The sequence below is a fragment of the Streptomyces sp. NPDC005962 genome, from assembly GCF_040629205.1.
In the GTDB taxonomy this organism is placed as follows: domain Bacteria; phylum Actinomycetota; class Actinomycetes; order Streptomycetales; family Streptomycetaceae; genus Streptomyces.
On sequence record NZ_JBEXVE010000004.1, the window covers coordinates 288357 to 344786 of the forward strand.

A 56430-nucleotide genomic window follows, 5' to 3' on the forward strand; every position below is an offset into this window, starting at 1 on the left:
GCCGGATCGGCCCCGTTCATGGACGCGTTCACCTCGCTCCCGTACACCACCGAGGTCATCGCGCACGGCGAGAAGAAGACCTCCATCCGCACCACCAAGGGGCTCCAGGTGGATCTGCGGGTGCTGCCGCTCGACTCCTGGGGCGCGGGGCTGCTGTACTTCACAGGTTCCAAGGCCCACAACATCCGCGTCCGCGCGATCGCGGTGCGCCACGGCCTCAAGCTCTCCGAATACGGCCTCTTCGAGACCAAGAGCGGAAAGAAGATCGCCTCACGCAGCGAGGAGGACGTCTACGCGCGGCTCGGCATGGACTGGATACCGCCGACCCTGCGCGAGGACCGCGGCGAGGTGAAGGCCGCACTGGAGGGCCAACTGCCCACCCTGGTAGGGGAATCCGAGCTGCGCGGCGATCTGCACACCCACACCGATCTCACCGATGGCCTCGAACCGCTGGAGAACATGGTCGCCACGGCCGAGCGGCGCGGCTACGCGTACTACGCCGTCACCGACCACGCGCCGAAGCTGTACATGCAGCAGATGACAAAGGAGAAGATCCTCGCCCAGCGGGAGCGGCTGCGCGCCATGGACCACGGGCGCGGGCGCCGGGACACGCGGCTGCTGCACGGTGTGGAGCTGAACATCGACGCCGACGGCGAGGTGGACTGGCCCGGCGACTTCCTCGACGGCTTCGATCTGTGCGTGGCGTCGGTGCACACGCAGTTCGGCCAGGACCGGGACACCATGACCCGGCGGTTCCTGCGGGCCTGCGAGAACCCGCACGTCAACATCATCGGCCATCCGACGACCCGCATCCTCGGCAAACGGCCCGGCGTCGACGCCGACTGGGACGCGGTGTTCGCCGCGTGTGCCCGCACCGGCACCGCCCTGGAGATCAACGCGCATCCGAACCGGCTGGACCTGTCGGACGAGCACATCCTGCGGGCGAAGGAGTACGGCGTGGTGTTCGCCATCGACAGCGACGCCCACTCGACGCCGGACCTCGCCAATCCGCGGTACGGGGTGGGCATGGCCCAGCGCGCCTGGCTGACCACCGACGATGTCATCAACACCTGGCCGCTGGCCCGGCTGCGGCGTTTCCTGCGCAAGGGTCCGGGGCACCCGCGCGACGCATGACGCCACGTGACGCTCTTGCCGAGCCCGCCCGCCGGGCGCCCGGAGCCCGTACTCTCGCCGAGCTGGACGACCGGGTGAGCGGGTGCCGGGCCTGTCCGCGGCTGGTCGCGTGGCGGGAGGAGGTGGGCCGTACCAAACGGGCGGCCTTCGCCGACTGGGACTACTGGGCGCGGCCGGTGCCCGGGTTCGGCCCGCCGGACGCGGCGCTCGCCGTGGTGGGTCTCGCCCCGGCCGCCCACGGCGGCAACCGCACCGGCCGGATGTTCACCGGCGACCGCTCGGGCGACTTCCTGTACGCGGCGCTGCACGCGGTCGGCCTGGCCAACCAGCCCACCGCCACTCACCGTGGCGACGGTCTGGCACTGCGCGGGGTCCGGATCACCTCGCCGGTGCACTGTGCCCCGCCCGCCAACCGCCCCACTCCGGAGGAGCGGGACACCTGCCGTCCGTGGCTGGAGCGGGAGCTGCGTCTGCTGCGGCCGACCTTGCGCTCGGTGGTGGTCCTCGGGGCGTTCGGCTGGCAGGCCGCCCTGCCCGCGCTGAACGCCGCCGGATGGACCGTGCCCCGCCCGCGGCCCGCCTTCCGGCATGGCGCGCGGATCACGCTGGAGGCCGCCGACGGCGGCGCTCCGCTGCATGTGTTCGGCTGCTATCACGTGAGCCAGCGGAACACCTTCACCGGTCGGCTCACTCCGGCCGTGCTGCGCGATGTGCTCGGCGCGGCGGCGGAGGCGGCCGGGCTGCTGCCTCCGCCCGCCGCTCCCCCGGCCACCGCCCCGGAGGGCGGCTGACCGAGGGGGAGGAGAGGCCCCGGGCACTGGGGCAGGAGGGCGCCCGGGGCCTCGATCAGGGGGTGGACCGGGTCAGTTGACCCCGGCCCCATTGGCGGCGTCACCGGCGGCGTCACCGGCTCCGGCGCCACTCTGGTCGCCCGCACCGGCGCCCGCGCCCGCGTTGGCGGCACCGGCGTTCGCGGCGGCATTGCCACCGGCGTTCGCGGCGCCCTCGGCACCCGCACCGGCGTTGGCGGCGGCATCGCCACCGGCACCGGCGTTCGCGGCGCCTTCATCGCCCGCACCGGCGTTCGCGGCGCCTTCGGCACCGGCAGCGGCGCCACCGGCATCGCCCGCGCCACCGGCGTCACCCGCGCCGATCACGGCGCCCGTGGCCTCCAGAGCACCGGTCACCGGCTGGAAGAACGTCTCGCCGCCCTGGGTGCAGTCACCGCTGCCGCCGGACGTGAGGCCGACCGCCGCGTCCTCGGCGAACATCGCGCCGCCACTGTCGCCCGGCTCCGCGCACACGTTCGTCTGGATGAGGCCGTTGACGATGTCGCCGCCGCCGTAGTTCACCGTGGCGTTCAGGCCCGTGACCTCGCCGTCGCTGACGCCCGTCGTGCTGCCGGAGCGCTGCACCTTCAGGCCGACGCTGGCCTCGACGGCCCGGCCGATCGCCTGGTTGGTGCCATCGGCGAGCTTGACCGCGCTCTCGGGCTGGGTGGTCGCGTCGTCGTACATGACCAGCGCGAAGTCGGTCTCGGGGAACTTGGTGTCCTGGACCGTGCCCAGCGCCTGGGCACCCGCCTGGTCGGCGGTCCAGGCCTCGGACTCGTTGCCGCAGTGGCCCGCGGTCAGGAAGCCGGGAGCTCCGTCGACGTCGACGTTGAAGCCGAGGGAGCAGCGGGCGCCGCCGCCGAAGATGGCGTCGCCGCCGACGACACCGGCAGCCGCTTCGCCGCCACCGGCCGCGCCACCGGCGGCATCACCGGCACCGCCCGCAGCGGCATCACCGGCACCACCCGCACCCGCGTCCCCGGCACCACCAGCAGCTGCGTCACCCGCACCACCCGCGCCCGCGTCCCCGGCGCCACCGGCGGCCGCGTCACCCGCACCGCCCGCGCCCGCGTCGTCGGCGGCGGCGTCGCCCGCCGCGTCACCGGCACCCGCGCCATCGCCGTTGCCACCCGGCTGGGCCGGGTCGCCGCCGTCGAACCTCTTGAACTCGCCCTTCGTCCGCTGGACGGTCACCGTGCCGTCCATCGCGTCCGTGGCCTTGGTCAGCGTGTCCCACTTGGCGCCGGTCACGGTCTTGTCCGCGGTCACCCGGACCTTGTTCGTCACCGGGTCGATGGACCAGGCGGTACCGGCCACCGAGGCGTCGGTGCTCAGCGTCTTGGTGGCGGCCTTCAGCTCGGTCATGCTGTTCTGCACGATCTTGGCGACGGCGCCCTGGGCTTCCACGCTCTTCGCCGCGTCCTCGGTCATGACGTTCATGACGAGTTGGCTCGTGTTGTTGTTGTAGTACCAGCCAGCACCGTTGTCACCGAGGTCAGAGGCGAGGCTCCTCGCGAGTTTCACTGCCGACGGGGACGAGAAGGTCTTCACGTCCGTCGTCTTGTCCTGGCTCGCATTGGCGTTGGGCAGCAGTAGGGCGGCTGCCCCGAGCGCGACGACAGCGGCTCCGGAAACGGCGAGGGTCCGCTTGTTCACACGTCGGTGGTGGCTCAACACTGACCTCCAGTAGGGGGGCGCGGGGCGTGTGCGGAGCGCCTCTTGCATTCCGCCACGCCCCCGCGCAGGGCCACCACCGAGTACGGGAGGCGTTTACTCCGTTCTCACCATGACTCACAGTGTGATGAATGGCTGCGCCGAGCGATCCGGAGCGGTAGGGTCCGCCGGTTGCGCACCCTCAGCCCTCGTCGGCCTCGTCGCCGCTCGCCACATCGCCCCCGGCGGTCTGGGCCGCTTGAGCCGCTTGGGCGCGCAGTTCCCACACCTCCCCCAATGCCATCTGCGCCGATCCCTCGACCGGGGAGCCCGCCGTGGTCTCGAAGTGATCGACGTAGGCGCCGATGAACTCCTGCCAGCGGTGGTTGACCGGGTCCTCGTCCAGCGCCGCCATCGCCGCGGCGAAGTCCTCGCAGTCCACGAGGTGGAAGAGATGGCGTCCGCTGCGCCAGATCCGCCAGTTGGTGATCCCGGCCCGCCCCAGCGACTCCAGCAGATCCGCCGGAACCGTGGCGTGCTCCCGTTCGTAGCCTGATTCCTGGCCCTCCTTGAGGACCGAGTGCAGCGTCACGCGCATCGGCGTCTCCCTTCGTCCGCTCACCGCTCATCCACGGTGGTCATGGTCCATGGGCACATGCCCGGAGTCACTCTGCCCCCTCCGGCCCCGGCCGCCAACGGTCCGGCAGTCGCCTCGTGGCCCGCCGGGCGCGGGCGGCGGGCGCCGCGATCTACGATGCCTCGCGGGGCGGCGTGACCGTCGGACTCCCCGTATCCGCTGATGACGACCACGGAAGGACCCCAACGCCATGGCCAACACCCCCGTGCGCGACCGTTCCACGATCATGGTTCTCAATGGGCCGAACCTGAACCTGCTCGGCCGCCGCCAGCCGGAGATCTACGGCACCGACAGCCTGGCGGACATCGAGAAGCTGGTCGCGGAGACGGCCGCCCCGCACGGGCTCACCACCGACTGTCGGCAGAGCAACCACGAGGGCCGGCTGATCGACTGGATTCATGAGGCCCGGGAGCGGCACGTGGCCGTCGTCATCAACCCGGCCGGTTACTCCCACACCTCCGTGGCCCTGCGCGACGCGCTGGCGACCTGCGACGACATGCCGATCCTGGAGGTGCACATCTCCAACATCCACCAGCGCGAGGCGTTCCGGCACCACTCGTATGTCTCCGCGCTCGCCAGTGGCGTGATCGCCGGATGTGGCGTGCAGGGCTACGCCTTCGCGGTGGAGCGGGTCGCCACGCTGCTCGCGGCCAAGAAGAAGTGAGACCCGGGCAAGAAAACCCCGGGCCCGTCAGGCCCGTCAGGCCCGGATGACGCGGACACCGGCCTCGGTGTACGGGGCGATCGCCTCGTCGGTGGCGCCGGTGTCCGTGACCAGTACCCCGATCTCGTCGAGCGCGCAGATCCGCGCGAACGCCCGGCGGCCCAGCTTGGAGCTGTCGGCCGCGACGACCACCCGGGCGGCGCGACCGGCCATGAGGTGGTTGATGCTGGCCTCGCCCTCGTGGTGGGCGGCCGCGCCCCGCTCGGGGTCCATCGCGTCCACGCCGAGGATGGCGAGGTCGAGGGAGACCTCGGCCAGCACCCCGGTGGCCAGCGGTCCCATCAGCTCGAACGACTGGGGGCGGGCCACCCCGCCGGTGAGCACGATCTTGATGTGCGGGCGGACCGCCAGTTCATGGGCGATGTTCAGGGCGTTCGTCACGACGGTGACGGCCGGGCCGCCGCCGTCGGAACCGGACAGTTCGCCACGGGTGGCGATGGCGCGGGCGATTTCGGTGGTGGTGGTACCGCCGTTGAGGCCGACGACCGAACCGGGCTCGACCATGCGGGCGACGGCGGTGCCGATCCGCTGCTTCTCCGAGGCGCGCCGGGCGGTCTTGTAGCGCAGCGGAAGGTCGTACGAGAGATTGTGCGCGACCGCACCGCCGCGGGTGCGGGTGAGCATCTGCTGCTGTGCGAGTTCGTCCAGGTCCCGCCGGATGGTGGCGGCGGACACCGCCAGCTCGGCGGCGGCCTCCTCGACCTCGACCTTGCCGTCCCTGCCGAGCAGTTCCAGCAGGGCATTCCAGCGCTCGGGCCGTTTCACGCCGTCTCCTCGACCCCCGTCGTTCCGTCGCGGCTCACCCTACCCCGGCTGTCCGCACTCTGGACTTTTCTGCAAGATCATGCGCATTATCAGGCTGTAAGGAGCATCTTCGAGCATCCACATTCACCAGACACATTCGTCGAAGCGGAGCTGGGGAGTCCCATGAGCCATACCGAGACCGAGATCGCGAGCCAGCCCGACTGCTGGCGCCGCGCCATCGCACTGGCCCGGGACCCGGACGGGCCGGTGCGCGAGGCGCTGCCACGGGCCGGTGAGCGGGTCGCCGTCGTCGGCTGCGGCACCTCGTGGTTCATCGCCCAGGCGTACGCGGCGCTGCGCGAGGCCGGGGGCCAGGGCGAGACGGACGCGTTTCCCGCGTCGGAGATGCCCACCGGGCGCGCCTACGACCGGGTGCTCGCGCTGTCGCGGTCGGGCACCACGACCGAGGTGCTGGATCTGCTCGGCCGGACGCGGGGCCGGGTGCCCACCACCGTCATCACCGCGGTCCCCGGCTCCCCGGTCACCGCCCTGGCGGACGCGGCGGTCGTGCTCGACTTCGCGGATGAGCGGTCGGTGGTGCAGACCCGCTGGGCGACCAGCGAACTGGCCCTGCTGCGGGCTCACTTGGGGCATGACCTGGAGGGCCTCGTCGAGGACGGCGCGGCGGCGCTCGCCGCGCCGCTGCCCGAGGGGCTCGTGGAGGCGGGCCAGTTCACGTTCCTCGGGCGCGGCTGGACGTACGGCGTGGCACAGGAGGCCGCGCTCAAGATGCGCGAGGCCGCGGGGGCGTGGACCGAGGCGTATCCGGTGATGGAGTACCGGCACGGCCCGATCAGCGTCACCGGCCCGCGCAGCGTGGTGTGGTGGCTCGGCGAGGGCCCGTCCGGGCTGGCGGAGAAGGAGGTCACCGGGCCCGGTGGCCGTCTCGTCGGCTACGGCCGCGATCCGCTGGCCGAACTGGTGCTGGTGCAGCGGCTCGCGGTGGCGATCGCGGAGGCGCGCGGCCTTGACCCCGACCGGCCCCGGAACCTCACCCGCTCGGTGATCCTCGGTTGAGCGGGCGGAAGTTGAGCGGCCGGAAGTTGAGCGGGCGGAACGAGGGAAGGGAGACAGGCCATGCCGCTGGTGGCCACCGCTGAGATCGTCGGACCGGCCGCACGGGGCGGGCTCGGCGCGGGGGCGTTCAATGTGATCCAGATCGAGCACGCCCAGGCGATCGTGGCCGGGGCGGAGGCGGCCGGGGCCCCGGTCATCCTGCAGATCAGCGAGAACGCGGTGCGCTATCACGGCGCTCTGGCCGCGATCGGCCGGGCCACCGTCGAGGTCGCCCGCGCCGCGCGGGTCCCGGTCGCGGTGCATCTGGACCATGCCACCGAACCCGGGCTGGTGCGGGAGGCGCTCGGCCTCGGCTTCGGCTCGGTGATGTTCGACGCCTCGGCACGCGACTACGACGGCAATGTGGCGGCCACCGCGGCGGTGGCCGCCGACTGCCATGCCGCCGGGGTGTGGGTCGAGGCGGAGCTGGGCGAGGTGGGCGGCAAGGACGGGGTGCACGCGCCCGGGGCCAGGACCGATCCGGCCGAGGCCGCCGCGTATGTCGCGGCGACGGGCGTGGACGCGCTCGCGGTCGCGGTGGGCACCTCGCACGCGATGGTGGTCAAGGAGGCGGTGGTGGACCTGGACCTGGTGGCGGCGCTGCGCGCGGCCGTGCCCGTACCGCTGGTACTGCACGGTTCGTCCGGGGTGCCCGAGCCGGATCTGACGCGCGCGGTCGCGGCGGGTCTGACGAAGGTGAACATCGCCACCCACCTCAACGTGGCCTACACCCGGGCGATCCGCGACCACCTCGCCGACCATCCCGAGGTGGTCGACCCGCGCCGCTACGTCGCGGTGGCGCGTGAGGCGGTGGCCCGCGAGGTGACCCGGCTGCTGGCCCTGGTGCGCGCCGTGCCGCGCTGACGCCGCGGAGCGCGTGGCGCATGGGGGCTGTTGACATGACCTTATCAAGTCGCCAGGATGCGGGGGAGGTTAGGAAAGGTTCCTAACAGAGGAGTGTCCCATGCGCACACGACTCGCGTTCGTCCTGGCCGGTGCCGGGCTGCTGGCCGGTTCCCTCGCCGCCGGAGCCCAGGCCACCCCCCGGCCCCCCGCACCGGCCCCCGGCTCCGGCTCGGTCACAGCGGACTCCGTCAAAGAAGGCTCCGTCACGGCCGCCCAGTTACTCGCCAAGGTCAAGAGCTGTTCGCAGATATCCAACGGCAAGTACCGCACCGACGACGAGACATCGGCCACCGTGCCGGTCTGCGACGCCGGTGGCGCGGTGTTCTGGAAGGCGGACATGGACGTCGACTGCGACGGCCAGGTGACCTCCAAGTGCAACGAGGACACCGACCCGTGGTTCCAGGACGACACGGCCTTCCACCAGTCGAACGGAAAGCCGCTGATCGCCGACAAGCTGCCCTATGTGGTGGTGCCCAGCAAGAGTTCCACATGGGACTACGGCAGTTCCGGCATCAAGGGCGGCGGCGTGGTCGCCGTCGTCTACAACAACAAGGTCGAGTACGCGGTGGTCGGCGACACCGGCCCGACCAAGATCATCGGCGAGGCGTCCTACGCCACGGCCAACGCGCTCGGCATCGACCCCGACCCGGAGACGGGCGGCGCGGAGTCGGGCGTGACCTACATCCTCTTCAAGAACTCCTCCGTCTCCCCCATCGAGAACCACGACAAGGCGGTCTCGGTCGGCGACGGCCTCGCCAAGCAGTTCGTGCAGAACAACTGACCTCCCACCCCAGCCCGCCACCAACCTGGCCGCCGGACCGCCCCCTTGGCCCGGCGGCCCCGTGCGTCACGGCAGGGCTTCCAGCAGCGGCAGCATCCGGCCCGGGATGGAGCCCGAGGGCGCGGCGCCGATACGCCGCGCCCCCATGGCCAGGTAGAACGGCTCGGCGTACGGATCGGCATCGATGGTCAGCCGGGTGAAGCCGAGGCGGCCCGCCGCCTCCAGCACATTCCGGTACAGCAGCCGCCCTACGCCGTGGCCGATCGCGGGCGGGTCGACGAACAGCATGCCCACCCATCCCTGCGGGGCCGTGCCCTCAGGCGTGGAGAACCCCAGCACCCGCCCGGCCTCCTCGGCGACCGTGGTCCGACGGGCCGCCAGCTCGCCCTCGCGCATCGTCAATTCCTCCCGGCAGGCAGCCAGGAACTCCTCGTCGTACCCCCAGTGGCCCTTCGACCGCAGCGCCAGCTCGGTCAGCGCCCCCGCCTCCTCCTCGCGCCCGGCTCTCAGCCGTCGTGTCGTCATGTGCCGATCGTGGCATCCGGCCCCCTGTTCGGCCAGCGCCTCTGGGGCGATGACTTTTGCCGGTGCGGACGGTCCCTTCTGATGAGCGCGCGGGGTACCGCGTGCCCCTACAACTGGAGGTGGACGTTGGCCGGTCCCGAGCCCGAGAGCCCTCCCGCGCTTCCCCCGATCGTCCTGGTCCTCGGACGGCCGCCACGGACCCGCGCCGAGGTGGAGCTGCTGTGCGAACGGCTGCGCGAGCTGGTGCGGCGCGGCGCTCCCGGTCCCGTCACCGTGGACGTGGGCGCGGCGTATCCGCCGGACCTGGCTCTGGTCGAGGCCCTGGCCCGGCTGCGGCTGACCGCCCGCCGTCTGGGGCGGGGGATGCGGCTGCGGAACGCGGGCGGCGAGCTGGCCGGGGTGCTCGCCCGGGCCGGGCTGGACGAGGTGCTGACCGCGCCCGCGGCGTTACGGATCGAGCCGGGCGGGGAGGCCGAACAGGGGGAACAGCCGCTCGGTGTCCAGGAAGGAGTTGAGCCCGGTGATCCGCCCGGCTGATATCTCCAGGACCTGGAGCGCCCAGGGCTCATGGGCGCCGCCCGGTCCGCCCGGCCGGTACTGCCCGAAGGCGGGCGCCCCGTTCGCCACGGTAGGGACCAGCCGGGAGCCCCGGCAGCCGATGCCGTGCCCCAGCAGCCAGGTGCGGATGTCGTCGTGGCCGCGCAGCCACAGCTCGTACGGCGGCATGGACAAGGTGGCGTCCTCGTGCAGGAGCGAGGTGAGGGAGTCCAGGTCGTAGCGCTCGAAGGCGTCCACATAGCGGGCGAGCAGCACGCGCTGCTCCTCGTCCAGCGGCTTGACCGGATCGGTGTCGCTGATCTCGGTCGCGGCGAGGGTGGCCCGGGCGCGCTGCAGGGCGCTGTTGACCGACGCGACCGTGGTGCCCAGCAGCTCGGCGACCTCGGCGGCCTTCCAGGCCAGCACCTCGCGCAGGATGAGCACCGCGCGCTGGCGCGGCGCCAGGTGCTGGAGGGCGGCCACGAACGCCAGCCGCACCGCGTCCCGCTGGGCGGCGACCTCGGCGGGGTCCCCGGCGTCGGCCAGCACCTGCCCGTCGGGCACCGGCCCGATCCAGGTGACCTCCGGCTGCGCGGTGAGGGTGGCGGGGGTCGCCGAGGACACGGCGGTGAGGTCCATCGGGCGGGCCCGGCGCTTGCTCCCGTTCAGCATGTCCAGACAGACGTTGGTGGCGATCCGGTACAGCCAGGAGCGCAGCGCCGACCGCCCCTCGAACCGCTCCAGGCCCCGCCAGGCGCGGACCATCGTCTCCTGGACGGCGTCCTCCGCCTCGAACGCCGAGCCCAGCATCCGGTAGCAGTAACCGGTGAGCTGCACCCGGTACGGCTCCAGCTGGAGCTCGGCACCGGCCGTGCCGTCCACTGCCGCGACATCACTCATCGACGCACCTCGATCGATCTGCGGAGACCGTTCCGCGGACTCCCGTGGGAGGAAACTAGCGCGCCGCACCGACAAAGCCCCGGACCTGCGAACTCATGCCACCGGCCGGGCCCGGACCGTCGAGGCGTGCACCTGGTGCCCGCCACTGGCGATCATCCGCACCTCGGCGCGGTCGCTGATCTCGGCCCGCACGATACCGGTGTCGTCCGCGTAGACGGGGTGTCCGCCGGGGCCACTGAACTCGGTGCGGTGCACCATCACGATGTCCTCGGCCTCCGGCGCCGGGGCGACCGGGTCGGCGAAGATCAGCTCATATCTCTCTCGTCGCGGCATCAGGCACTCCTCCCACACAGGCCCGCCCCTCATTCCCAAACCGGGACAATCAACACTATCGAACGGGCCCGCCACCGCAAGGGGGTCACGTACGCGACTCCGGGGCGACCGCGCCGCGGGCCAGCGGGGTCATGACCGAGCCGATGACGGTGGCCGCGGCGATGGAGCCCAGGGTGATCCCCCAGGCGAGCGGGCCGAGCGGGGTGCAGTCGAAGAACTGGCTCACGCCGGGCGTCTGGATGATGCCCGCGAGCACCGCGGCCGAGCCGATTCCGGCGATCAGCACATGCCGGTCCAGGCCTCCGGTGGCCAGGGTCTGCGCCAGCTGCGTACCGACCAGGGCGACGAGCGCCACCGTGCTGGCCCGGCGTTTGCGGCCGGTCAGCCGCGCGCCCGTCCACGCCACGCCCGCACCGGCGGCCGTGATGACGCCGCGCAGCATCATCTCCCGGTTCAGCGCGGTACCCAGGGAGCGGCTGGGGCCCTCCTTGAGCAGCCGCTCGCCGGTGTGCCCGGTCGGTTCGCGCACCGCGATGGCGAGCGCGGGCGCGAGGTCGGTCAGCAGGTTGACGAGCATGATCTGCCGGGCGGTGAGCGGGGTGCTGCCCGCGATCGCGGAGGCGAGCACACTGAAGGTGACCTCGCCGAGGTTGCCGCCGATGAGGATGGCGAGCGCGGCCCGCACCGAGGCCCACATCGCCCGCCCCTCCATCAGGGCCGACACGATCGTCTCCAGGCGGTCGTCGCCGACGACGAGGTCCGCGGCGGCGGTCGCGGCGGGGGTGCCGCGCCGCCCCAGGGCGATCCCGATGTCCGCGAGCCGGATCGCGGGGGCGTCGTTGGCGCCGTCGCCGGTCATCGCCACCACCCGGCCGAGGCGCTGGTAGGCCTGCACGATCCGCACCTTGTGGTGCGGACTGCACCGGGCGATGACGTCCACCGTGGGGAGCAGTTCGTCCAGCTCCGCGTCCTTCATCTCGTCCAGATCCGGCCCGGTGCGCACCTTCAGCTCGGTGGCGTCGATGACGGTGGCCGCGATGGACTCGGCGGTGGCCGGGTGATCGCCGGTGAGCATCACGGTGTGCACGCCCGCCTCGCGCAGCCGCGCGGTCGCGGGGGCGGCGCTGGTGCGCACCGGGTCGGCCAGCGCGATGAACCCGCGGAAGACCAGGTCACGCACCGATTCGTCGGTGAGCTGTTCCCCGGCCCGCATGGGGCGTTCGGCCACGGCCAGGACCCGGCGCCCGGCACCGGCCAGTTCCTCGGCGGCCGCGGTCAGTTCCGCGACGCCGTCGGCGTCCAGGGCGGTGCTCGCCGCCGTACCGGACGGCTGTCGCCGGACGCAGCGCTCCAGCACGCTCTCCGGGGCGCCCTTCACGCTCAGCAGGGTGTCGCGCGCGGTGGTCCCGGTGGTGGCGTGATAGGCGCGGGAGGGTTCGAAGGGCAGCGCGTCGGTGCGCCGCCAGCGCGGTGCGCCCCGGCGTACCGCCACCCCGGCGCGGCGCGCCCCGGCCATGACCGCGCGGTCGGTCTGGTGGGCCATGGGCTCGGCCTGGCGGGCGGGCGGGGTCGCCCGCAGGGCGGCGGCGAGCACCTCCTTGCACGAGGTGTCGAGCCGGTCGGCGGGCAGCGGGCCGCCGCCGTCGCTGACCGCCGCGAGTTCGAGGGTGCCCTCGGTGAGGGTGCCGGTCTTGTCGAAGCACAGCACGTCGGCGCGGCCGAGCGCCTCGATGGTGCGCGGGTTGCGGACCAGGGCGCCGAGGTCGGCCAGCCGCCGGGCGGCGGCGAGCTGTGCCGCGTTGACGAGGAAGGGAAGGCCCTCGGGTACGGACGCGACGGCGAGGTTGACCGCCGAGGCCAGGTTCTCGGTCAGCGGGAGGCCGTGCAGCAGCCCGGCTCCGGACACGGCGGCGGCCGAGCCGATAGCGATGGGAACGCTGGAGCGGGTGAGCGCGGTGAGCCGCGCCTCGACACCGGTCACGGGTGCGGCGCGGCGGGCGGTGGCCAGGCTGCGGCCGACCTCGGTGGACGGTCCGGTGGCCACGACGACGGCCTGTGCCCGTCCGGCGGAGATGGTGGTGCCCTCGTAGAGCATCGAGCGGCGCTGGGTGATGTGCGCGGCGACCACCGGTGCCGGGTTCTTGGCCACCGGCAGGGATTCGCCGGTCAGCGAGGACTCGTCGACCTCCAGGCCGTCGGCCTCCAGCACCCGGCAGTCGGCCGGAACCACGTCCTCCGGGCCCAGGGTGATGATGTCCCCGAGGACCAGGTCCCCGGCGGTGACGAGACGTTCCGTACCGCCGCGGCGCACCCGGGCGCCGACCGCGGACCGGGCGAACAGCTCCGCGAGCGCCCGCTCGGTCCTGACCCGCTGGAAGCCGCCGACGAGCGCCGAGGTGGCGGTGATGGCCGCGACGAGGGCGGCGTCGGTACGCGACCCCACGGCGGCCGCGAGCGCGGCCCCGGCGGCCAGGACCGGGGTGAGCGGATTGGCCAGCTCCTCGATGAACGCCGCCGGGAGGCTGGTGCCGGTCGGCTCTCCGGTGCGGGTGGGTGCCTTTCCGGCCCGGGTGGCGGCCGCCTCCGGGGTCAGCCCCTGGTCGGGGTCGGCCGACAGCCGCTCCAGCACCCGGGGGATGGGCATCAGATGCCAGGGCGTGGTGGACACCGGGGGCACCAGCGGACGGGAGAGCAGCTGCCGGGCGCGCCAGTTGCCGAGGCCGAACGCGATGGCCCCGGCGGTGGTGGTGACCGCCGCGCCGCGCGCGGTGGCCTGGGACCGGGGGGCCTTGAGGGCGGCGACCGCGCCGATGCCGCTGCCACCGGCCGACAGCAGGGCGCTCTCCCGGTCCACCTGGGCGGCCACGCCGACGGCGTCCACGATGATTCCGGCCGACTCCAGGTCGGCGCCGACGAGCAGATGGGCGCCCCAGGCGGGGTGCTCGCCCTCGTGGTGAATCCCGACGCCGCAGTCGGACGCGCCCAGGGCCCGGCGGTTCCCGGACAGCAGCATGACGACCGCGCCGTCGGCCTGGAGAGCGCGTACGGAGGCCACCAGGCGGTTGCCGGACGGTGCCACCGCGTCGGCGAAGGTGAAGCCCGTCGGGGGCGTCCGGTCACTGGCCAGGACGATGCGCGCGCCCGCCCGGCGGGCGGCCGCCGCGACCGCCTCGGCGCCGGGGACCGCCTGGGCGGCGAGCCCGGCGACCGCCTGGAGCCGGTGTCCGCAGGCCAGACCGAGGGTCCGCTCGCTGCCCTTGCGGCGCAGTCTGGCGGCCGTCTGCTGTCCGGTGCGGCCGGTCAGTTCGAGCCGGTCCAGCGGGCCCAGCACCCATCCGCCGGCGCTCTGGACCCGCAGGGGCTCGTCCGCGTCGAAGAGGTCGAAGAGCCGCATCGTGACCTGCTCGGGATCGGCGCCGCCGAGGAGTTCCAGGTCGATGGGTTCGTACCGGTCGCCGCGCAGCGCCGCCTCGTCGAGCACCACGGTGTCGATCTGGCCGAGCCGCCGCAGGGCGCTGCGGTCCATGGCCAGGACGCCGCGCAGCGCCAGGAAGCGGCCGAGGCTGGTGGCGAAGCCCTCCCGCCCGGCGCCGGGCGCCTTCGGTATGGACGAGAACGCGACGGCCAGCCCGCGGCGCGGTCCGGCGAAGGGGACGGTGAGGGCGCCGACCGCCGCTCCCACGGCCATGGACCGCTCCGCGAACCGCTCCATGCTGTCCTTCGGAGGGGGACCGGGCCGCTCCACCACGATGGGTTCGGCGGCCACGTCCTGGGGCCCGTGCACCAGCTGCGGCTCCATCGCCGCCCATGCCTCGCCCTCGGCCGTGGCCTCCCGCCACAGGCCCATGCGCTGGGCGAGGTCGAGTGCGAGTCCGCCGCCGCGGGTGGCCACGCCCTGGGTCAGCGCGCTCAGCACCGGCAGGGTCGCCTCGGTGGGCTCACCGCGGGTGACGGCCAGGGCCAGCCGCCGCAGCCGCGGGTGGTTCTGGATGGCGGACAGGGACGCGCTCGCCTCGGCCGGGAGCCTGAGCCACGGGACCAGCCGCAGGGCGGTGGCGACGCTCAGGCCCAGGACGTCCGCGACGATCACGGCGAGGGACTGGGCCTCCAGTGGCCCGCCCGAGGGGTGGCGTGGTTCCGGGGCCCATTCGTCGAACTCCTCGGTGGGTACGGCGGGGCCGCGGGTCTCCGCGCGCTCGATCCGGGCGACCAGTTCCGCCTCGCGAGGGGGCGGTTTGGTGACGGCGACGACGACCCGCTCGGAGGGGGCGTTCACCCGTGCCCACAGCACGCCGGGATGTTTTTCGAGGGCCGCTTCCACTCGGCTCGCCACCTGTTCCCCGCCGATGCCGTGCACACCGTGCACCTCGATGTAGTAGCGGCCCGGGTACGACCACACCCCGCGGCGGGGCGGGTGCACCAGCCGGTTGACCGCCCCGGCGGCGTCCCGCACCCGCGCGGCCACTCCGTGGGTGAGGCCGAGAGGGTCCGGCATCGAGGGTTTCATCAAGTGCAGCCCAGGCAGCGTCGTCATCGGTGAGACCTCCGGTGTGTCGGCGTCCGCGGCGCGGTTTCCGTGTGTTTCCACGTGTTTCCGCGCGGAGCGGCCTGTCCGGTTGATTCCGATTACCCTGAAAAAGGCAGAAGATTCCGGACGTCAATCATGTGTGGACGTGAGACCAGTGACCACTCCCACCAGCTCCCGCAAGCGCAGCACTTCAGCGACGGCACGGTCGTCGGCGCGCGGCGCCGGCAAGTCGGGCCGGAGCCAGGCCACATCGAAGAGCAAGACCCCATCGAAGGCCCCGTCGAAGGCCCCGTCGAAGACCGCGGCCGCTTCCAAATCCGCGCAGCCGGGGAAGACGAAGGCGGCGAAGAGCACACAGAGGTCGAAGACGGCCAGGGCGGCGAAGTCCGCGAAGCCCACCCCCCAGAAGGGGGACCACCGGATCACCATGACGATCCCCAGCCTCGGCCACGTGGCACACGCGACGCGGCTCGACCGCGCCGCGAGCGCGACCCATCTCGACCGGGTCGACGGTGACCGCGTCGGCCGCGCCGCGAAGAGCGCGGCGAACGTGGCGCTGATGCCGATCGCGGCGGCCCGCCGCGTACTGCCCGCCAAGGGCGGCCTCCCGCTGTACGCGGGGCTCGGCGTGCTCGGCGTCGCCGAGGTCATCGAATGGCCGGTGGCCCTGGGCGTCGGCGTCGGCTACGCGGTGCTGCGGCGCGGCGGAGTCATGGCGCCGCCGTCCAAGACCCGCAAGGCCTGACCACAGCGGACCGCAACCGGCCACAACGGACCACAGTCGACCCGGCCGCCCGGGACCCGGGCCCGGTGGGCGCGTCCCCTCAAGGACGCGCCCACCGGGCCCGCCCGCGCGAGCGATGCCCGCTTTCCCCGATCAGCGACACCTTTGACCGTTTTCCTCAGACCACACGGGCGGGAAACGGGCAGAAGTTGACCATAAACAGGCAGCGGCAAGCAGTCGAAACGTTGGTATATACCATGAAGCGCATCTAACACCCGTCACTAGAACCGTCGCCCGACCCGGTTCCAGGGCCGGTCCGGTGGCTGGTGGCAGGGCCTTGACCTCAGCTTTTCCGGTTCCCCCACGACCACGCCGTTGTTGAGACAACAGAAAGCGGTACTCTCCATGGCTCACCCTCACCCCCCTCAAGCCGCCCGCCGCGTGCCCGCACAGGCATCATCCGGCTTAACCCATGACCGAAACCGGACCCGCGCCGTGACCGGACGCAACGCCACCGGCATGGCCACCCTCGCCCTGGACCTCCAAGTCCTCGCCGGGGACGAGGACTTCTTCCGGCACTTCGGCGGAACCTCGGCGGAGCTGTGCGGACGCAATCTCTTCGACCTGCTCCACCCCAGCGCCCCCGCCGTCCTGCGGGAGCACTTCCTGCGGCTGCACGACGGGCGCCGGACCCGCTTCACCGAGCGCGTGGTCGGCCACCGCGCGGGAGGCCGGGTGTTCTCGGGCGAGTTGACGGGTACGGCCGTCCAGGGCCCGTCCGACGCGCCCGCCGCGATCGTTGTCCTGGTCAAGCCGGATGACGAGAAGGCCGAGGACGACGCCCCCGCCCAGCGCCGCAATCTGCTCTCGCCACTGGAGGCACAGATACTGGAGGGCGTGGCCACCGGCGCCTCGACCGTGCAGATGGCCGCCAAGCTTTATCTCAGCCGCCAGGGCGTCGAATACCACGTGGGGTCGATGCTGCGGAAGATGAAGGCGCCCAACCGCGCGGCCCTGGTCTCACGCGCGTACGCGGCGGGCATGCTGACCGTCGGCACCTGGCCCGCCCGGGTCCGCCCGGATTTCGTCAAGTGACCCCGCCATGACGTGAGTACGGCGGGTCCCGTACGGCGATGCGCCGCACACGCCGACGTTTGCGGTGCGGCCGGGTCAGGAGTGTTCCGGCTGGCAGTGCGGGCACCAGGTGCTGGTCCGGCCGACGATCTTTCCGCGGCGCAGCGGGCGGCCGCAGCGCGGGCAGTGCGGATCGGGGTCGTCGCGGTGGCCGGTGAGCCAGGACGGCCGGGGCGGCACCTGGCCCGCCCGCACGGAGGTGCGCAGCACCCCGCGCAGCGCGGTGTGCAGCCGCCGCCGCTCGTCGGGGCCCAGGTCGCCCGTCCGGCTCTTCGGATGGACCCGGGCCCGCCACAGGATCTCGTCGCCGAGCAGATTGCCGAGCCCCGCGACGACGGACTGGTCGGTCAGGGTGGCCTTGACCTGTCCGCGCCGCCCTTCGAGCAGGGTGTCCAGCTCCGCCCTGCCCAGCGAGAGCGCGTCCGGGCCCTGCTCGCCGAGGATGCGGTCGACGTCGGCGTCGGTGGCGGCGAGCCACAGGCCCCGCAGCTTGCGCTGGTCGTGGTAGCGGAGCTGATGGCCGTCGTCGAGGGTGAGGACGACGCGGCCGAACCGCTCGGGCGGATCGTCCGCGGAGCGGCACACCAGCCCGCCGGTCATGCCGAAGTGCAGGATGAGCGTGGGGCCCCCGGCCGGGGCGATCAGCCACTTGCCGTGGCGCCGCGGAGCCTCGAACCGGCGGCCCTCCAGCTCGCGCTTCAGCCGCCCGGCGGTGACCCCGCGCAGCACCCCCGGATCGGCCACCTCGACGCGCTCGATCCGGCGTCCCCGCGCACAGGAGGCCAGTGTGCGACGGAAGCCCTCGACGTCCGGCAGCTCGGGCATAGCGCCAGATTACGCCCGGCCCCGGAGGGCGGCTCGGGGAACGACGGCCCGGAAATGAAGGTGAGGAAAACCAAAACTTTGCATGAGTCGGATAAAGTACCTGGTTATGCGATTCATCCGCTCCGGACCGGGAGCGAGCGGTCGCAATCAGACGCTTTTCGCGATCGCGCGCTGCCTGCCGTTCGTGGTCATGGCGGCGGTGGTCACCATCGAGCTGACGCCCGCGCATGTGCTCTACACCGGTCCCCTGCTCACCCCGGCCCCGGCGCTGGCCGCGGTGACCATGGGCCCGGTCGGCACCGGGGGCGTGGTCCTGCTGGCCGCGGGGATCAGCGCGCTCACCGCCACCCACAACCACGCCTGGGGCTCCCAGCAGGTGTACGCGAATCTGCTGGCGCTGCTCGTGGTGTCCGTGGCGAGCGTGGCGAGCAGCGCCATCCGCGAGCACAGGGACCGGGAGCTGAGCCAGGTCCGCCGGATCGCCGAGGTCTCCCAGAACGTGGTGCTGCGGCCGCTGCCCGCCCGGATGGGCGGGGTGCGCACCGCCAGCGTGTACATGGCGGCCGAGCGCGGGGCGCAGATCGGCGGCGATCTGTACGAGGCGGTGGGCACCCGCTACGGAGTGCGGCTGATCGTCGGGGACGTACGCGGCAAGGGGCTGGCCGCGGTGCGGTCAGCGGCGGCGGTCCTGGGCGCGTTCCGGGAGGCCGTGCACTACGAACACGATCTGATCGAGGTGATGCGGCGCTGCTCGGCGGCGCTGGGCCGCGAATACGATCTCCTGGACCGCTCCCGGCTCCAGGACTGGGACGAGCGGGCCGAGCAGTTCGTCACCGTCCTGCTCGCCCAGGTGGTGCCCGACACCTCCCTGATCGAGCTGATCAACCGTGGCCATCCCCCGCCACTGGTGCTGCACGACCGTAAGGTGCGGACGCTGGGCCCGGTGCGCCCGCTGCCGCCGCTCGGCCTGGACGAGTTCCTGACCCCGCCCCCGATCGGCGTCGAGACCTTCCCGTTCGCCGGCGGTGACCGGCTGCTGCTGCACACCGACGGGGTGCTGGAGGCGCGCAACCACTGCAACGAGTTCTTCCCGCTGCCGCAGGCCATGGAGACCGTGGAGGGCGCCACCCCGACCGAGTACCTGGACCGGCTGCGGCACGCGCTGGTCCACCACGCCGAGGGGCGGCTCGCCGATGACGCGGCGATGATCCTCGTCGAGCGGGCGGCGGGGGCCGAGCCGGGGTGGCGCTCCGGCTCCTGAGGCCGCCCGAGGCCCCCTGAGACCGGGCTACGGCACCGGGGCGCCGAACTCCTCCACCGCGGCCGCCACGATCGCCTCCAGCCGGGCGTGGTGGGCGCCGCGCCAGTAGACGCGCGCACAGGCCGGGCAGCGGGCGAACACGTCGTAGGTGCTCCGCGTGCCGTGCTCCAGCTGCTCGTGGACCGTGTCCTTGTCGGCGTCCTCCAGCGGGCCGTTGCACGCCGTGCAGCGCGTCCACGGGGCGAGGGACGGGGCGAACCGGCCCAGGACGTCGCGCAGTTGTTCATCGGGCCGGTCGCTGTAGACATACGCCCCGGCCCACAGCTCGCGCCGCCGCAGCAGCCCCCGGTCGCGGGAGAGGAGCACCCGGCACTGGGCCGCGGAGCGGGCGGCGAGCGCGGGGTCGCCGATGTCCTCGCTCTCGTACGCCGCGTCGACGCCGAGCAGCCGGAGGCGGCGCGCGAGGGTGCCCAGATGGACGTCGAGCAGGAAGCGCAGCGGCGCGCCCGGGACGCGCTGCGGCCGGAGCACCGGGTGCACCTCCACGGACTCCCCCGCCCCGGGGACATGGGAGACCGCGGTCTCCCGGCCGTCGACGAGCAGCGCGCCGACCTCGGTGAGCGGGACCCCGAACGACTCGACGACATGGCCGAGGGTGGACGCGCCGTCGGTGGTGACGGCCACGCGGGCCCGGCGCCGTTCGGAGGTGGCGAAAAGCCGCAGTTCAGGGGCGAGGCTGAGGTGGATCTCCGGTCCGTTCACACCGCCAGCATGCCAGGCGTGACCGGCCCCGGGCGACGGTGTATCCGCCCCGGTCGGACGCCATGGTCTCGGTGTCGGGCGCGGCGTCGGGCGCGGCGTCGGGCGCGGCGTCGGGCGCGGCGTCGGGCGCGGCGTCGGGCGCGGCGTCGGGCGCCGCCTCGGACGCCGCCTCGGACGCCACGTCGAGCGGCGCCTGAGGCACCCCGTCGGGCGCCGCCTCAGGCGCCGCCGGAGCGCTCCAGACGCCGTCGTTTGCGGCGCCAGGTCACCAGCCGCAGATACTCCTCGTGCAGCAGTCGGCCGACGAGCGCGCCGCCGAACACCACGAAGCCGACACCGACCAGCCAGGACTGCACGACGAGCACGGTGCCGACCGGGCCGTAGGACACCGCGCTGGAGGCGATCAGCGGCGAGAACACCAGCCGGGAGAAGATCCGCAGCCCCCACAGCCCGACGCCCGTGGCCAGGGCGCCCGGCAGCAGGGCACCCCAGCTGATCCGCCCGCCGAGCAGCAGCCGCTGCGACCACCAGAAGAAGAGCACCGTGCCGACGACGGCGACGGCCAGCCGGGTGGGCCCGGGGCCGAGGTGGGACGACACCAGGAGGTAGACGATGAGCACGACGAGCCAGACCAGATGGCGCCACGCGGTGTGCCAGCGGCCGGGAGGCAGCTCCCACACCTTCTCGTAGCCGGTCTGCACCGCCCCGCAGAAGGTCAGCCCGAAGAGGGCCAGCGTGGCCAGACCGAACGCGGTGGTGGTCTCCAGCGACCGCTTCGGCGGGGCGAACAGGTCAAGAACCTCGTCCCGTGAGGTGGCGGACACCCCGAGCCCCTCGGCGAGCCACTGGGCGAAGCCGTGGCGGTTCACCGGATCGGCCGCGGCGACCACGATCAGCAGCGGCACCAGAGTGAGGAAGCCGAGCGCGGCGAAGCCCAACGCCCGGTGCATCAGCTCGAATTCGCTGCCCCTGCGCCATCCCCGCCCGGCCGGGGAGCGGTGGAACAGGCGGTGCAGCCGCCGGAACCGCGAACGGTGGCGGGAGGAGTCGGGGGACTGCTCGGACATGCCACTCCCACTCCCCCACCACCGGTTCATGCGATATGCCCCAGTAAGTCGCGCATCGTCCAGCGTACTCAGTGCGGATGCCCGTGCAACCCACGGTGTCCGGCGGCCCCTCCCCCGGCGGCGGCACTGTGCCAGAATGTGAGAGGAAAGCTGACTCGATGAACGGGCCCGGGAAGCAGCGGACGCCTGCCGGAGAGCTGTTCGCCGAGGGCGGTGCGCTCGGCAGGGTGATGAGCGGAATCGACTGGTCGGCGACGTCCCTCGGCAGCACTGACGCCTGGCCTCCACGGCTGGTCGAGGCGTTGCGCATCGTGCTGTTCACCGAGCAGGCGATGGCCGTGTTCTGGGGCCCCGAGTACACGATGCTGTACAACGAGGGGTACGCGGAGATCATCGGCTCCAAGCATCCGGCGGCGCTGGGCCGGTCCGGCCGGGACGTCTTCCCGGAGAACTGGGAGCTGTCCGCCGGTCCGCTCTTCGATACCGTCCGGGAGAGCCGCAAGCCCTCCCTGGTGACCGACCGGTCCTTCGTCCTCCAGCGCCGCGGTTTCCTGGAGCAGTCCTACTTCGATGTGTCCTTCCAGCCGCTGCTGCTGGAGGACGGCGCGGTCGGCGGGGTGCTGTGCGTGGTCACCGAGACCACGGCGCGGGTGCTCAGCGAGCGGCGGCTGCGGCTGCTGGCGGGGCTCGGCGCCCGGACGGCCGGGCTGCGCACCCCGCAGAACGTCGCCCGGACGGTCGCGGAGATGCTGGACATCCACCGGGAAGACGTCCCGTTCACCGCCTTCTACCTGGTGCCCGCGCCCGGCAGGCTCCAGCTCGCCGCGTCCGCCGGCGTCCCGGCGGAGGCCGCCCAAGCGGTCCGGGAGCTTGCGCTGGACCGGATCGAGGAGGCGGCGAGCCTGGAGACGCGGCTGGCGGCCGTCGTGGGCGACGCGGCACCGGCCCGGCTGCCGGGCGCGCTGTTCTCGATGCCCGGGGAAGAGGCACTGGCCCATCCGCTGGTCCGGTCGGGCGCAGTGGAGGGCGTGCTGGTGATGGGCGTCAATCCGCGGCTGCCCGCCACCGCTCCCTACCAGGACTTCTTCGAGGTGCTGGCGGCCACCGTCGGGGCGGCCCTGTCGGCAGCCCACACCCAGCAGGAGCAGCGGCTGCGCGCGGAGACACTGACCGAGCTGGACCGCGCCAAGACGGTGTTCTTCTCCAACATCAGCCATGAGTTCCGCACCCCCCTCACCCTGATCCTCGGCCCGGTCCAGCAGGCGCTGGCCGACGAGGACCGCCCCGAGCGGCGGTCCCAGCTGGAGCTGGCCGAGCGCAGCGCGCTGCGGCTGCTGAAGCTGGTCAACACGCTGCTGGACGCCTCCCGGGTGGAGGCCGGAGGGCTCAAGGGCACCTTCGAACCGGTGGATCTGTCCCGTACCACCGCCGAGCTGGCGGCCATCTTCCGCTCCTCCTTCGAGGTGGTCGGGCTGACCCTGGAGGTGGACTGTCCGCCGCTGCCCGAGCCGGTCCACGTCGACCGGGAGATGTGGGAGAAGATCGTCCTCAATCTGGTCAGCAACGCGCTGAAGTTCACCTTCATCGGCGGGGTCACGGTACGGATGGCCGCCGCGGGCCACCACGCCCGGCTCACCGTGAGCGACACCGGCACCGGTATCCCGCCCGAGGAGCTGCCCCACCTCTTCGAGCGCTTCCACCGGGTGCGCGGGGCGCGGTCCCGGTCGTACGAGGGCAGCGGCATCGGGCTGGCGCTGGTCAAGGACCTGGTCGAGCTGCACTCGGGCACCATCGCGGTGACCAGCGTCCCGGCCCGGGGCACCGAGTTCACGGTGGAGATCCCCTTCGGCACCGCGCATCTGGAGGGCGCGGGGAGCGGGGCACCGTCCGTACGGGGCGGCACGGGCGAGGCCGAGCGCGCCGCCGCCTACGCCCAGGAGGCGCGCCACTGGCTCGACACCGCCCCGCCCGAGCCCCTGACGGCACAGTCCCCGGCGACGGCGGCCCCGCCGCGTCAGGCCCCGGCCGAGGCCCCGGTCGAGGCGCGGCTTGAGGCCCCGTCCGAGATCCCGCCCGAGACCCCGCTTGAGGCGCCCGAAGCCCCCGGCGACGCCTACGCCCCGGGTCCGCCGGAGGAGCCCGCCCCGGTCCGGCGGCCGCGGCTGCTGGTCGCCGACGACAACGCCGACGTACGGTCCTATCTCGGCGATCTCCTCGGCCGGGAACACGACGTCCTCCTCGCGGCCGACGGCCGGGCCGCGCTGGACATCGCCCTCTCCCGCCCCGTCGACCTGGTGCTGACCGATGTGATGATGCCGCAGCTGGACGGCTTCGGGCTGGTGCGGGCGCTGCGCGCCGACCCCCGGACCACCCGGCTGCCGATCATCATGCTGACCGCGCGCGCCGGGGAGGAGGCCACGGTGCGGGGGCTGGGCGCGGGTGCCGACGACTACCTCGCCAAACCCTTCTCGGCGCGTCAGCTCCTCGCCCGGGTCGGCGCCAACCTGGAGCTGTCACGGCTGCGCGAGCGGGTGCTCAGCGACAGCCGACGGCAGGCGGACATGCTCACCTCGCTGTCCCAGGCGAGCCTGCTGCTGTCCGACACCCTCGATCCGCCGCAGGTCCTGGACACCGCCCGGGAGCTGCTCATCCCGGCCCTGGCCGACGAGATACGGGTCCGGCTCGCCGACCCCCGCGCCGAGCGCCCCCTGTACGCCGCCGGGGAGCCCGTGGCGCCGGACGACCGCATGGACCGGGCCCTCGCCGACACCCTCCTCGCGGGCGCCACCCACGAGGCGCCCGCCACCGGCGACACCATGCTCTCCGTGCCCCTGCTCGCGCACGGCCGGATGCTGGGCGCGCTGGCCGTCGCCCGGCGCGAGGGTGCGTACACCATGGCCGACCGGCAGTATCTGCGGGGCGTGGCCGGGCGGCTGGCCCTCGCCTACGACAACGCGGCCCGCTTCCGCAACGAGCGCCACCTCGCGATGACCCTCCAGCGCGCCCTGCTGCCCCAGCATCTCCCCCAGATGCCGGGGCTGCGCACCGCCTCCTACTACGAGGCGAGCACCAGCGGCGCCGAGATCGGCGGCGACTGGTACGACGTCATCGCGCTGCCCGACGGCGAGATGGGGCTGACCATCGGCGATGTGATGGGCCATGACGTGGACGCCGCCACCGTGATGGGCCGGTTGCGCTCCACCCTGCGCGGCTTCGCCCTGGACCGCGCCTCCCCCGGTGTGCTGCTCGGCAAGCTGGACGCCTATCTGCGCTCCCTGGACGTCGAGCACTTCGCGACCTGCCTGTACGCGGTGTACGAACCGCGCACCCGCCGCCTCCGGTACGCGGCCAGTGGCCATCTGCCGCCGCTGCTGGTGGCGGGCGGGACGACGAGCTTCCTGGAGCTCTGCCCCAACGCCCCGCTGGGCCTCGCGCACGAACCCCCGGTCGGCCACGAGACGCGGCTGCCGCCCGGCGCGGGGCTGCTGCTGTTCACCGACGGGCTGGTGGAGAACAGCCAGCTGCCCCTCGACGACGGCCTGGCGGCGCTGCGGCGCGCCTGCGACGGGCTCGCCCCGCCCGCTCTCGCCGACCCGCAGACGATCATCGACCGGGCGCTGGGGCTGCTGGACATACCGGGCCGGGTGGACGACGACACGGCGCTGCTGGCCGCGTCAACTCCGTAACGGACGCTGTGCCTGACCGCCCTTCGCGACCGGTTCGCCGGTGTCGGCGTCGAGGACGCTGACCCGCACCGCGGGCTCCCGTACCGCGTCCCGGCTCGCCGCCGCGTCCAGCGCGAAGAGCACCACCACCGGTCGGGCGGCGTCGCCGTGCGCGTGGACCCCGGCGTACTGGAGGATGCGCCAGCCGCCGTCGTCCCAGTGGTCCAGCAGCGCCGACCGCACCAGGGGCGAGGTGCTCTGCCAGGCGAGCGAGTGTTCCAGCAGCTCGACCGTCGCGGCCACCGGCACCCGCGCCCCGGCCCCCGTCCCGGTCAGGGGGTTTCCGGTGAGGCGGAGGCGCAGCCTGCGCCACGGCGTCCGCCACCGGCGATCGGCGGAGAGGGCTACGAATCCGGCCACCGCCACCAGGGCGCAGCAGCCGGTGGCGGCCGGGTGGCGCGAAGCCGTGACCCACCAGGGGTGCCGGGCCAGCGCCACGGCGACACCGCCCGCCGCCACCACGGCGGCGCGGGCGAAGGCCCTGGCCCCCACCGGCCCGTCGTCCCGCGCCGTACAGCCGCACGAGGCCCCGGGCGCGGCGGCCCGGGCGTAGCCGAGGTAGCCGAGGAATCCGGCGCCGAGCGCGGCGACCGCCGCCCCCGCGGCCACCGAGGGCGCCAGCACCAACAGCGCGGCGCACAGCAGGAGTTCGAGGGCGCCGAGGCCGCGCAGGGCGAGCGCCGCGCGGCCGCCACCGCGCAGCAGCCGGGCCAGCGCGGTCCGGTGCGCCGAGCGGGCCGTGCCGTGGCCGGAGAGCTTGCCCGCACCCGCCGCCCCCAGCACCCCGGCGAGCAGTGGCGCGGCGAGGTCGAGGGCGACGGGGCCGAGGGTGGCGGTGCTCATCGGCGGTGCCCCGCGCCCGGCCCGACCGCCACCCGGACGATGTCCACGGAGTCGTCGGACGGCCGCCAGGCGCCGAGCACTTGGGCGCCCTGCCCGATGCGCAGCCCGGACAGGTCGGCGGTGGGCGCGGCGCCGGAGTACGAGGCGCTGGAGGTGTCCGGGATCAGGTTGCCGACGATCTCGTGGGTTCCGTGCGCCAGGTGCAGCCGGGTCTTCTCGATGCCGCGGATGGTGGTGTGGAGGTTCACGATGTTCACCCACACCGCGTCGGCGGCGACCGTGCCGTCGGGCATCGGGACGCCGCGCGCGTAGAGCCCGTCGCCGGTCTCGACCGACGCGGCGGTGGTGGCGCGTACCTTCCAGACGCTGGTGGCGCCGGTGAGCCGGACCCGGGCGTAGTCGCCGTAGGAGCCCGCCACTTCCAGCACACCGCCGTCGATGGAGGTGATCCGCCCCTCCACGAAGGCGCTGGTGGGGACCGCCGGGTCCAGGGGACGGCGCAGGGGCGCGGCGAACACGGCGTCGGCGTCCACACCACCCAGCGCGGTCGCCCCGATGACGCCCGTGCCGACGACAGTGGCGCCGCGCAGCGCGGCGGCGGTGAGGAAGCGGCGGCGGTCGAGGGGGTCGGCGATCCGGTGTGCGCTCATCGCCCGCGCCTCACTCGTAGAGGGAGACCGGCAGGGTGCCGGTGCTGAGGCTGCCGATGGCGGAGAAGGCGGCGGGGGTCAGGTCGATGACGCGGTTACTGCGGCAGACGCCGTCGCAGCAGCTGGACTCGCCGCAGAAGCTCCGGGTGCGCGGTCCGCAGTCGCTGACGGTGACGCAGACGGACGCGCCGGAGCACAGGTGGCGCACCTTGATGGCCGAGCCGCAGCCGCGCCGCGGCAGGTTCTCGCCGCACAGATCCGGCCGGGTGAGGTCCCAGCACGCCTTGGACGCGTGGGGCCAGGCGGCTTGCAGGGCGCTGGACTTGCAGGTGCCGCAGGCGCCGCCGCCCGCGGCGGCACACGGGCCCCAGGCGTTGCCACAGCAGAACCAGGTGGCTTCACCGTTCGCGAGACTGGTCGATCCGCACGCCATGCGGTCATCATGCGCGGGCCCGCGGGGGCCCGCCACGCGAAGGCGTCCGATCCGGCGGTGCGCTGGGGCGCACGGGTCCGATCCGGCGGCGGGTCGCGGCGCACCGGGGCGCCGTCAGAGCCCTTCGACGATGGTGACGTTCGCCTGGCCGCCGCCCTCGCACATCGCCCCCCATCCCCAACGGCCCCCTCGCACCGCTCGGCCCCAGGGGGCCTCACGGGCTTCGGCTGTCTGCGCCGGACTCCGTCCGTCAAGCGGTGGCCCCCCGCTCGCCCTCACAGCCGCTCAATGATCGTGACGTTGGCCTGGCCGCCGCCCTCGCACATCGTCTGCAGGCCGTAACGGCCGCCGGTGCGCTCCAGCTCGTGCAGCAGCGTCGTCATCAGCTTGGCGCCGGTCGCGCCCAGCGGGTGGCCCAGCGCGATCGCGCCGCCGTTGACGTTGACCCGCTCCGGGTCGGCGCCGCTCTCCCGCAGCCAGGCCAGCACCACGGGCGCGAACGCCTCGTTGATCTCCACCAGGTCGATGTCGGCGATGGTCATGCCGGTCTTCTTCAGCGCGTGCGCGGTGGCCGGGATCGGCGCGGACAGCATCCGGATCGGGTCCTCGCCGCGCACCGAGAGGTGGTGGACGCGGGCGCGCGGGGTCAGTCCGTGTTCCCGCACCGCCCGTTCGGAGGCGACCAGCAGCGCGGCGGCGCCGTCGGAGACCTGGGAGGAGAGCGCGGCGGTGAGGCGGCCGCCCTCCATGAGCGGGGCGAGCGCGGCCATCTTCTCCAGGCTGGTGTCCCGGCGCGGCCCCTCGTCCGCGCGGACGTCCCCGTACGGGACCACCTCGCGGTCGAAGCGGCCCTCGTCGATGGCGCGGAGCGCGCGCCGGTGGGAGCGGAGCGCGAACTCCTCCATCTCCGGGCGGCCGATCCCCCACTTGTCGGCGATCAGCTCGGCTCCGTAGAACTGGCTGACCGGCCGGTCGCCGTACCGCGCCCGCCACCCCTCGGAGCCCGCGAAGGGCCCCTCGGTCAGCCCCAGCGGCTCGGCCGCCTGTCGGCTGGCGAAGGCGATCGGCACCTGCGACATGTTCTGCACCCCGCCCGCGACCACCAGGTCCTGGGTGCCGGAGAGCACCGCCTGCGCCGCGAAGTGCAGGGCCTGCTGGGAGGAGCCGCACTGCCGGTCGACGGTCACGCCCGGCACCTCCTCGGGCAGCCCGGCGGCCAGCCAGCAGGTGCGGGCGATGTCCCCGGACTGCGGGCCGACGGTGTCCAGGCAGCCGAAGACGACGTCCTCGACGGCGGCCGGATCGGCGCCCGAGCGCTCCATCAGCGCACGCAGGACGTGCGCGCCGAGGTCGGCCGGGTGGACGGACGCCAGCCCGCCCTTGCGGCGGCCGACGGGGGTCCGTACCGCTTCGACGATGAATGCCTCGGCCATGGTCACTCCTTACGGTTCAGTGTCGGGGGGTGATGCCGTCCAGGACCATCGACACGTACTGGCGGGCGATCTCCTCGGGGCTGTGCTGTCCGCCGGGCCGGTACCAGGACGCGGCGACCCAGACGGTGTCGCGCAGGAAGCGGTAGGCCAGCCGGGCGTCGAGGTCGGCGCGGAACACCCCGTCGGCCACGCCGCGCTCCAGCGTGCCCAGCCAGGCCTGTTCGAACCGGCGCTGCGAGTCGGTGAGGTAGCCGAAGCGGGGCAGGGCGGCGAGCTGCCGGGACTCCTTCTGGTAGATGGCGACGGCGGCCCGGTGCCGGTCGATCTCCCGGAAGGACTCGGTGACGAGCGCCTCGATGGTCTCCCTGGGGCCGAGCCCGGCCCGCAGCACGTCCTCGTACCCCGCCCACAGCTCGTCGAGGAAGGCGGAGAGGATCTCGTCGACCATCGACTCCTTGGAGTCGAAGTGGTAGTACAGGCTGCCCGCGAGCATCCCCGCCTCGTCCGCGATCCGGCGGACGGTGGTGGCGTTGTAGCCCTGGGCGGCGAACACCTCGGCCGCCGTCGCGAGCAGTTCGCGGCGCCGCTCGGGGGACGGGCTCACGGTGGTGGTCTTCTTGCTGTTCCCGCTGATTTTCGGCACGTTCCCATTCTCGCCTCACGGGTGCCGGGCTCCTGGGCGCCGGGCTCACGGCGGCCGGGCTCATGGGTGCCGGCTGCTGACCGAGACCGCCTCGCCCGTCATGTACGAGCTGTAGCCGCTGGCCAGGAAGACGATGACGTTGGCGACCTCCCACGGCTCGGCGTACCGGCCGAACGCCTCGCGCTCGGTCAGCTCGGCCAGCAGCTCGGGCGTGGTGACCTTCACCAGGTGCGGATGCATGGCGAGGCTCGGCGAGACGGCGTTGACCCGCACCCCGTACGCGGCGGCCTCGACGGCGGCGCAGCGGGTCAGCGCCATGACCCCGGCCTTGGCGGCGGCGTAGTGGGCCTGTCCGGCCTGGGCGCGCCAGCCGACGACCGAGGCGTTGTTGACGATGGCCCCGCCGCCGGGTCCGCGGGCCTTCATGCGGCGCAGGGCGGCGCGGGTGCAGCGGAAGGTGCCGCCGAGGGTGACCTCGATGACCTTGTGCCACTGGTCGTCGGTCATCTCGGTGAGTTCGGCGGTGCCGCCGAGGCCCGCGTTGTTGACCACGACATCCAGCCGTCCGTGCTGTTCCTCGGCGAGGTCGAAGAGCGCCGCCACCTCGTCCTCGTCGGTGACGTCGCAGGTCAGCCCGGCGACGCGGTCCGCTCCGAACTCCTCGGCGAGGGCGGCGGCCGTTTCGTCGAGGCGGCGTGGGTGGGCGTCGCCGATGACGATCCGGGCGCCCTCCTCCAGGAACCGGCGGGCCGTGGCGCCGCCGATCCCGGCACCCGCCGCGGCCGTGATGACGGCCGTGCGGCCGGTGAGCAGGCCGTGGCCGGGGACGTACGACGGCTTGTTGTCCATCACGGCGCCACGGTAACCTACCAAACACTTGTTAGGGAAGGAGCCGGGGGCCCGATGGATCTCGACCTGACCGAGCGGCAGGAGGCGTTCCGGGCCGAGGCCCGGCGGTGGCTCGCGGCCCATGTGCCCGCCGCCCCGCTGCCGTCCCTGGAGACCGCCGAGGGGTTCGCCGCCCACCGCGACTGGGAGCGGACCCTGTCCTCCGGCCGCTGGTCGGCGGTGACCTGGCCCGAGGAGTACGGCGGGCGGGGCGCGTCGGTGCTGGAGTGGCTGCTGTTCGAGGAGGAGTACTACGCGGCGGGCGCGCCCGGCCGGGTGAGCCAGAACGGCGTCAGCCTGCTGGCCCCGACCCTCTTCGACCACGGCACCGCCGCCCAGCGCGCCCGGCTGCTGCCGCCGATGGCGCGCGGCGAGGTCGTCTGGGCGCAGGCGTGGTCCGAGCCGGAGGCGGGCTCCGACCTCGCCTCGCTGCGTTCCACCGCCCGGCGCACGGACGGCGGCTGGCTGCTGACCGGCCAGAAGACCTGGTCGTCCCGGGCGGCCTTCGCCGACCGGGCCTTCGGGCTGTTCCGCAGCCACCGGGAGCCCGGCGCCCCGCCGCACCGCGGGCTGACGTATCTGATGTTCCCGCTGGACGCCCCCGGCGTGACTGTACGCCCCATCGGCCGCCTCGACGGGAAGCCCGCGTTCGCCGAACTCTTCCTGGACGAGGTGTTCGTACCCGACGAGGACGTCATCGGCGAGGCGGGGCAGGGCTGGCGGGTCGCGATGAGCACCGCGGGCAATGAGCGCGGCCTGACCCTGCGCAGCCCCGGCCGGTTCACGGCCGCCGCCCGCCGTCTGACCGCCCTGTGGCGCGAGCGCGCGGCCGCCGGGGACGAGGCGGGCGCGGCCCTGCGGGACCGGGTGGCCGACGCCGTGATCCGCGCCCGCGCGTATGAACTCTCCGCGTACGCGGGCGCCTCGCGGCTGGCCGCCGGGGGGACGCTCGGGGCCGAGTCGAGCCTCAACAAGGTCTTCTGGTCGGAGCTGGACATCGGCCTCCACGAAACGGCCCTCGATCTGCTGGGGCCATGCGGTGAACTGGCGGAGGACGGCTGGGCGGAGGGCTATGTGTTCGCGCTGGCGGGGCCGATCTACGCCGGGACGAACGAGATCCAGCGGGACATCGTGGCGGAGCGGCTGCTCGGCCTGCCGAAGGGCCGGCGATGAGCGGCTACCCGCTTCCGGTGACTGCCTCCGCGACGAAGGGCGACCGCGCATGAGGTTCCTGCTGGACCAGGCGCAGCGCGACTTCGGTCGCACCCTCGACCGGCTGCTCGGCGCCGCCGACACCCCCGGCGTGGCGCGGGCGTGGGCGCGCGGGGAGTCCGCGCCCGGGCGGGCGCTGTGGGGGCGGCTCGCCGAGGCCGGGGTGACCGCGCTCGCCGTGCCGGAGGCGTACGAGGGGGTGGGGCCGCTGCCGGTGGAGCTGGCCGTCGCCTGCGTCGAACTGGGGCGGCACGCCGTGCCGGGGCCGTGGGCCGAGACGGCCGCGGCGGCGGTGCTGCTGACGGCGTCCCCCTCGGCCGGGGACTGGCTGCCCCGTATCGCCTCCGGGCAGGCCATGGTCACGGTGGCGATGGCCGACGGCGGTCCGTACGCCCTGGACGCGGACGCCGCGGACGCCGTGCTCGCCGTCCGCGGCGAGGAGTTGTGTCTGGCCCCGGGCCACGGCCCGGTGCGGGCCTCCCTCGACCCCGCCCGGCGGCTCGCCCCGCCGCTGCCCGGGGGCGAGCTCCTCGCCCGGGGCGCGGCCGTCGCCGAGGCCGCCGCACGCGCGGCGGACTGGGCCGCCTTCGCGACGGCCGCGCAGTCCCTCGGTACCGGGTTCGCGCTGCTGGACCGGACCGTGGCGTATGTGAAGCAGCGGACCCAGTTCGGCCGTGCGATCGGCTCGTTCCAGGCGGTGCGGCACCAGTTGGCGGATGTGCTCATCGGGCTCGAATTCGCCCGCCCGCTGCTCCACGGGGCCGCCGTCGCCCTCGCGGCGGGCGGCTCGGGGGGCGGGGCCGGGGCCGAGGTGGCCGCCGCCAAGGTGGCGGCGGGCGAGGCGGCGTACGCGGCCGCCCGCACCGCCCTCCAGCTGCACGGCGCGATCGGCTACACGGACGAGTACGACCTGTCGCTGTGGATTCGCAAGGCCCGCGCCCTGCGCGGCGCCTGGGGCTCGCCCTCGGCCTGCCGCGCCCGCGTACTCGCGTCCTGAGCCGAGTGTCCTGAGCCGCGTGTGCCGAGCCGTGCGCGTCCTGACCCGCGCGTTCTGCCCCGCGCGTCCTGACAAGGGGCCGCGCACCGGGCCATGCTGTACCGACCGCCACGTCGGCGAAGCGAACAGCGAGGTATGCCCGGATGCACCGGCCCCGGCCCACCCTGGAGAGCGTGGCCCGGCACGCGGGCGTCTCGCGTGCCACGGTCTCCCGCGTCGTCAACGGCTCGACCAGGGTCGCCGAGGACAGCCGGGCGGCGGTGCTGCGGGCCGTCGAGGAGCTGGGGTACGTCCCCAACCAGGCGGCCCGCAGCCTGGTCACCCGGCGCACCGACTCGTTCGCGCTCGTCCTGCCCGAGGAGCCGGGCCGGGTCTTCTCGGACGACCAGTTCTTCCAGGGAGTGGTGCGCGGCGTCGGGCAGGAGCTGGAGGAGGCGGACAAGCAGCTCGTGCTGATGATGGCCCGCTCCCCCGCCGGGCGGGACCGCATCGAGCGCTTCGCCCAGGCGCGCCACGTCGACGGGGTCATGGTCGCCTCCATGCACGGCGCCGATCCGCTGCCCGCCGCGCTGGCCCTCATGGGCATTCCGGTGGTCTGCAACGAACGGCTGCCGGGCTCGGCGGCGCTGCCGTACGTGGGGGTCGACAACGCCGGGGGCGCGGCCCTCGCCGTGACGCATCTGCTCCGCTCCGGCCGCACCCGCGTCGCCACGGTCGCGGGCCCGCAGGACATGGTGGCGGGCATCGACCGGCTGACCGGCTACACGGCGGCGCTGAGCGAGGCGCGGCGGGAACCGGTGGTGGCGGCCGGGGACTTCACCCAGGAGTCGGGCGCGGTCGCGATGCGGGAGCTGCTGGGGCGGCAGCCGGAACTGGACGCCGTCTTCGCGGCCTCCGACCTCATGGGCCTCGGCGTGCTGCGGGCCCTGCGGGAGGCCGGGCGGCGGGTGCCGGAGGACGTGGCGGTGGTGGGCTTCGACGACGTACAGGCGGCCCGTTACGCGGACCCGCCGCTGACGACGGTGCGGCAGCCGATCGCGGAGATCGGGCGGCGGCTGGCGCGTCAGCTGCTGCGGCTGGCGGGCGGGGAGGCGATCGAACCGGCGGTGGTGCTGGACGTGCAACTGGTGCTGCGCGGCTCGGCGTAGCGAAGGGCTGGGCGGCTCGGCGCAGCCGAGGGCCGCACGGCTCGGCGCGGCGGGCGGCTCAGTCGCCGGTGTACTGGCGCAGCAGCCCGCGGAACTCCCGCTCGAACGCCTCGTACCGCGCCCGCAGAACGGCGCCCGGCCAGCCCGGCGGCAGGAGTTCGTCCGGCAGCACCGGATCGGTCAGCAGATGCCGCAGCACCGCCGCCGCCACCGTGAAGCGGTCGGCCGGGCTGCGCGCCGCGCCCAGGGCGGCGAGGAGGCTGTGCGCCCGGTCGGCCCAGTCCGGCAGATCCCAGAGCCGGGCCGCGAGGGCGGCCGGGTCGTCCTCCGGGGTGGCGGTGAAGCAGCCGCACTGCTCGGCGACGACGGGCGGGCGGGGGCGTACGAGGTTGGCGGGGCGCAGCCAGGTGCCCTCGCGGAGTTCGGCGAGCCGCAGCGCGGCCATCGCCTGGCGGAGCGCGGCGCGTTCGGGGGCGGGGCGGCGGTCGGGGGTGACGACGGCGATCTCCCAGGTGCCGTCCCAGGGCCGGGTGCGGGGGGCGCGGCTGTCGTCCTGGCGGGCCTGGCGGGCGAGCAGCCGGTCGGTGAGCCGGTAGGCGCCGCCGTGCTGTTCGAGGTCACCGGCGGCCACCATCCGGGTGAGGGCGACCCGCACCGTCCCCTCGGCCGTGCCGAACATCGCGCCGACGCGGACGAGCGCGCGGGCGGGCAGCCGCGGCGGATGGTGGCCCAGCAGGGTGCTGAGCACGATCGAGCGCGCCGTCAGGGGGCGCAGCGTAAGCGTTCCGGTGTCGTCCATGGCTGTGCGGAACCCTATCCGTCACCGTCCTCCCGACTATCATTACAGTTTCCCATCACGCATACTTAAACTGTAAGAACCGCACCGGAACCGACCCGCCCCGCAGGACCGCACGGACCCGGCACGGCACCGCGGCGACCCCAGGAGACGCTTGCCATGAGCGCGACACACGAAGTCCTCAACCAGGCTCCGCCCCTCTCCGGCTTCAGCACGGCCGACGACCCCGCCCTGCTGGAGGCCCTGCGCCGGGACGGCGCCGAATGGGCCGAGCCGCAGGTGCGGGAGGTGGGGGCGCGGGCCGGTTCCGCCGAGGTCCAGGACTGGGCCCGGATGGCGGAGGAGCACCCTCCGGTGCTGCACACCCATGACCGCTACGGGCACCGGATCGACGAGGTCGAGTACCACCCCGCCTACCACCGGCTGATGACCGCCGCCGTGGAGAGCGGCCAGCACGCGGCGGCCTGGGCCGAGACCCGCCCCGGGCGGCACCTGGCGCGCGCGGCGAAGTTCTACGCCTTCGCCCAGGCCGAGCCCGGCCACGGCTGCCCGGTCTCCATGACGTACGCCTCCGTCCCGGCACTGCGCGCCGAACCGGAACTGGCCGCCGCGTACGAGCCGCTGCTGACCGCCCGCACCTACGACTTCGGGCTGCGCGCGCCGCTCACCAAGCGCGGGCTGATCGCGGGCATGTCGATGACGGAGAAGCAGGGCGGCTCGGACGTCCGCGCCAACACCACCGAGGCCGTACCGGCGGCGGACGGGACGTACCTGCTCACCGGCCACAAGTGGTTCACCTCGGCGCCGATGAGCGATGTGTTCCTGACACTGGCACAGGCCCCCGAAGGGGTGACCTGCTTCCTGGTGCCGCGCGTCCTGCCGGACGGCACCCGCAACGCCCTGTACCTCCAGCGGCTCAAGAACAAGCTCGGCAACCGCTCCAACGCCTCCTCCGAGATCGAGTACGACCGCGCCGTGGCCTGGCGGGTCGGTGAACCGGGGCGCGGGGTGCGGACCATCGTCGAGATGGTCAACGTGACCCGGCTGGACTGCGTGATCGGCTCGGCGGCGGGCATGCGCGCCGGGCTGCGGCAGGCGCTGCACCACTGCGAGCACCGCCGGGCCTTCGGCGCCGAGCTGATCGACCAGCCGCTGATGCGTAGCGTCCTGGCGGATCTGGCGGTCGAGTCGGAGGCGGCCACCACCCTCTCCATGCGGCTGGCGGCGGCCCTGGACCGCGCCGAGGCCGGGGACGTCGGCGAGGCGGCGCTGCGCAGGCTGGGGCTCGCGGCCGGCAAGTACTGGGTGTGCAAGCGCGGCGCCACGCACGCCGCCGAGGCCCTGGAGTGCCTGGGCGGCAACGGCTACGTGGAGGACTCCGGCATGCCGCGCCTGTACCGGGAGGCGCCGCTGCAGTCGATATGGGAGGGCTCGGGGAACGTCGCCGCCCTCGACGTACTGCGCGCGCTCGGCCGGGAGACGGGCGCGCTGGACGCCTTCCTCGCCGAGGTGGACACCGCCGCCGGGGCCGACGCCCGGCTGGACGCGGCCGTGGCCCGGCTGCGCGCGCTGCTGCCGCAGCTCGCCGATCCGCAGCGGGCCCAGTTGCTCGCGCGCCGCCTCGCCGAGCAGATGACCCTGGTCCTCCAGGGCAGCCTGCTGGTGCGGTACAGCCACCCGGCGGTCGCCGACGCGTTCTGCGCCTCCCGGCTCGACGGGGACTGGGGGCACGCGTTCGGCACCCTGCCGCCGGGGACGGACACCGGCCCGATCCTGGACCGGGCCCGCCCCAAGGACCTCCGGGCGTAAACCTCACTCACGGAAACCTCCACATGTTTTCCCCTATTCGGGCGAATCATGGGGGGCACAGGGCTGACAGCGGTCCGTTCAGCCGAATATCTCCTCGTGAATCGATGGCATGGCGCATGGCGGGCGGGGGTCCTCACGACGGCCCTGCTGCTCGCCTCGACGGGGGCGACGGCCTTGGCCGACGGGGACGGTGACGGACGGGCGGCCACCGCCGCCCCGGAGCGGACGACCGACGTCCGGGACGGGACGGCGGGGACGTGGACGGGGGGCGGGGGTGCGGATCATGGAGTGCGTACGGGGTTGAGGCTGCGGGTGCGGGTCCAGTTCGGCCCGGGGTTCTGTGTGTGCGTCAGGGCGTCGGTGGCGGCGCGGCGGGGCTGGCTCAAGTTCCGGTACGGCTGGTGCCCACCGCCCAAGCCGACACCGACGCCAACCCCCACGCCCACGCCCAGCCCCACTCCGACGCCCACACCCACACCCACGCCCACACCCACGCCAACACCTACGCCGACGCCCACACCCACGCCGACGCCGAGTCCCACCGCGAGCCCCGCGCCGACGCCCACGCCCAGCGCGTCGCCTTCGGTCACCCCGGCGCCGAGCCCCACGCCGACGCGCGCCCCCGCGCCCACCCGGTCGGCGGGACCCGCGCCCGCACCGCCCGCGCGGCGCCCCGCGCCACCGCTCCCGGTCGCTCCGCCGACCCGGCCGCCCAAACCTCCGGCACCGTCCCCCGAGCCGGTTCCCACGCCGAGCGAGACCCGTCGCGTCGAGGTGCACGCGTATCAGAAACCCGCGCGCCACGAACCCGACAGCCGGACCTCCTTGGTCACGTTCACCCTGCTGATCACCGCGCCCGCGGTCCTCGCGGCCGCCGCGCTCCGTCCCCGCTCGCGCTCCGGCTCGCGCGGCGGCCGACGCGGCTGACCCGCCCCCACCGCCGGCCGTCCCGGCCGATTCGTACCGGAGGTTACCCATGCCCGAATGGCTGATTCTGATTCTTCTGACGGCCGGGATCTGCGCGGTCGTCGTCGTCTTAGCGATCCTCAACGCCCGCCGCCTCGGCGACGACGACGATCCGAGCGAGACCCCCGATGTCCTCGACTACATGATCATGATGATCGGCGTGGTCTACGCGATCGTGCTGGGCCTGGCCATCGCCGGGGTCTGGGAGTCCCGCGGCGCCGCCCAGGACGGTGTGCGGACGGAGGCGCAGGCGCTGCACGAGGTGTCCGAGCGGGTGAGCGTCTATCCCCAGCCGGTGCGCGACCGCATCCGCGACGACGTCGACGCGTACGCGCGCCATGTGGTGTCCCGGGAGTGGCAGGTGATGGTCGACAAGGGCGAGCTGACCGACCGGGGCACCGACCTGCTGGCCAGGCTGCGGCACGACGTCACGATGGCCGAGCCGCAGACCAACCTCCAGTCGCAGGCCTACCAGCCGCTCGTGGACCAGGTGGCCGCCGTCGACGACGCGCGCGGCGCCCGGCAGCAGAGCGCCGGGCCGACGATGCCCGAAGTGGTCTGGTTCGGGCTGCTGTTCGGCGCGGCGCTGGTGATCGGGCTGGTCTTCACCCTGCAGATCCGCCGCTCACCACGGGAACTGATGCTGGCGGTGATGTTCACCGCCCTCATCATCTTCCTGCTCTATCTGGTGTGGGACTTCGACGAGCCCTTCGGACGGGCGGTCGGCGACGCGACGGCGCCCTTCACCGACCTGTTCCCCGGCGTCCGCTCGGGCGTGTGACCGACCCGGTCAGGACACCGGCACCGGGAGCACCCGGCGCAGCGGGTCCTCGGGCAGCCGGCCGTGGGCCTTCCACTCGCGCGGGTAGCCGACCGAGACCTCCTGGAACTTCACCCCGTCCTCCACCGTGGTCCGGGGGATGTGCAGATGGCCGTAGACGACGGTCTCGGCGCGGAACCGGACGTGCCAGTCGGCCGTCAGCTCGGTGCCGCACCACAGGGCGAAGTCCGGGTAGCGCAGCACCCGGGTGGGCAGCCGGGTCATCGGCCAGTGGTTGATGAGCACCGTCTTCAGCGCGGGGTCGCACGCGGCGAGCCGGGCCTCGGTCTCGGCGATCCGGGCGCGGCACCAGGCGTCGCGGGTGGGGTAGGGGTCGGGGTGCAGGAAGTGCTCGTCGGTGCAGACGACGCCCTCGTCGTGGGCGTGGGCGAGGGCGGCTTCCTTGGTGTGGAGGCCGTCGAGGCGGAAGGTGTAGTCGTAGAGCAGGAACAGCGGGGCGATGGTGAGCGGCCCGCCGTTGCCCTCCCATACCGGGAACGGGTCCTCGGGCGTGACGATGCCCTTGCTCCGGCACATCTCCACCAGCGCCTCGTAGCGCGCCACGCCCCGGGCCTCCACCGGGTCCTTGGGGTGGGTCCACAGCTCATGGTTGCCCGGCGACCAGATGACCTTGGCGAAGCGCTCGCTCAGCAGCCCCAGTGCCCATTCGATGTCGGCGAAGACCTCGCCGACGTCCCCGGCGACGATCAGCCAGTCGTCCTCGGAGCCGGGCCGGAGCCGCTCCACGATCGCCCGGTTCTCCTCGTAGGCCACGTGCAGGTCACTGATGGCGAGTAGTTCGCCCCGGTGCGTGCCGCCCATTGTTTCTCCTGTCGTACGGTCGGCGGTCATGATGCGGGACGGCCCGGATGATCAACCGTTCGTCCCTCCCGCTAGCCTCGCAGATGTGGTGGACAAACTTCCCGCGGCCTTCGAGCGCGGAACTGACGGTCCGAAGGTTATCGTGGCCGGACTGGACGGCTCCGAGACGTCCTGGCGTGCCACCGCGTACGCCGCGGGGCTGGCCAGACGCCAGAACGCGCTGCTCGTCGTGGTGTACGTACAGCCGGTGCTGGCGGCGGGCGCGTCGCTGGGCGCCTCCGTGGCGGACACCACGGGCGAGGTGGCAGAGGAGCTGCTGCGGGAGGTGCGCGAGGCGACCGAGCGGCTGCGCGGGGTCTTCGAGGTGCGCTGGGAGTTCCACACCTTCCGCGGCGATCCGTACAACGGCCTGGTGACGGCGGCGGACGAGCTGAAGGCCGACGCGGTGGTGGTCGGCGCGTCCGAGCAGGCGGGGCACCGCATCGTCGGCTCGGTGGCGGTGCGGCTGGTCAAGGCGGGGCGCTGGCCGGTCACGGTGGTGCCGTAGCCCGCCGGGCCGGGTCCGCGGGGCCGTCGTCCGGCTCGCGGACCGGGGCGGGGTGAGGCACCGTGGGGAGAGGGGCATCCGGACCGCCCCAGGACCCTGACCGGGGAGACTGCCATGTCCCATACCTACCGGGTAACGGAGATCGTCGGCTCGTCCACCGAGAGCGTCGACGACGCGATCCGCAGCGGTATCACCCGCGCCTCGAAGACGCTGCGCAATCTGGACTGGTTCGAGGTCGGCGACGTCCGCGGGCATATCGAGAACGGCCGGATCGCGCACTACCAGGTGGGGCTGAAGCTCGGCTTCCGGCTGGAGGACACCGGCTCCGGCTCCGGAGACCTGCCCGGCTGACCGCTGCCCGGCCGACCGCGACCACGACCAAGCGGCATCAGCCACGGGGGACGACGGCGGACAGCACGGACGGCAGCGGATACCAGTCGGCGGTCGCGAAGCTGGCGTGCCGGGCGGCGAGGTCGTTCACCCGCGCCCGGGCCTGGGCCTCGGTGGGGCTGGTGCCGTCGATGGCGGGCGCGACGTTCTGCGCGTCCGTCATGATCAGGATGTAGTGGCGGGTGTCGTACCAGGCGGTGTCGATGTTCTGGGTGACGTACGCGGAGGCGTCGCCGTCGAAGAACACGAACCACGGGCGGATCGCCGCGTCCTGGTAGCGGGTGCGCGGGTCACCGGCTGCCGCGTTGTGGACGGCGGGGAAGGCGGCCGCCCGGCGGAGCTGGCCGGCGGCAGCGAGGTCGCGCAGGTGGGTGGCGTATTCGCGGTCGGTCCACAGGGTGTCGAGCGGGTTGTTCTCCTCGACGGTGCCCGGGATCAGCTCGACGATGAACTTGCCCGCGAGCGCGGACCGGGACGGCCAGGCCCCGGCCTGTACCGCCGCGTCCAGGTCGGGGTGGTCGCCCACCACGTCCGCGGGGCGCAGCAGCGCGTCGCCGAGCGTGGCCGACAGAAGCGCGTCGAGGTCGTCGGGGCCGCGGCCGCTCTTGCCGTAGAAGCCGTCCTTCATTTCCGTCTTGATGACGATGGGACGGTGGCCGGGGTGGGCGTCATGCCAGGCCTTCATGTCGGCGAGGCAGCCTGCCAGGCTCTGGTCGCGGGCCTTGGTGCGCAGTTCGGCGGGGGTGGCGGCGTTCTCGCAGTTGTTGTCGTTGCCGAGCGGGTTGCTGTGCGAGACCCGCCACCCGGCGCCGAACGCGTTGGTCCACACGTCGAGTTCGAGCAGGGAGGCGCCGGAGTCGAGCGCGTCGGCGAAGTACGGATACTTGGCCTTCTCGTACGCGTTGTGCACCCCCACCCCGGTGGTGGCGGCGTACGACGGCTCGGCCGCTGCGGCCGGGCTCGCGCCCTCCGCCGCCGTCAGCCACAGCGCGGCGGCCGCCGCCGCGACCGCCACCGTCCGCGTGTGCCGCGCCCCGCCGGACACGGTTCTCCCCGAGTTGCCCATCTGTCCCCACCCCTGCCGCCGCTGTCACAACCGGGCAGCAGCGTACGGGAGGGGCCGACGGGTGACGAGAGGAGCCGCGTCACATAGGGGTGTTGCGGGGTCGGGAAGTGTTCCGGGGTCAGGCGGCGACGAGTTCGCGGGCCGCCGCGGTGATGGCCTCGGCGTCGATCCCGGCCTGGTTCAGCTGCTCGGCCGGGGTGCCGGACAGCGGCATGTTCCGCACGGCGAGCCGCACGATACGGGGTGCCGGGCGGCCGTCGGCGAAGGCGCCCTGGACCGCGTCGCCCACCCCGCCTTCGGGGTGGTGGTCCTCGACGGTGATCAGACGGCCCGTCACCTCGGCTGCGGTACGCAGCGCCTCGGCGTCGACCGGCTTGAGCGAATACAGGTCGATGACGCGGGCGGAGATGCCGTCCCGGGCGAGCCGGTCGGCGGCGGCGATGGCCTCGTGGACGGTGATCCCGGCCGCGACGAGGGTGACGCGGTCGCTCTCGGTGGCGCGCAGGATCTTGGAGCCGCCGATGGGGAAGCGCTCGGAGGACGGGTAGATGACGGGCGTTCCGCCGCGCGAGGTGCGCAGGTAGCGGATGCCCGACAGCTCGGCCATGGCGGCGGTCAGCTGGGCGGTCTGGTTGGCGTCGCACGGGTAGAGCACAGTGCTGCCGTGCACCGCCCTCATCGCCGCCAGATCCTCCAGGCCCATCTGCGAGGGCCCGTCCTGGCCGATGGAGACCCCGGCGTGCGAGCCGATCAGGTTGAGATCGGCGCGGCTGACGGCGGCCATCCGGACGAAGTCGTAGGCGCGGGTGAGGAACGCGGAGAAAGTGCAGGCGTACGGGGTCCAGCCGCGCGTCTGCATGCCGACCGCGGCGGCCACCATCTGCTGTTCGGCGATGTAGAACTCGAAGTAGCGCTCGGGGTGTTCCTTGTGGAAGTACTCCAGCCGGGTCGAGTCGCCCACCTCACCGTCGAGCGCCACCACATCGCCGCGGGCGGTGCCCACGGCGGCCAGGGCCTCGCCGAACGCGTCGCGGGTGGGGACGGTGTCGCCGGTGTTGAAGCGCGGCAGGCTCAGCGGGCCTTCCGAGGTGGGCCGGGTGGGCTTCTCCGCGGGCGGGCCGAGCACCGGTACCGCCATGTTCCGTACGCCGCCGAGTTCGGCGATGGCCTCGTCGGGGTCCTTCAGCGGCTTGCCGTGCATGCCCTCGTGGTTCTCCACGGAGGCGACGCCACGGCCCTTCTGGGTGCGGGCGATGATGGCGGTGGGGCAGCCGACGGTCGACGTCGCCTCGCCGTACGCGCGGTCGATCGCGGCGATGTCGTGCCCGTCGACCTCGACGGTGTGCCAGTCGAAGGCGCGGATGCGGCGGGCGTAGGCGTCGAGGTCCCACTGATGGCGGGTGGGCCCGCGCTGGCCGAGCCGGTTGACGTCGATGATGGCGGTGAGATTGTCGAGCCGTTCGTGGCCCGCGTGTTCGAACGCCTCCCACATCGAGCCCTCGGCCATCTCGCTGTCCCCGCACAGCACCCAGACCCGGCTGGAGACGTGGTCGAGCCGCTTTCCGGCCAGCGCCATGCCGACGCCGAAGGGCAGCCCCTGGCCGAGCGATCCGGTGGCCACGTCCACCCAGGGCAGTTCGGGGGTGGGGTGGCCCTCCAGCCTGCTGCCGAGCGTGCGGAAGGTGAGCAGTTCCTCGTCCTTGAGCGCCCCGGCCGCCTTGTAGACCGAGTACAGCAGCGGGGAGGCGTGGCCCTTGGAGAAGATCAGGTGGTCGTTGCCCGGGTGCTCCGGCTTCTCGAAGTCATAGCGCAGATGGTTGCCCATGAGGACGGCCATCAGGTCCGCCGCCGACATCGACGACGTGGGGTGTCCGGACCCGGCGGCGGACGAGGACCGCACGGAGTCCACCCGCAGCTGCTGCCCGAGCTCGCTGAGCTGTTCGTGTCGCATTGTTCTCCTTCCACGTTCTTTCGGCGGCCCAGCCTTTCGGCGACTCAGCCTTCCGGAGGTTCAGCCTTCCGGAGGCTCAGCCGCCGTCGCGGCTGTGCCGCACGACCTCGGGTGACTCGGTGTCCAGCGGCACCGACCAGGACGGCACCAGGCCGAACTGCACCGCCTGCGGCGGCAGCGCCGCGTCCAGCAGCCAGTCGGCGGCCACCCGGACCCGGTTGCCGGGCATCGCCATCAGGTGGTATCCGCGGGTGACCGCGTTGGCCGCGGGTCCGGCCAGCGGGATGTGCAGCGGGTCCGCGGCCGCCTGTACCCCGCCGAGGTCGACCGTGAACCCCAGGTCGTGGTGTTTGTACGGGCGCGGGGTGCCGCGTCCGAGAGAGGCGAGGATGTTACGGGCCGCCACCCTGCCCTGGCGCTGCGCGTGCTGCGCGGTCATCGCCGTGAACTCGCCCGGCCGGGTCAGATCCGGCACCGCGGCGGCGTCCCCGCAGGCCAGCACCTCCGGATGGCCGGGCACGGCCAGATACTGGTCGACCCGCAGCCGCCCCTTCTCGGTCGCCAGCCCGAGGTCCTCCACCAGCGGGTCGGGGCGTACGCCGACGCACCAGATCAGCGACCGGGTGTCGATGAAGTCGCCGTCGTCGAGCAGCACCCCGTCGGAGGTGGCCTCCTTGACCGAGGTGCCCAGCCTGATGTCCACACCGCGCCGCCGCAGCACCCGGTCCGCGCTACGGGACAGCCGTTCGTCCAGCGAGGGCAGCACCCGGTCCGCGACGTCGGCCAGGACCCAGCGGGGCGGCGGGTCGTGGCGCAGCGCGGCGTTCTGGCGGGCGAGCGCATTGGTGAACAGCACGCCGTGGGCCGCCACTTCGGTGCCGGTGTATCCGGCGCCGACCACCACGAAGGTGCGGCGCGCGGCCCGCTCGCGGGGGGCGCGGGTGTTGGCCGCCATCTCGATCTGGCGGGTGATGTGGTCCCGCAGGTAGAGGGCCTCGGGCATGCCGCGGAAGCCGTGCGCGTGTTCGGCCACGCCGGGGATCGGCAGCAGTTTGTTGACGCTGCCCACCGCCAGGACCAGCCGGTCGTAGCCCATGTCGCCGCGTCCGCCCTCGGGGTCGGTCCAGGTGACCCGGCGGCCGGTGAGGTCGACGGAGTCGACGTTGCCCAGCACCAGCCGGACGTGCGGCAGGGTGCCGGTGAGGGACACCGACACCCGGCGGGGCTCCAGGACACCGGCGGCCACCTCGGGGAGCAGCGGCAGGTACAGAAAGTAGTCGTTGGGGTTGATCAGGACGATCTCCGCCGAGCGGCGCAGGGCGCGTGACAGCGTACGAGCGGCCTGGTAACCGGCGAAACCGGCCCCCACGATCACGATGCGTACTGGGCTCACACGGACTCCCGGGCGTGACGAGGGCAGAGCGCTCCAAGTGCCCGTACAGGCCGAGGCCAAACCTGGGTCGCGGTCGGCCCCGGCCCGGTGGAGAATGCCCGGCGGCACCCGGCGCTAGGCGCGGACCGGCTCGTCCCAGTCGACGCGGTAGCCGGTCAGCCAGTCGTCGCCGCCCGTGGTGCCCGCCCGGTCGAGTCTGCGGGCCATCGTGGCGTCCCGCAGGGCCCGCTTGACCGGGCCGGGGGCGTTGCGGCGGGCCAGGCCCGCGCTGTTCGCGGCCACCTTCTCGACCCGTTCGCGGCGCAGCCCCTCGTACGCGGCGAACGCCGACCGCGGGCCGGGCAGGTCGCGCAGGCACTTGGCGAGCACCACACCGTCCTCGATGGCCATCGAGGCGCCCTGGGCGGCGTTGGGCGCGCAGGCGTGTGCCGCGTCCCCCACGATGACCAGGCCTTCCTCGGACCAGGCGGGGGTGGAGACGAGGTCGTACGCGGCGGTGGCGACGATGTTCTCGCCGGTGGCGCGGACGATGTCGGCGGCCGGGGTCTGGTCCTCGGCGAACAGCTCGGCCAGCCGCTCCCGCCACTGCCCGGGGGTGACGGCGGCCAGCTCGGCCTTGGACAGTTCGGCGGCCGGGGCGTTGCTGAACCACCACACCTCGCCGTCGGGCGCGGCGGTGCAGCCGAAGAACGCCTGCTTGCCGAAGACCATCGTGTAGGTGTCCGGGGCGGACGGCGCGGCGGCGTCGCGGGTGTAGCCGCACACCGTGTGCTGTCCGGTGTAGCGGGGCCGGGGCGCGCCCGCGTCGATGGTCCGGCGGATGAGGGAGTGGATGCCGTCGGCGCCGATGAGGATGTCGCCCTTGGCCCGCCCGCCGTCCGCGAAGGAGCCCACGACGCTGCCGTCCGGGCCGGTCTGGGCGGCCAGCAGCCGCTTGCCGTACTCGATGCGTACGCCGCGGCGCGTCGCTTCCTCGCGCAGCACCCGGGCCAGCGTGGCGCGCCTGATGGTGACCGCCCCGAGCCCGCCGTCCTCCGCACCGGCCATCGGTTTGTCGCCGAGTCGTTTGCCGGTGTTGCTGATGAACTCGACGCGGGTGGCCGGGAAGGCGTGCTCCAGGACCGGTCCATGGGCGTCGATGGTGCGCAGCGCCTCCAGGCCGTTGTTCGCGACGACGAGGAACGCACCGCCCGTGTCGGTGGCGTCCGGGGGGTACGCCTCGTGGACGACCGCGTCGATACCCGCCTTGTGCAGGGCCATCGCGGTGACCGTACCGGCGATGCCGCCACCGATGATCAGGGCCTTGGTCATGGTGCTCCGTGACAGAGGGTCTTCAATAAGGTGACAGCACCATAGGGCCCGGACGCCGGTCCCGGGGCCGGTTCGCGCAGGCCGGTGCGGGCGGGGGCCTTAAATGAGCCGCCCCTTGAAGCCGCCCCTTGGATGAGCCGCCTATTTCAGCAGCCGGGACATCCGGCGGTCGGCGAGGGGTTTGCCGCCGGTCTGGCAGGTGGGGCAGTACTGGAGCGAGGAGTCCTTGAAGGACACCTCGCGGACGGTGTCGCCGCACACCGGGCAGGGTTCACCGGTACGGCCGTGCACCCGCATCCCGCCGCGCTTCTCCGCCTTGAGGTCCCCGGCCGCGAGTCCCCGGGAGCGTTCGACGGCGTCGCGCAGGGTGGCGCCCATCACCTCGTACAGGACGGGGATCTCCTCCTCGGTGAGATCGGAGGCGAGCCGGTAGGGCGACATCCGGGCGGCGTGCAGGATCTCGTCGGAGTAGGCGTTCCCGATCCCGGCGATGACGCCCTGGTCGCGGAGCACCCCCTTGATCCGGTGGCGTACGCCGCGCAGCAGCCCGGCGAACGCCTCCAGAGTGAAGGCGTCGTCGAGCGGGTCGGGGCCGAGGCGTGCGATGCCCGGGACTTCGGCGGGGTCGCGTACGCAGTACACGGCCAGCCCCTTGCGGGAGCCCGCTTCGGTGAGGTCGAAACCGGAGCGCTCCGGTCCGGCGAGCAGCAGCCGCAGGGCGAGGGGGCCCCGGCCGGGGCGCGGCGGGGCCTGCGGCAGTCCGTCCTTCCAGCGCAGCCAGCCCGCCCGGGCGAGGTGGACGACCAGATGGGGGCCGTCGGTGGCCAGGTCGAGGAACTTGCCGTGGCGGCCGGCCGCGGTGACGGTGCGGCCTTCGAGGCCGGTCAGCGGCGGGTCGTAGGTCTTCAGCACGCTCACCGCGACGGGCAGGACGCGGGCGATCTCCCGGCCCACGGCGCGGTCGGCCAGGATTCCGGCGAGGGCCTCCACCTCGGGCAGCTCCGGCATGCCACCAGTGTGCCGCAGCACCCGCCGGTACGCGCCCGGCGGTTCACGCTCCACCCCCGTACCACTCCGGGCTGCGGGGTGCGGCCCGCTCCCCTACTGTCGCTCTTGTTCCTCTTTTGTCCCCCTGCATCCCTCTGCATCCCCCTACCCCCCCTTGTGTCCTTGTACGGAGAGTCCCCATGCCCGACACCGGACAGCGTGAGCGGTCCGTACCGCAGTACGAGCAGTACGAGCCGCACGAGGCTCATGAGGCGTACCAGGGAGGCAGCCCCGAGGCCGAACGGCTGCTCTTCGAGAAGCTGGCGCGTGAGCTGATGGGCGTCCAGCGGGCGCGCCAGCGGGCTTCGGGCGCGGCCCAGCTGCTGCGCACGTTCCACGCGAAGGCGGCGCTCGGTGTGGAGAACGCGCGGCTGCGCTTCCACGACAGCCTTCCGCCCGAGCTGTGCGTGGGGTACGCCCGGCCGGGCGCCGCGTACCCGGCCGTGGTGCGGTTGTCCAACGAGAGCGGCGCCGAGCGCCACGACGCCACTCCCGATCTGCGCGGGATGGCGGTACGGGTCCAGGTCGCGCCCGGGGAGAGCCACGATCTGCTGGCCACCAGCTTTCCGGTGTCCCACGCCGCCGACGCACGCGAGTTCGTCGCCTTCGCCAAGGCCACGGCGGGCGCGGACACCGGCGTCGAGAAGGCGTTCGGGCTGTTCGTCAGGCTGCCACTGGCCGTCGGGTGGGGAGCCGCCGACCGGATGCGCCGCAATGTGGACACGGCCACCCGCTACGCGGTCGGCTCGCTGGCCCGCGAGACGTTCTGGAGCCGGGGCGCGATCCTGTGGGGCGCGGCCGGACCGGTGCGCTACCAGCTGCGCCCGGCCCCCGGCGGCACCCCCGCGCCACTGCCCGACAGCTCCGACCCGGACTATCTGCGCCATGAGCTGACGATGCGGCTGGCCACCGGCGATGTGTGCTTCGAGCTGTGTGTGCAGCGCTACACGGACGAGCGCCGCACCCCGGTCGAGGACGGCTCGGTGGAATGGCGGGAGAGCGACGCCCCCGTCGTCCCGGTGGCGCTGCTGACCGTGCCCCGCCAGGATCTGGACACCCCCGGGGCCCGGTCGGCGGCCCGCCGGGTCGAGCAGCTCGCGTTCAACCCGTGGCACACCACGGCGGAGTTCCGGCCGCTGGGCAACCTCAACCGGGCCCGTAAGGCGGCGTACGAGGCGGCCGCCGCGCACCGTCTCGGGCTGTGCTCCGGCACCGCGCCGCCGCCGGGCGCCACGGTCCTCGGGGCGCCGGTGCGGGCGGGGGCGCGGCTGGCCTTCGGCCTGGTCGACCGCTATGTGCCGTGGCACCGGCTGCCGGTGCCGCCGGGGCTGCTCGACCTGCCCGCGCTGCGCCGGACGCTCCGGCACCGGCTCGCCGACGACGACGCCCGCGAAACCCCGCCGCCGCCCGCTCCCTGAACCTCACCGCGACCCCGCTGAACCGGTTTACCGCCGCGATATCGTGTGGCGGTTCACACTGGCCGGACACGGGGGAGCACGGTTCATGAACAGCGGGGACAGGACGGACAGCCAGGTCAGCCAGGCCAGCGAGGTCGGCGAAGCCAGCGGGGCCGGGGCGGGCCGGGGGCGGCGCGTCACCATACGGGACGTGGCCGCGCGCGCCGGGGTCTCCAAGGGCGCGGTCTCCCTCGCCTTCAACGACCGCCCCGGGGTCTCCCCCGCCACCCGGGACCGCATCTTCGCGGCCGCCCGCGAACTGGGCTGGGCGCCCCATCTCTCCGCGCGTTCGCTGGCCGGTTCCCGGGTGGACACAGTCGGTCTGGCCATCGCCCGCCCGGCCCGGATGCTGGGCCTGGAGCCGTGGTTCATGGAGTTCGTCTCGGGCATCGAGAGCGTGCTGGCCGAGCGGTCCTGCTCGCTGCTGCTGCGGCTGGTGCGGGACGTGGAGGAGGAGATCGCGGTCCAGGAAGCGTGGTGGCGCGGGCGGCAGGTGGGCGGCTCGATCCTGGTCGACCTGCGCGACGGCGATCCGCGCGTCCCCGCGCTGCGGCGGCTCGGGCTGCCCGCCGTCGCCGCCGGACATCCGTCCCTGGCGGGCGGGCTCACCTCGGTGTGGACGGACGACGCCACCGCGGTGGGCGAGGCGGTGCGCTATCTGGCGGCCCTCGGCCACCGCCGGATCGCCCGGGTCGGCGGCGTCCCCGCGCTCGGGCACAGCACCGTGCGTACGGCGGCCTTCGAGGCCACCTTGGGCGAGTTGGGGCTCGGGGCCGGGCGCACGGTGGCCACGGACTTCTCCGGCGAGGAGGGGGCGCGGGCCACCCGCGCCCTGCTGGCCTCGGGCGACCGGCCCACGGCCATCATCTACGACAACGACATCATGGCGGTGGCCGGTCTCTCGGTGGCGGCCGAGATGGGGCTCGCGGTGCCGTCCGATGTGTCGCTGCTGGCGTGGGACGACTCGCAGTTGTGCCGGTTGACGCATCCGACGCTCTCCGCGATGAGCCACGATGTGTTCGGCTTCGGCGCGGAGGTGGCGCGGCGGCTGTTCGACGTCCTGGACCGGGCCGAGCCCCGCGCCCATCAGGCCCCCACCCCGGCCCTCACCCCCCGCGCCAGCACCGCGCCGCCACCCGCCCGGAAGGCCTGAACCGGTTCAGCCGGTACGCGCGCCTCACCCCGCCGGGCCCCCGCATGCCCCGCCGCGCTGCGGGCACTCGCCGGAGGTGGTACGGATAGCCGCAGGCCGCGGCGGCAACAGGCCCAGGGAGCAGCCCTTATGGAGTGGTTCACCTCATCCGGCTACTGGCTGAGCCGGCTGGTCTTCCAACGGGGGCTGGCCGCCGTCTATCTGATCGCCTTCCTGACGGCCGCCCACCAGGGGCGGGCCCTGATCGGCGAGCGGGGGCTCACCCCGGTGCCCCGGTTCACCGCGCGAGTGCCGTTCCGCCGCTCGCCCAGCCTCTTCCATCTGCACTACTCCGACCGTTTCTTCACCGTCTGCGCCTGGCTCGGCGCCGCGCTGGCCGCCGCCGTGCTGGCGGGGGCCGCCGACGAGGTGCCGCTCTGGGCCGCGATGGCCGCGTGGCTGGTGCTATGGCTGCTGTATCTGTCGATCGTCAACGTGGGGCAGACGTGGTACGGGTTCGGCTGGGAGTCGCTGCTGCTGGAGGCCGGGTTCCTGGCCGTGTTCCTGGGGAACGGGCGGACCGCGCCGCCTGTGCTGGTCCTGTGGCTGCTGCGCTGGCTGCTGTTCCGGCTGGAGTTCGGCGCGGGGCTCATCAAACTCCGCGGGGACCGCTGCTGGCGCGATCTGACCTGCCTGTACTACCACCATGAGACCCAGCCGATGCCGTCCCCGCTGAGCTGGTGGTTCCACCATCTACCGAAGCCGCTGCACCGGGTCGAGACGGCGGCCAACCATGTGGCCCAGCTGGTCGTCCCGCTGGCCCTGTTCACCCCGCAGCCCGCCGCGAGCGTGGCCGCTGGCGTCATCGTGGTCACCCAGCTGTGGCTGGTGGCCTCCGGCAACTTCTCCTGGCTGAACTGGGTGACGATCCTGCTGGCCCTCTCCGCGGTCGACGGACGGCTGGCCGCCGAGGTGCTGCCGCTGCCGGCGCCGCCCCCGCTCGCCGCTCCCCCGGTCTGGTACGAGGTCCTGGTGACGGCGGTCTTCGTCTTCGTCGTGGTGCTCAGCTACTGGCCCGCCCGCAATCTCCTCTCGGGCCGTCAGCTGATGAACTACTCCTTCAACCCGCTCCATCTGGTCAACACCTACGGGGCCTTCGGCAGCGTCAACCGCAGCCGTCAGGAGGTGGTGATCGAGGGCACCGCCGCCCCCGTGCTCACCCCGGACACCGTATGGAAAGAGTACGAGTTCCGGGGCAAGCCGGGCGACGTGCGCAGGATGCCGCGCCAGTTCGCGCCGTACCACCTGCGGCTGGACTGGATGATGTGGTTCGCCGGGATCTCGGCCGCGTACGCCGAACCGTGGTTCACCCCGCTCGTCGGCAAGCTGCTGGTGAACGACCGGGCCACGCTGAAGCTGCTGCGCGACTGCCCCTTCCCGGACGCGCCGCCCACCCATGTGCGGGCCCGGCTGTACCTCTACCGCTTCACCACCCGGCGGGAGCGGCGCGCCGGTGGCGGGTGGTGGCATCGCACCCTGATCGGCGAGTTCCTGCCGCCGGTCCGGCTGGAGCAGACGCACCTGCCGGGCCGGTGAGGCAGGGGCGAACGGCGTTACCCGGCCGCGCCCTTCGCGTTCGGCTCCACCGAGCCCGGCGGCGGGTTGCGCAGCACGGCGTAGCCGAGGCCCACGCCCACCGCGATCGGCCATTCCAGTACGCCCGCGACGCCCATCGCGCCGAGGCCGAGGTAGAGCGGAAGCCCGCCCTTGGCGGGCAGCACCCGCCGCGCGGTCCTGATCGGCACCGAGGCGACGTTCGCCGTGGCCACCGCGGCGCGCGGAACGGTGAAGGTGACCGTGCGAGCACCGTTCTTCGCGGCGGTCCGGCCCGTCTTCCGGGTCTCGGTCGTCTTGGATGTCGTGGCTGCGCTCACGCCGTCCTCCTTCTGGCCGTCCCTTTTGTTAGCTTTTGCGGGAATTAGGTAAACATACTGCCGTTGGGGACTTCCGGCGACCGAGGGAGCGCGGCCGGTGCTGCCATTTGCGATGCTGTCCGATCTCCTCGCCCTTCCGGCCCGCGGCCTCAGTGGACTGCGGCTGCGCCTCGCGGACGCCGCCGACGTCCTGCGGGACAGCGGCGAGCAGCGCACCCGCCGCCGGGTGTGGACGCGTACGGGCCGGGCGCATGTGGAGGTGCGCGGGCTCACCGGACACGGGGAGGCGCACGACAAGCTGGCCGGGCAGCTGACGGCCGCGCTGCGCCGTCTGCACGGCGTCAACTGGGCCGAGGTCAACGCGGCCGTGGGCCAGGTGCTGGTCGACTACGACGAAGGCCATGTCGACACCGACGATGTGCTCCAGGTGATCGAGCACATCGAGAAGGCACACGGGAGCGGCTCGGACAGCTTCCCGGCCGACCGCCCGTACCCGCCGTACGACACCGCTCCCGCCACGCTGGCCGCCACCGCCCTCGTCGCCGACTGCGTGGGCCTCATGACGGCCACGGTCCGGCGGGTGACGCTGCTGCCCGCCCTGACCCCCGCGCTGCGGGTGCCGGTGGTGATGGCCGAGATCCAGCCGCGGCTGCGCGGTCTGCTGGAGTCCCGGCTCGGCCACGCCCACACCACTCTGCTGCTCGGCGTGTCGAGCGCGGTGGTGCACGCGCTGACCCGGGGTGAGGTGCCGCTGGCCCTGGACGCGGTGCAGCGCCTGCTGCAACTCGCCGAGATCCGCGGCCGCCAGGACGTATGGCAGCGCCGCGAGCCCGGTCTGGTGCCCGGCTCGGACGGGCTGCCGCCACGCTCGCATCGTCCTGTCGCCCGTCCGGCGCCGCTGCCCGCCGGGCCGGTCGAGACCTGTGTCGACCGCATCTCACTGGCGTCCCTGACCGGGGCGGGCGGGCTGCTGGCCTGGACCCGGGACCCGGCGCGGGCCGCGGAGGCGATCCTCGCCACCGTGCCGAGGGCCGCCGGCGCGGGCCGGGAGGCCTTCGCCGCCCGGCTGGGCGAGGCCCTGGCCCACGAGGGCGTGGTGCCCATGGACGGCGCCGCGCTGCGGCGGCTGGACCGGATTTCGGCGGTCCTGATCGACTCGGGGGTGCTGTGCACCCGGCGCCCGCGGCTGCTGTCGGTGGCCACCGTCGGCGATCTGGACGAGGCCGGGGCGTGGAGCGCCGCCCAGTCCGTCCTGGACCGCCGCGCGCTGCCGGAACTCTCCGGCCAGGGGCCCTGGGCCCGTGGCTCGTGGCTGCTGGAGCGGCCGGACGACGTCCCCGCGGCGCATCCGTCGAGCCCGTCGGCGATGACCGTGGACCTGTGCGATCCGCAGGGCCGACGGCAGGCGCGGGTCCGCATCGGCTGTGAACTCGACCCGCTGACCGACGCCGTGGTGGCCGCTGCCCGCGCCGGTGCGGACCATCTGGTGCTCACCGAGCACGCGAGCGCGGAGGAGATCGCCCCCTGGGCGGACGAGCTGCTCGCCCGCGGCCCGGCACTGCCCGACCGGGTGCGGCGGCTGCAGACCGACGGCCACGGCGTGCTGCTGATCAGCGCCGAGGAGGACGAGGCGCTGGGCGCGGCCGATCTCGGCATCGGGGTCGTACGGCGCGGCGAGGCACAGGTGTGCTGGTCGGCGGATCTGATCTGCGGCCCCGGGCTCGCCCAGGTGTGGCGCGTGCTGCGGGCGCTGGAGGACGCGCGCGGGGTCAGCCACCGGTCGGCCCGGCTGTCGATGGGCGGCTCCGCACTCGGCGCGCTCATCGCCGCCGCGGGCACCCGGCCCACCGCGGTCGGCTTCGCCACCTCCCCGGTGTACAGCGCGGCCTTCCTGGCCGTGCTCGGGGGGATCGGCGCGGCGCGCCGGGTGCACCGCCGCCCGCTTCCGGAGGAGCGGGTCCGCGGCAACTGGCACACGCTGGGGGCACGGGAGACGCTGAGCGTGACCCGCGCGTTCCAGGAACACCGGGCCGAGCCAGCGGCCTCGGGCGAGTCGGCCTCCGGTCAATCGGTGTCCGGCGAGTCGGCCTCCGGCGTGTCGCACGGCGAGGAGGCCGGGGCGACACGCCCGGTATGGGCGGCCGGGCTGCGCCCGGTGCGCAAGGCCGCGGGGATGGTCGTACGGGCCGGGGCCGCGGGCGCCGCCGCCTCCCCCGTCGGCGCGCTGAGCCGGGAGGCCGCGGCGCTGGCCGGTGCGGTGCGCGAGGAGCTGCACGATCCGCTCACCCCCGTGCTGGCCCTGGGCGCCGCGGCATCCGCGGCGGTGGGGTCCGGGGTGGACTCCCTCCTCGTGGCCGGAGTCATGGCGGGCAACGCGGTGATCAGCGGCGCCCAGCGGCTACGGGCCGACCACTCGCTGCGGGGTCTGCTGCTGAGCGAACAGAGATACGCCCGGCTGGTCGACTGGACGCCCGCGATGTCCCTGGCGGACGGGATGGCGGTGGACCGAGAGGCGTTCTTCGCCGGGCTGACCACGGCCCCGGCGCGGCGGACGCCCGCCGAGGAGCTGACGGTCGGCGACATCATCGCCCTGCGGCCCTCCGACGTCGTACCGGCCGACGCCCGGCTGCTGGTGAGCGACCGGATGGAGCTGGACGAGGCCGGGCTGACCGGCGAGTCGGGGCCGGTCCCCAAGGACCCCGCCGCCACGCCCGGCGCCGACCTGGCGGACCGTTCCTGCATGGTCTACCAGGGGTGCACCGTACTGGCCGGGACCGGCTACGCGGTGGTCGTGGCCGCCGGATCGCAGACCGAGGAGGGACGCGCCGCCACACTGGCCGGACGCGCCACCCCGCCCGTCGGCATCGAGGGCCGACTCGCCGCGCTGACCAGCGTCGCGCTGCCCGCCACCGGGCTCGGCGGCGCCGCCGTCACCCTGCTGGGGCTGCTGCACGGGACCCCGGTCCGCGAGGCCCTGGCCACCGGGGTGGCCGTCGCGGTGGCCGCCGTGCCCGAGGGGCTGCCGCTGGTGGCCACCGTGGCGCAGTCCGCCGCGGCGCGCCGGCTCTCGCACCGCGGGGTGCTGACCCGCTCGCCCCGGGTGCTGGAGGCGCTGGGCCGGGTGGACACGGTGTGCTTCGACAAGACCGGCACGCTGACCGAGGGGCGGCTGTCCGTGTCCCGGGTGGCGGCGTACGACCACGACCTGCCGATCGGCAGCCCCCTGGGCCACCGGCTGCTGCGCACCGCGGCCCGGGCGTGTCCCGACCCGGAGGCGGGCCGGGCGCTGGCCCACGCCACCGACCAGGCCGTGGTCGACGCGGCGGCCGCGCACTGCGACGGGGACGACGCCTGGCAGCCGGTGTCCGAGCTGCTCTTCGAGGCCAGCCGCGGCTTCTCGGCGTGTCTGGGCACGGAGTCCGGGCGGCCGCGACTCGCCGTCAAGGGGGCTCCCGAGATCGTGCTCGCCCGGTGCACCTCCGCCCTGGGTCCGGCGGCGGCGGGCGGAACCGTACCGCTGACCCCCGAGCGGCTGCGCTCCACCGAGCGGCTGCTGTACTCGCTGGCCTCCGACGGGCTGCGGGTCCTGGCGGTGGCCGAGGCCCGGCCCGAGACGGCCGACGCGCCCGGCACGCCAGGCACGCCGGGGTCGATGCCCGCCGAGCTGGCCCAGGGGCTGACCCTGCTCGGCTTCATCGCCATCGCCGACACCACCCGGCCGGGCGCCGCGGAGACCGTCAAGCGGCTGACCGACGCCGGGGTGAGCATCGTCATGATCACCGGCGATCATCCGACCACGGCCGCCGCCATCGCCCGTGAGCTGGGCATCCCCGACTCCGGCCCGGTGCTCACCGGCGCGGAGCTGGACACCCTGCCCGAGAAGGAGCGGGTCGAGCGGATCTCCCGGACCACCGTCTTCGCCCGGGTCTCCCCCGAGCACAAGGTCCGTATCGTCCAGGCGCTCCGGCAGGCCGGACGGGTGGTGGCCATGACCGGGGACGGGGTCAACGACGCGGCCGCGATCCGCCTCGCGGACGTGGGCATCGGGCTCTCCGCCCACGGCTCGACCTCGGCCCGGGCCGCGGCGGACCTGGTCCTCACCGATCCGGACCCGACCCGGATTCTGGACGCGCTGCGCGAGGGCCGGGCGCTGTGGCGCAGTGTGCGGGACGCGGTCGCGATCCTGGTCGGCGGCAACGCGGGCGAGGTCGCCTTCACCGTGCTGGGCGCGGCGGTGGCGGGCCGGGCGCCGCTCGGCACCCGTCAGCTGCTGCTGGTCAACCTGCTCACCGACATGCTGCCCGCGCTCGCCGTCGCCCTGGCCCGGGCCCGGGAGGACACGGACGGGGAAGACCCCCTGGCGAGCGGCCCCTCCCCCGCGCTGCTCGGCTCCGACCTGGGCCGCATCCTGGCTGTGCGCGGCACCGCGACCGCGCTGGGCGCCACGGCGGCCTGGACCTGCGGGCGGATGACGGGCCGGGACCGGCGGGCGAGCACGATGGGGCTCGCGGCGCTGGTCGGCACCCAGCTGGGCCAGACGTTCATCACCGACTGGCACAGCCCGCTGGTGCTGGTCACCGGCGTGGCGTCGGCGACCGCCCTGTTCGCCGTCATCGAGACGCCGGTGATCAGCCACTTCTTCGGCTGTACACCGCTGGGGCCGGTGGCCTGGACGGTGGTGGGCGTGTGCTCGGCCGGTGCGACCCTGGGCGCCGCCGCCGCACCGCGGCTGCTCTTCTCGCGGCGGGTGCCCTGCGCGGTCTGAGAACCTGCACGGTCTCAGGGGCCTGCGCGGGCTGAGGGCCTGCGTGGGCTGAGGGCCTCGGCTCACCGGCACCCTGTCGGCGTTCACCCGAGTTCACCCGATTTTTACCCTGCGTCCGTGACACGCTTCCCCACTTTGGTCAGGCTACGGAACTGGAAGCGGATGCCTAGCTTCCGGTACCCGCCTGCGTAAAGAACTGCTCCGTCCAGTGAGGTAACCCATGGCCGAACTTCTGATGCCCATCCTGGCCAAGCTGGCCCGCATGGCCCTGGAAGCGCTGCTCGCGCAGGTCGCGAAGTCGCTTCTGACCGTCGTGTTCAAGCCGTCGGCCACCCCGGCCACCGCCTGATACGACCGTTATCCGGCGACCGTTCGCAACGAACGTCCCGCCGTGGGTGATTTCGCCGGTACGAAGCTCGCCACCAATTTCGTTGATCGGCCTCGGCCCGTCACAATCTCCAAGTGGCCTTCCCCGTCCTCCAGCGGACTCGGTCCTTCCGGGTACCGCCGGTGAGGGGTGGGCACTTTCGGATGCGTGAAGGAGATGACCTGCTGCGAGGAGGCACGTAGGTGGAAGAAAGGCTGGCCATGACGGTGGATGCGCGTAGTGACGTCGAGGAGTTCATCCTCGGAGAACGGTTCGCGTGCCTGGCGGCGCGTTCCGCCTGGCGCCGGGGAGGCATCACTCACCGCCACTATGACCTGCTGGGGGGCGAGGACTCCGCCCGGCTGCTGGCGCTCGATCTCGCGGAGTTCGTGGGTTCGGCGGATTGGAGCGCTCGGACGTTCACCAGTTTCATCGCGACCTTCGAGCAACCGCGCGGGGTCGATGAGCTGCGGTTCGAAGAGCTCCTCTGGGAACAGCTGCAACTGCTCCATGAGCAGGACGCGGATTTCCATCACTGGGTGGAGGGTTATTCGTCCGATCCGCAGTCCCCGGAGTTCGCGTTCAGCGTGGCCGGCCATCCCTTCTTCGTGATCGGCCTCCATGAGACCCACCGCCGGTTCGGCCGACGGCCGCCCTTCCCGATGCTGGCCTTCAACTCCCATGAGCAGTTCGACCACATCAAGGGCGCCGGGATGTGGGACCGGCTCGCGGAGAAGATCCGCAAGCAGGACATCCAGCTG

Annotated in this window: 51 protein-coding genes (2 of these 51 running past the window's edge); 24 read left to right on the forward strand and 27 right to left on the reverse strand. The window is 73.6% G+C overall.

Annotated elements, in window-relative coordinates:
- Nucleotides 1-1134: the 3' portion of a DNA polymerase/3'-5' exonuclease PolX gene (gene polX, locus ABZ370_RS09640; protein ID WP_358618610.1), read on the forward strand. It extends 612 nt beyond the left edge of the window; 1134 of the gene's 1746 nt are visible here — the last part of the coding sequence; its start codon lies beyond the left edge, outside the window; the stop codon is at nt 1132-1134.
- Nucleotides 1131-1925, forward strand: a complete 795-nt coding sequence (locus tag ABZ370_RS09645) for a uracil-DNA glycosylase (protein WP_358618612.1) — start codon at nt 1131-1133, stop codon at nt 1923-1925. The genes polX and ABZ370_RS09645 overlap by 4 nt, the downstream gene beginning before the upstream one ends.
- Nucleotides 1926-1997: 72 nt before the next feature.
- Here the strand turns inward: ABZ370_RS09645 and ABZ370_RS09650 are convergent, their stop codons facing one another.
- The gene (locus ABZ370_RS09650; RefSeq protein WP_358618614.1) at nt 1998-3623 is read right to left on the reverse strand and encodes a S1 family peptidase; all 1626 of its coding nucleotides are present in this window, start codon (nt 3621-3623) and stop codon (nt 1998-2000) included.
- 199 nt (nt 3624-3822) lie between these two features.
- The gene (locus tag ABZ370_RS09655) at nt 3823-4218 is read right to left on the reverse strand and encodes an L-rhamnose mutarotase (protein ID WP_358618615.1); all 396 of its coding nucleotides are present in this window, start codon (nt 4216-4218) and stop codon (nt 3823-3825) included.
- A 229-nt stretch (nt 4219-4447) separates the two neighbouring features.
- Between ABZ370_RS09655 and aroQ the strand changes: the two genes are divergently transcribed.
- A complete protein-coding gene (gene aroQ / locus ABZ370_RS09660) occupies nt 4448-4921 on the forward strand; it encodes a type II 3-dehydroquinate dehydratase (RefSeq protein ID WP_358618616.1) in 474 nt (157 codons plus the stop codon).
- A gap of 36 nt (nt 4922-4957) precedes the next feature.
- Here aroQ and ABZ370_RS09665 read toward each other — a convergent pair whose 3' ends face one another.
- Entirely contained in the window at nt 4958-5746 is a 789-nt protein-coding gene (locus ABZ370_RS09665; protein WP_358618617.1) for a DeoR/GlpR family DNA-binding transcription regulator, read from the reverse strand.
- 162 nt (nt 5747-5908) lie between these two features.
- On the opposite strand from ABZ370_RS09665, the gene ABZ370_RS09670 reads away from it, so the two are divergent.
- The 3 genes from ABZ370_RS09670 to ABZ370_RS09680 all read left to right on the forward strand — a co-directional run bounded on the left by ABZ370_RS09670 (nt 5909) and on the right by ABZ370_RS09680 (nt 8528).
- Complete coding sequence (locus ABZ370_RS09670; protein WP_358618618.1) at nt 5909-6802, forward strand: SIS domain-containing protein; 894 nt, start codon at nt 5909-5911, stop codon at nt 6800-6802.
- Nucleotides 6803-6862: 60 nt separating this feature from the next.
- A complete protein-coding gene (locus ABZ370_RS09675) occupies nt 6863-7705 on the forward strand; it encodes a class II fructose-bisphosphate aldolase (protein ID WP_358618619.1) in 843 nt (280 codons plus the stop codon).
- A gap of 100 nt (nt 7706-7805) precedes the next feature.
- Entirely contained in the window at nt 7806-8528 is a 723-nt protein-coding gene (locus tag ABZ370_RS09680; RefSeq protein WP_358618620.1) for a glycoside hydrolase family 75 protein, read from the forward strand.
- 66 nt (nt 8529-8594) lie between these two features.
- Here ABZ370_RS09680 and ABZ370_RS09685 read toward each other — a convergent pair whose 3' ends face one another.
- A complete protein-coding gene (locus ABZ370_RS09685) occupies nt 8595-9053 on the reverse strand; it encodes a GNAT family N-acetyltransferase (protein WP_358618622.1) in 459 nt (152 codons plus the stop codon).
- Nucleotides 9054-9179: 126 nt separating this feature from the next.
- Between ABZ370_RS09685 and ABZ370_RS09690 the strand changes: the two genes are divergently transcribed.
- Complete coding sequence (locus ABZ370_RS09690) at nt 9180-9590, forward strand: STAS domain-containing protein (protein WP_358618623.1); 411 nt, start codon at nt 9180-9182, stop codon at nt 9588-9590.
- On the opposite strand, the gene ABZ370_RS09695 is transcribed toward ABZ370_RS09690, so the two are convergent.
- The 4 genes from ABZ370_RS09695 to ABZ370_RS09710 form a co-directional block, all read right to left on the reverse strand.
- A complete protein-coding gene (locus ABZ370_RS09695) occupies nt 9501-10490 on the reverse strand; it encodes a sigma-70 family RNA polymerase sigma factor (protein WP_358618624.1) in 990 nt (329 codons plus the stop codon). The two genes, ABZ370_RS09690 and ABZ370_RS09695, sit on opposite strands and share 90 nt — an antisense overlap.
- Before the next feature lie 93 nt (nt 10491-10583).
- Nucleotides 10584-10823, reverse strand: coding sequence for a DUF6296 family protein (locus tag ABZ370_RS09700; RefSeq protein ID WP_358618625.1), 240 nt, complete (start codon nt 10821-10823; stop codon nt 10584-10586).
- Between the two features lie 85 nt (nt 10824-10908).
- On the reverse strand, nt 10909-15357 hold the full coding sequence (locus ABZ370_RS09705; RefSeq protein ID WP_358618626.1) for a cation-transporting P-type ATPase: 4449 nt from the start codon (nt 15355-15357) through the stop codon (nt 10909-10911).
- 123 nt (nt 15358-15480) lie between these two features.
- Nucleotides 15481-15780 (reverse strand): hypothetical protein, encoded by a 300-nt coding sequence (locus tag ABZ370_RS09710; protein WP_358618627.1) that lies wholly within the window; start codon nt 15778-15780, stop codon nt 15481-15483.
- On the opposite strand from ABZ370_RS09710, the gene ABZ370_RS09715 reads away from it, so the two are divergent.
- The gene (locus tag ABZ370_RS09715; RefSeq protein ID WP_358618628.1) at nt 15779-16096 is read left to right on the forward strand and encodes a hypothetical protein; all 318 of its coding nucleotides are present in this window, start codon (nt 15779-15781) and stop codon (nt 16094-16096) included. The two genes, ABZ370_RS09710 and ABZ370_RS09715, sit on opposite strands and share 2 nt — an antisense overlap.
- 474 nt (nt 16097-16570) lie before the next feature.
- Nucleotides 16571-17170 carry a LuxR C-terminal-related transcriptional regulator gene (locus ABZ370_RS09720; RefSeq protein WP_358618629.1) on the forward strand — a complete coding sequence of 200 codons (600 nt, stop codon included), beginning with the start codon at nt 16571-16573 and terminating at the stop codon, nt 17168-17170.
- A 75-nt stretch (nt 17171-17245) separates the two neighbouring features.
- On the opposite strand, the gene ABZ370_RS09725 is transcribed toward ABZ370_RS09720, so the two are convergent.
- A complete protein-coding gene (locus ABZ370_RS09725; protein WP_358618630.1) occupies nt 17246-18034 on the reverse strand; it encodes a DNA-formamidopyrimidine glycosylase family protein in 789 nt (262 codons plus the stop codon).
- A 106-nt stretch (nt 18035-18140) separates the two neighbouring features.
- On the opposite strand from ABZ370_RS09725, the gene ABZ370_RS09730 reads away from it, so the two are divergent.
- Complete coding sequence (locus ABZ370_RS09730) at nt 18141-19295, forward strand: PP2C family protein-serine/threonine phosphatase (RefSeq protein ID WP_358618632.1); 1155 nt, start codon at nt 18141-18143, stop codon at nt 19293-19295.
- A gap of 27 nt (nt 19296-19322) precedes the next feature.
- Here ABZ370_RS09730 and ABZ370_RS09735 read toward each other — a convergent pair whose 3' ends face one another.
- From ABZ370_RS09735 to ABZ370_RS09745, 3 genes are read right to left on the reverse strand one after another with little or no spacing between them, the layout of a single operon-like run.
- Complete coding sequence (locus ABZ370_RS09735) at nt 19323-20057, reverse strand: Mut7-C RNAse domain-containing protein (RefSeq protein ID WP_358618633.1); 735 nt, start codon at nt 20055-20057, stop codon at nt 19323-19325.
- Nucleotides 20020-20259: a hypothetical protein gene (locus ABZ370_RS09740; protein WP_358618635.1), complete on the reverse strand. Its 240-nt coding sequence runs from the start codon at nt 20257-20259 to the stop codon at nt 20020-20022. Before ABZ370_RS09740 ends, ABZ370_RS09735 begins: the two co-directional genes overlap by 38 nt.
- A 16-nt stretch (nt 20260-20275) precedes the next feature.
- Nucleotides 20276-21124 (reverse strand): ribonuclease BN, encoded by an 849-nt coding sequence (locus tag ABZ370_RS09745; protein ID WP_358618637.1) that lies wholly within the window; start codon nt 21122-21124, stop codon nt 20276-20278.
- Nucleotides 21125-21282: 158 nt separating this feature from the next.
- On the opposite strand from ABZ370_RS09745, the gene ABZ370_RS09750 reads away from it, so the two are divergent.
- A complete protein-coding gene (locus ABZ370_RS09750) occupies nt 21283-24810 on the forward strand; it encodes a SpoIIE family protein phosphatase (RefSeq protein WP_358618638.1) in 3528 nt (1175 codons plus the stop codon).
- Here the strand turns inward: ABZ370_RS09750 and ABZ370_RS09755 are convergent.
- The 6 genes from ABZ370_RS09755 to ABZ370_RS09780 form a co-directional block, all read right to left on the reverse strand.
- Complete coding sequence (locus ABZ370_RS09755) at nt 24799-25692, reverse strand: MauE/DoxX family redox-associated membrane protein (RefSeq protein ID WP_358618639.1); 894 nt, start codon at nt 25690-25692, stop codon at nt 24799-24801. The two genes, ABZ370_RS09750 and ABZ370_RS09755, sit on opposite strands and share 12 nt — an antisense overlap.
- A complete protein-coding gene (locus tag ABZ370_RS09760; RefSeq protein ID WP_358618641.1) occupies nt 25689-26342 on the reverse strand; it encodes a cell wall protein in 654 nt (217 codons plus the stop codon). Before ABZ370_RS09760 ends, ABZ370_RS09755 begins: the two co-directional genes overlap by 4 nt.
- A gap of 10 nt (nt 26343-26352) precedes the next feature.
- The gene (locus ABZ370_RS09765; protein ID WP_358618642.1) at nt 26353-26775 is read right to left on the reverse strand and encodes a septal ring lytic transglycosylase RlpA family protein; all 423 of its coding nucleotides are present in this window, start codon (nt 26773-26775) and stop codon (nt 26353-26355) included.
- A 275-nt stretch (nt 26776-27050) separates the two neighbouring features.
- On the reverse strand, nt 27051-28208 hold the full coding sequence (locus ABZ370_RS09770; RefSeq protein WP_358618644.1) for an acetyl-CoA C-acetyltransferase: 1158 nt from the start codon (nt 28206-28208) through the stop codon (nt 27051-27053).
- 16 nt (nt 28209-28224) lie between these two features.
- Entirely contained in the window at nt 28225-28851 is a 627-nt protein-coding gene (locus tag ABZ370_RS09775) for a TetR/AcrR family transcriptional regulator (protein ID WP_358618645.1), read from the reverse strand.
- Nucleotides 28852-28911: 60 nt separating this feature from the next.
- On the reverse strand, nt 28912-29700 hold the full coding sequence (locus ABZ370_RS09780; protein ID WP_358618800.1) for an SDR family oxidoreductase: 789 nt from the start codon (nt 29698-29700) through the stop codon (nt 28912-28914).
- A 54-nt stretch (nt 29701-29754) separates the two neighbouring features.
- Here ABZ370_RS09780 and ABZ370_RS09785 point away from each other — a divergent pair, with 54 nt between their 5' ends.
- The 3 genes from ABZ370_RS09785 to ABZ370_RS09795 all read left to right on the forward strand — a co-directional run bounded on the left by ABZ370_RS09785 (nt 29755) and on the right by ABZ370_RS09795 (nt 33096).
- Complete coding sequence (locus tag ABZ370_RS09785; protein WP_358618647.1) at nt 29755-30912, forward strand: acyl-CoA dehydrogenase family protein; 1158 nt, start codon at nt 29755-29757, stop codon at nt 30910-30912.
- 49 nt (nt 30913-30961) lie between these two features.
- On the forward strand, nt 30962-31948 hold the full coding sequence (locus ABZ370_RS09790; RefSeq protein ID WP_358618648.1) for an acyl-CoA dehydrogenase family protein: 987 nt from the start codon (nt 30962-30964) through the stop codon (nt 31946-31948).
- A 143-nt stretch (nt 31949-32091) separates the two neighbouring features.
- Nucleotides 32092-33096 (forward strand): LacI family DNA-binding transcriptional regulator, encoded by a 1005-nt coding sequence (locus ABZ370_RS09795; RefSeq protein ID WP_358618650.1) that lies wholly within the window; start codon nt 32092-32094, stop codon nt 33094-33096.
- Nucleotides 33097-33154: 58 nt separating this feature from the next.
- Here the strand turns inward: ABZ370_RS09795 and ABZ370_RS09800 are convergent, their stop codons facing one another.
- The gene (locus ABZ370_RS09800; protein WP_358618651.1) at nt 33155-33895 is read right to left on the reverse strand and encodes a PaaX family transcriptional regulator C-terminal domain-containing protein; all 741 of its coding nucleotides are present in this window, start codon (nt 33893-33895) and stop codon (nt 33155-33157) included.
- A gap of 156 nt (nt 33896-34051) precedes the next feature.
- On the opposite strand from ABZ370_RS09800, the gene ABZ370_RS09805 reads away from it, so the two are divergent.
- On the forward strand, nt 34052-35701 hold the full coding sequence (locus tag ABZ370_RS09805; RefSeq protein ID WP_358618652.1) for an acyl-CoA dehydrogenase family protein: 1650 nt from the start codon (nt 34052-34054) through the stop codon (nt 35699-35701).
- Between the two features lie 281 nt (nt 35702-35982).
- On the opposite strand, the gene ABZ370_RS09810 is transcribed toward ABZ370_RS09805, so the two are convergent.
- Nucleotides 35983-36417 (reverse strand): hypothetical protein, encoded by a 435-nt coding sequence (locus tag ABZ370_RS09810; RefSeq protein ID WP_358618654.1) that lies wholly within the window; start codon nt 36415-36417, stop codon nt 35983-35985.
- A gap of 260 nt (nt 36418-36677) precedes the next feature.
- Between ABZ370_RS09810 and ABZ370_RS09815 the strand changes: the two genes are divergently transcribed.
- Nucleotides 36678-37448 (forward strand): DUF4239 domain-containing protein, encoded by a 771-nt coding sequence (locus tag ABZ370_RS09815; protein ID WP_358618656.1) that lies wholly within the window; start codon nt 36678-36680, stop codon nt 37446-37448.
- A gap of 9 nt (nt 37449-37457) precedes the next feature.
- Here ABZ370_RS09815 and ABZ370_RS09820 read toward each other — a convergent pair whose 3' ends face one another.
- Nucleotides 37458-38309, reverse strand: coding sequence for a metallophosphoesterase (locus ABZ370_RS09820; protein ID WP_358618657.1), 852 nt, complete (start codon nt 38307-38309; stop codon nt 37458-37460).
- A gap of 85 nt (nt 38310-38394) precedes the next feature.
- On the opposite strand from ABZ370_RS09820, the gene ABZ370_RS09825 reads away from it, so the two are divergent.
- Both ABZ370_RS09825 and ABZ370_RS09830 read left to right on the forward strand, forming a co-directional pair.
- The gene (locus tag ABZ370_RS09825; protein ID WP_358618659.1) at nt 38395-38856 is read left to right on the forward strand and encodes a universal stress protein; all 462 of its coding nucleotides are present in this window, start codon (nt 38395-38397) and stop codon (nt 38854-38856) included.
- Between the two features lie 114 nt (nt 38857-38970).
- On the forward strand, nt 38971-39207 hold the full coding sequence (locus tag ABZ370_RS09830) for a dodecin (protein WP_358618661.1): 237 nt from the start codon (nt 38971-38973) through the stop codon (nt 39205-39207).
- Nucleotides 39208-39244: 37 nt separating this feature from the next.
- Here ABZ370_RS09830 and ABZ370_RS09835 read toward each other — a convergent pair whose 3' ends face one another.
- The 5 genes from ABZ370_RS09835 to ABZ370_RS09855 all read right to left on the reverse strand — a co-directional run bounded on the left by ABZ370_RS09835 (nt 39245) and on the right by ABZ370_RS09855 (nt 45975).
- Nucleotides 39245-40312, reverse strand: a complete 1068-nt coding sequence (locus tag ABZ370_RS09835) for a phosphatidylinositol-specific phospholipase C domain-containing protein (RefSeq protein ID WP_358618663.1) — start codon at nt 40310-40312, stop codon at nt 39245-39247.
- A gap of 118 nt (nt 40313-40430) precedes the next feature.
- Nucleotides 40431-42263 carry a transketolase gene (locus ABZ370_RS09840; protein WP_358618665.1) on the reverse strand — a complete coding sequence of 611 codons (1833 nt, stop codon included), beginning with the start codon at nt 42261-42263 and terminating at the stop codon, nt 40431-40433.
- Between the two features lie 76 nt (nt 42264-42339).
- Nucleotides 42340-43656: an NAD(P)/FAD-dependent oxidoreductase gene (locus ABZ370_RS09845; protein ID WP_358618667.1), complete on the reverse strand. Its 1317-nt coding sequence runs from the start codon at nt 43654-43656 to the stop codon at nt 42340-42342.
- Nucleotides 43657-43770: 114 nt separating this feature from the next.
- On the reverse strand, nt 43771-44967 hold the full coding sequence (locus ABZ370_RS09850) for an FAD-dependent monooxygenase (protein ID WP_358618669.1): 1197 nt from the start codon (nt 44965-44967) through the stop codon (nt 43771-43773).
- 141 nt (nt 44968-45108) lie between these two features.
- Nucleotides 45109-45975, reverse strand: coding sequence for a DNA-formamidopyrimidine glycosylase family protein (locus ABZ370_RS09855; RefSeq protein WP_358618671.1), 867 nt, complete (start codon nt 45973-45975; stop codon nt 45109-45111).
- A 179-nt stretch (nt 45976-46154) separates the two neighbouring features.
- Here ABZ370_RS09855 and ABZ370_RS09860 point away from each other — a divergent pair, with 179 nt between their 5' ends.
- The 3 genes from ABZ370_RS09860 to ABZ370_RS09870 all read left to right on the forward strand — a co-directional run bounded on the left by ABZ370_RS09860 (nt 46155) and on the right by ABZ370_RS09870 (nt 50199).
- Nucleotides 46155-47432: a hypothetical protein gene (locus ABZ370_RS09860; protein WP_358618672.1), complete on the forward strand. Its 1278-nt coding sequence runs from the start codon at nt 46155-46157 to the stop codon at nt 47430-47432.
- Nucleotides 47433-47517: 85 nt separating this feature from the next.
- A complete protein-coding gene (locus tag ABZ370_RS09865) occupies nt 47518-48624 on the forward strand; it encodes a LacI family DNA-binding transcriptional regulator (RefSeq protein WP_358618673.1) in 1107 nt (368 codons plus the stop codon).
- A gap of 129 nt (nt 48625-48753) precedes the next feature.
- Nucleotides 48754-50199, forward strand: coding sequence for a lipase maturation factor family protein (locus ABZ370_RS09870; protein ID WP_358618675.1), 1446 nt, complete (start codon nt 48754-48756; stop codon nt 50197-50199).
- 17 nt (nt 50200-50216) lie between these two features.
- Here the strand turns inward: ABZ370_RS09870 and ABZ370_RS09875 are convergent, their stop codons facing one another.
- Nucleotides 50217-50537 carry a hypothetical protein gene (locus ABZ370_RS09875; protein ID WP_358618676.1) on the reverse strand — a complete coding sequence of 107 codons (321 nt, stop codon included), beginning with the start codon at nt 50535-50537 and terminating at the stop codon, nt 50217-50219.
- A gap of 97 nt (nt 50538-50634) precedes the next feature.
- Here ABZ370_RS09875 and ABZ370_RS09880 point away from each other — a divergent pair, with 97 nt between their 5' ends.
- From ABZ370_RS09880 to gntA, 3 genes are all read left to right on the forward strand, one after another.
- Nucleotides 50635-55302, forward strand: a complete 4668-nt coding sequence (locus ABZ370_RS09880) for an HAD-IC family P-type ATPase (protein ID WP_358618677.1) — start codon at nt 50635-50637, stop codon at nt 55300-55302.
- Between the two features lie 220 nt (nt 55303-55522).
- On the forward strand, nt 55523-55651 hold the full coding sequence (locus tag ABZ370_RS09885) for a hypothetical protein (protein ID WP_358618679.1): 129 nt from the start codon (nt 55523-55525) through the stop codon (nt 55649-55651).
- Nucleotides 55652-55872: 221 nt separating this feature from the next.
- A protein-coding gene (gene gntA / locus ABZ370_RS09890; RefSeq protein ID WP_358618680.1) for a guanitoxin biosynthesis heme-dependent pre-guanitoxin N-hydroxylase GntA crosses the window boundary here: on the forward strand, nt 55873-56430 show its 5' portion. It continues 186 nt past the right edge of the window; 558 of the gene's 744 nt are visible here — the first part of the coding sequence; its start codon is at nt 55873-55875; its stop codon lies beyond the right edge, outside the window.

Coding starts and splice junctions, on each gene's coding strand:
- ABZ370_RS09645 (WP_358618612.1), top strand. CDS start 1,131: ATGACGCCACGTGACGCTCTTGCCGAGCCCGCCCGCCGGGCGCCCGGA.
- ABZ370_RS09655 (WP_358618615.1), bottom strand. CDS start 4,218: ATGCGCGTGACGCTGCACTCGGTCCTCAAGGAGGGCCAGGAATCAGGC.
- aroQ (WP_358618616.1), top strand. CDS start 4,448: ATGGCCAACACCCCCGTGCGCGACCGTTCCACGATCATGGTTCTCAAT.
- ABZ370_RS09670 (WP_358618618.1), top strand. CDS start 5,909: ATGAGCCATACCGAGACCGAGATCGCGAGCCAGCCCGACTGCTGGCGC.
- ABZ370_RS09675 (WP_358618619.1), top strand. CDS start 6,863: ATGCCGCTGGTGGCCACCGCTGAGATCGTCGGACCGGCCGCACGGGGC.
- ABZ370_RS09680 (WP_358618620.1), top strand. CDS start 7,806: ATGCGCACACGACTCGCGTTCGTCCTGGCCGGTGCCGGGCTGCTGGCC.
- ABZ370_RS09685 (WP_358618622.1), bottom strand. CDS start 9,053: ATGACGACACGACGGCTGAGAGCCGGGCGCGAGGAGGAGGCGGGGGCG.
- ABZ370_RS09695 (WP_358618624.1), bottom strand. CDS start 10,490: ATGAGTGATGTCGCGGCAGTGGACGGCACGGCCGGTGCCGAGCTCCAG.
- ABZ370_RS09700 (WP_358618625.1), bottom strand. CDS start 10,823: ATGCCGCGACGAGAGAGATATGAGCTGATCTTCGCCGACCCGGTCGCC.
- ABZ370_RS09705 (WP_358618626.1), bottom strand. CDS start 15,357: ATGACGACGCTGCCTGGGCTGCACTTGATGAAACCCTCGATGCCGGAC.
- ABZ370_RS09715 (WP_358618628.1), top strand. CDS start 15,779: ATGACGATCCCCAGCCTCGGCCACGTGGCACACGCGACGCGGCTCGAC.
- ABZ370_RS09710 (WP_358618627.1), bottom strand. CDS start 15,780: ATGGTGATCCGGTGGTCCCCCTTCTGGGGGGTGGGCTTCGCGGACTTC.
- ABZ370_RS09725 (WP_358618630.1), bottom strand. CDS start 18,034: ATGCCCGAGCTGCCGGACGTCGAGGGCTTCCGTCGCACACTGGCCTCC.
- ABZ370_RS09730 (WP_358618632.1), top strand. CDS start 18,141: ATGCGATTCATCCGCTCCGGACCGGGAGCGAGCGGTCGCAATCAGACG.
- ABZ370_RS09745 (WP_358618637.1), bottom strand. CDS start 21,124: ATGTCCGAGCAGTCCCCCGACTCCTCCCGCCACCGTTCGCGGTTCCGG.
- ABZ370_RS09750 (WP_358618638.1), top strand. CDS start 21,283: ATGAACGGGCCCGGGAAGCAGCGGACGCCTGCCGGAGAGCTGTTCGCC.
- ABZ370_RS09755 (WP_358618639.1), bottom strand. CDS start 25,692: ATGAGCACCGCCACCCTCGGCCCCGTCGCCCTCGACCTCGCCGCGCCA.
- ABZ370_RS09760 (WP_358618641.1), bottom strand. CDS start 26,342: ATGAGCGCACACCGGATCGCCGACCCCCTCGACCGCCGCCGCTTCCTC.
- ABZ370_RS09765 (WP_358618642.1), bottom strand. CDS start 26,775: ATGGCGTGCGGATCGACCAGTCTCGCGAACGGTGAAGCCACCTGGTTC.
- ABZ370_RS09770 (WP_358618644.1), bottom strand. CDS start 28,208: ATGGCCGAGGCATTCATCGTCGAAGCGGTACGGACCCCCGTCGGCCGC.
- ABZ370_RS09780 (WP_358618800.1), bottom strand. CDS start 29,700: ATGGACAACAAGCCGTCGTACGTCCCCGGCCACGGCCTGCTCACCGGC.
- ABZ370_RS09785 (WP_358618647.1), top strand. CDS start 29,755: ATGGATCTCGACCTGACCGAGCGGCAGGAGGCGTTCCGGGCCGAGGCC.
- ABZ370_RS09790 (WP_358618648.1), top strand. CDS start 30,962: ATGAGGTTCCTGCTGGACCAGGCGCAGCGCGACTTCGGTCGCACCCTC.
- ABZ370_RS09795 (WP_358618650.1), top strand. CDS start 32,092: ATGCACCGGCCCCGGCCCACCCTGGAGAGCGTGGCCCGGCACGCGGGC.
- ABZ370_RS09800 (WP_358618651.1), bottom strand. CDS start 33,895: ATGGACGACACCGGAACGCTTACGCTGCGCCCCCTGACGGCGCGCTCG.
- ABZ370_RS09805 (WP_358618652.1), top strand. CDS start 34,052: ATGAGCGCGACACACGAAGTCCTCAACCAGGCTCCGCCCCTCTCCGGC.
- ABZ370_RS09815 (WP_358618656.1), top strand. CDS start 36,678: ATGCCCGAATGGCTGATTCTGATTCTTCTGACGGCCGGGATCTGCGCG.
- ABZ370_RS09820 (WP_358618657.1), bottom strand. CDS start 38,309: ATGGGCGGCACGCACCGGGGCGAACTACTCGCCATCAGTGACCTGCAC.
- ABZ370_RS09830 (WP_358618661.1), top strand. CDS start 38,971: ATGTCCCATACCTACCGGGTAACGGAGATCGTCGGCTCGTCCACCGAG.
- ABZ370_RS09835 (WP_358618663.1), bottom strand. CDS start 40,312: ATGGGCAACTCGGGGAGAACCGTGTCCGGCGGGGCGCGGCACACGCGG.
- ABZ370_RS09840 (WP_358618665.1), bottom strand. CDS start 42,263: ATGCGACACGAACAGCTCAGCGAGCTCGGGCAGCAGCTGCGGGTGGAC.
- ABZ370_RS09850 (WP_358618669.1), bottom strand. CDS start 44,967: ATGACCAAGGCCCTGATCATCGGTGGCGGCATCGCCGGTACGGTCACC.
- ABZ370_RS09855 (WP_358618671.1), bottom strand. CDS start 45,975: ATGCCGGAGCTGCCCGAGGTGGAGGCCCTCGCCGGAATCCTGGCCGAC.
- ABZ370_RS09860 (WP_358618672.1), top strand. CDS start 46,155: ATGCCCGACACCGGACAGCGTGAGCGGTCCGTACCGCAGTACGAGCAG.
- ABZ370_RS09865 (WP_358618673.1), top strand. CDS start 47,518: ATGAACAGCGGGGACAGGACGGACAGCCAGGTCAGCCAGGCCAGCGAG.
- ABZ370_RS09870 (WP_358618675.1), top strand. CDS start 48,754: ATGGAGTGGTTCACCTCATCCGGCTACTGGCTGAGCCGGCTGGTCTTC.
- ABZ370_RS09885 (WP_358618679.1), top strand. CDS start 55,523: ATGGCCGAACTTCTGATGCCCATCCTGGCCAAGCTGGCCCGCATGGCC.